The sequence below is a fragment of the Streptomyces sp. NPDC021100 genome (assembly GCF_044333095.1).
GTDB lineage: Bacteria > Actinomycetota > Actinomycetes > Streptomycetales > Streptomycetaceae > Streptomyces.
On record NZ_JBIRQH010000016.1, the window covers coordinates 111,665 to 166,407 of the forward strand.

The 54,743-nt window shown below is 73.0% G+C and carries 51 protein-coding genes and 2 pseudogenes (1 of these 53 cut by a window edge); 28 read left to right on the plus strand and 25 right to left on the minus strand.

Annotation, left to right across the window (positions count from 1 at the left end):
• Window positions 1–358: 358 nt before the first annotated feature.
• Together ddaH and ACH4PU_RS25890 are read right to left on the minus strand one after the other, a co-directional pair.
• A complete protein-coding gene (gene ddaH / locus ACH4PU_RS25885) occupies window positions 359–1,183 on the minus strand; it encodes a dimethylargininase (protein ID WP_398276619.1) in 825 nt (274 codons plus the stop codon).
• 113 nt (window positions 1,184–1,296) lie between these two features.
• Complete coding sequence (locus ACH4PU_RS25890; protein WP_185940565.1) at window positions 1,297–1,473, minus strand: DUF6243 family protein; 177 nt, start codon at window positions 1,471–1,473, stop codon at window positions 1,297–1,299.
• A gap of 148 nt (window positions 1,474–1,621) precedes the next feature.
• Between ACH4PU_RS25890 and ACH4PU_RS25895 the strand changes: the two genes are divergently transcribed.
• Together ACH4PU_RS25895 and ACH4PU_RS25900 are read left to right on the plus strand one after the other, a co-directional pair.
• On the plus strand, window positions 1,622–2,227 hold the full coding sequence (locus tag ACH4PU_RS25895) for a TetR/AcrR family transcriptional regulator (RefSeq protein ID WP_398276624.1): 606 nt from the start codon (window positions 1,622–1,624) through the stop codon (window positions 2,225–2,227).
• A gap of 152 nt (window positions 2,228–2,379) precedes the next feature.
• On the plus strand, window positions 2,380–3,111 hold the full coding sequence (locus ACH4PU_RS25900; protein WP_398276627.1) for a bifunctional DNA primase/polymerase: 732 nt from the start codon (window positions 2,380–2,382) through the stop codon (window positions 3,109–3,111).
• A gap of 22 nt (window positions 3,112–3,133) precedes the next feature.
• Here the strand turns inward: ACH4PU_RS25900 and ACH4PU_RS25905 are convergent, their stop codons facing one another.
• Genes ACH4PU_RS25905 through efeO form a run of 4 tightly spaced genes read right to left on the minus strand, consistent with a single transcriptional unit; the run spans window position 3,134 to window position 7,670 of the window.
• A complete protein-coding gene (locus ACH4PU_RS25905) occupies window positions 3,134–4,009 on the minus strand; it encodes a hypothetical protein (protein ID WP_398276630.1) in 876 nt (291 codons plus the stop codon).
• On the minus strand, window positions 3,996–5,042 hold the full coding sequence (efeU, locus tag ACH4PU_RS25910; RefSeq protein ID WP_398276633.1) for an iron uptake transporter permease EfeU: 1,047 nt from the start codon (window positions 5,040–5,042) through the stop codon (window positions 3,996–3,998). Before efeU ends, ACH4PU_RS25905 begins: the two co-directional genes overlap by 14 nt.
• 27 nt (window positions 5,043–5,069) lie before the next feature.
• Window positions 5,070–6,518 carry an iron uptake transporter deferrochelatase/peroxidase subunit gene (gene efeB / locus ACH4PU_RS25915; protein WP_398276636.1) on the minus strand — a complete coding sequence of 483 codons (1,449 nt, stop codon included), beginning with the start codon at window positions 6,516–6,518 and terminating at the stop codon, window positions 5,070–5,072.
• Between the two features lie 15 nt (window positions 6,519–6,533).
• A complete protein-coding gene (gene efeO / locus ACH4PU_RS25920; protein WP_398276639.1) occupies window positions 6,534–7,670 on the minus strand; it encodes an iron uptake system protein EfeO in 1,137 nt (378 codons plus the stop codon).
• A 631-nt stretch (window positions 7,671–8,301) separates the two neighbouring features.
• Between efeO and ACH4PU_RS25925 the strand changes: the two genes are divergently transcribed.
• From ACH4PU_RS25925 to ACH4PU_RS25940, 4 genes are all read left to right on the plus strand, one after another.
• Window positions 8,302–10,254 carry an HtaA domain-containing protein gene (locus ACH4PU_RS25925; protein ID WP_398276642.1) on the plus strand — a complete coding sequence of 651 codons (1,953 nt, stop codon included), beginning with the start codon at window positions 8,302–8,304 and terminating at the stop codon, window positions 10,252–10,254.
• Between the two features lie 129 nt (window positions 10,255–10,383).
• Window positions 10,384–11,214 (plus strand): ammonia-dependent NAD(+) synthetase, encoded by an 831-nt coding sequence (gene nadE / locus ACH4PU_RS25930; protein ID WP_398276645.1) that lies wholly within the window; start codon window positions 10,384–10,386, stop codon window positions 11,212–11,214.
• A 193-nt stretch (window positions 11,215–11,407) separates the two neighbouring features.
• A complete protein-coding gene (locus ACH4PU_RS25935) occupies window positions 11,408–11,788 on the plus strand; it encodes a hypothetical protein (protein ID WP_398276648.1) in 381 nt (126 codons plus the stop codon).
• Between the two features lie 592 nt (window positions 11,789–12,380).
• Window positions 12,381–12,734 carry a beta/gamma crystallin domain-containing protein gene (locus ACH4PU_RS25940; protein WP_398276651.1) on the plus strand — a complete coding sequence of 118 codons (354 nt, stop codon included), beginning with the start codon at window positions 12,381–12,383 and terminating at the stop codon, window positions 12,732–12,734.
• Window positions 12,735–12,943: 209 nt separating this feature from the next.
• On the opposite strand, the gene ACH4PU_RS25945 is transcribed toward ACH4PU_RS25940, so the two are convergent.
• Window positions 12,944–13,537: a TetR/AcrR family transcriptional regulator gene (locus ACH4PU_RS25945; protein ID WP_398276654.1), complete on the minus strand. Its 594-nt coding sequence runs from the start codon at window positions 13,535–13,537 to the stop codon at window positions 12,944–12,946.
• Between the two features lie 140 nt (window positions 13,538–13,677).
• On the opposite strand from ACH4PU_RS25945, the gene ACH4PU_RS25950 reads away from it, so the two are divergent.
• Window positions 13,678–14,412 carry an SDR family oxidoreductase gene (locus ACH4PU_RS25950; RefSeq protein WP_398276657.1) on the plus strand — a complete coding sequence of 245 codons (735 nt, stop codon included), beginning with the start codon at window positions 13,678–13,680 and terminating at the stop codon, window positions 14,410–14,412.
• Window positions 14,413–14,479: 67 nt separating this feature from the next.
• Here ACH4PU_RS25950 and ACH4PU_RS25955 read toward each other — a convergent pair whose 3' ends face one another.
• On the minus strand, window positions 14,480–14,869 hold the full coding sequence (locus ACH4PU_RS25955; RefSeq protein ID WP_398276660.1) for a VOC family protein: 390 nt from the start codon (window positions 14,867–14,869) through the stop codon (window positions 14,480–14,482).
• 228 nt (window positions 14,870–15,097) lie between these two features.
• Window positions 15,098–16,033, minus strand: a complete 936-nt coding sequence (locus ACH4PU_RS25960; RefSeq protein ID WP_398276663.1) for a LysR family transcriptional regulator — start codon at window positions 16,031–16,033, stop codon at window positions 15,098–15,100.
• Between the two features lie 137 nt (window positions 16,034–16,170).
• Between ACH4PU_RS25960 and ACH4PU_RS25965 the strand changes: the two genes are divergently transcribed.
• Both ACH4PU_RS25965 and murJ read left to right on the plus strand, forming a co-directional pair.
• Window positions 16,171–17,409, plus strand: coding sequence for an MFS transporter (locus ACH4PU_RS25965; protein WP_398276666.1), 1,239 nt, complete (start codon window positions 16,171–16,173; stop codon window positions 17,407–17,409).
• Window positions 17,410–17,495: 86 nt separating this feature from the next.
• On the plus strand, window positions 17,496–19,175 hold the full coding sequence (murJ, locus tag ACH4PU_RS25970) for a murein biosynthesis integral membrane protein MurJ (protein WP_398276669.1): 1,680 nt from the start codon (window positions 17,496–17,498) through the stop codon (window positions 19,173–19,175).
• Between the two features lies 1 nt (window position 19,176).
• Here murJ and ACH4PU_RS25975 read toward each other — a convergent pair whose 3' ends face one another.
• Window positions 19,177–20,211, minus strand: coding sequence for an alpha/beta hydrolase (locus tag ACH4PU_RS25975; protein WP_398276672.1), 1,035 nt, complete (start codon window positions 20,209–20,211; stop codon window positions 19,177–19,179).
• Between the two features lie 124 nt (window positions 20,212–20,335).
• Here ACH4PU_RS25975 and ACH4PU_RS25980 point away from each other — a divergent pair, with 124 nt between their 5' ends.
• Complete coding sequence (locus ACH4PU_RS25980; RefSeq protein ID WP_398276675.1) at window positions 20,336–21,103, plus strand: HAD hydrolase family protein; 768 nt, start codon at window positions 20,336–20,338, stop codon at window positions 21,101–21,103.
• Window positions 21,104–21,163: 60 nt separating this feature from the next.
• On the opposite strand, the gene ACH4PU_RS25985 is transcribed toward ACH4PU_RS25980, so the two are convergent.
• On the minus strand, window positions 21,164–21,574 hold the full coding sequence (locus ACH4PU_RS25985) for an Imm10 family immunity protein (RefSeq protein ID WP_398276678.1): 411 nt from the start codon (window positions 21,572–21,574) through the stop codon (window positions 21,164–21,166).
• A 442-nt stretch (window positions 21,575–22,016) separates the two neighbouring features.
• Between ACH4PU_RS25985 and ACH4PU_RS25990 the strand changes: the two genes are divergently transcribed.
• Window positions 22,017–22,808 carry an MBL fold metallo-hydrolase gene (locus ACH4PU_RS25990; RefSeq protein WP_398276680.1) on the plus strand — a complete coding sequence of 264 codons (792 nt, stop codon included), beginning with the start codon at window positions 22,017–22,019 and terminating at the stop codon, window positions 22,806–22,808.
• Between the two features lie 608 nt (window positions 22,809–23,416).
• On the opposite strand, the gene ACH4PU_RS25995 is transcribed toward ACH4PU_RS25990, so the two are convergent.
• A complete protein-coding gene (locus ACH4PU_RS25995; protein ID WP_398276683.1) occupies window positions 23,417–24,145 on the minus strand; it encodes an SDR family oxidoreductase in 729 nt (242 codons plus the stop codon).
• A gap of 75 nt (window positions 24,146–24,220) precedes the next feature.
• Between ACH4PU_RS25995 and ACH4PU_RS26000 the strand changes: the two genes are divergently transcribed.
• From ACH4PU_RS26000 to ACH4PU_RS26010, 3 genes are all read left to right on the plus strand, one after another.
• The gene (locus tag ACH4PU_RS26000) at window positions 24,221–24,598 is read left to right on the plus strand and encodes a MerR family transcriptional regulator (RefSeq protein WP_030236987.1); all 378 of its coding nucleotides are present in this window, start codon (window positions 24,221–24,223) and stop codon (window positions 24,596–24,598) included.
• A 499-nt stretch (window positions 24,599–25,097) separates the two neighbouring features.
• Window positions 25,098–25,553 (plus strand): VOC family protein, encoded by a 456-nt coding sequence (locus ACH4PU_RS26005; protein ID WP_398276687.1) that lies wholly within the window; start codon window positions 25,098–25,100, stop codon window positions 25,551–25,553.
• A 243-nt stretch (window positions 25,554–25,796) separates the two neighbouring features.
• On the plus strand, window positions 25,797–26,531 hold the full coding sequence (locus ACH4PU_RS26010; protein WP_398276690.1) for a dienelactone hydrolase family protein: 735 nt from the start codon (window positions 25,797–25,799) through the stop codon (window positions 26,529–26,531).
• A gap of 396 nt (window positions 26,532–26,927) precedes the next feature.
• Here ACH4PU_RS26010 and ACH4PU_RS26015 read toward each other — a convergent pair whose 3' ends face one another.
• Window positions 26,928–27,743: a helix-turn-helix transcriptional regulator gene (locus tag ACH4PU_RS26015; protein WP_398276693.1), complete on the minus strand. Its 816-nt coding sequence runs from the start codon at window positions 27,741–27,743 to the stop codon at window positions 26,928–26,930.
• A gap of 72 nt (window positions 27,744–27,815) precedes the next feature.
• Between ACH4PU_RS26015 and ACH4PU_RS26020 the strand changes: the two genes are divergently transcribed.
• A complete protein-coding gene (locus ACH4PU_RS26020) occupies window positions 27,816–28,532 on the plus strand; it encodes an SDR family oxidoreductase (RefSeq protein ID WP_398276696.1) in 717 nt (238 codons plus the stop codon).
• Between the two features lie 8 nt (window positions 28,533–28,540).
• On the opposite strand, the pseudogene ACH4PU_RS26025 reads toward ACH4PU_RS26020, so the two are convergent.
• Window positions 28,541–28,841 (minus strand): annotated as a pseudogene (locus tag ACH4PU_RS26025) (IS5/IS1182 family transposase); the annotation flags it as partial.
• On the opposite strand from ACH4PU_RS26025, the pseudogene ACH4PU_RS26030 reads away from it, so the two are divergent.
• Window positions 28,840–29,406, plus strand: a pseudogene (locus tag ACH4PU_RS26030) (short-chain dehydrogenase); the annotation flags it as partial. The pseudogenes ACH4PU_RS26025 and ACH4PU_RS26030 sit on opposite strands and share 2 nt — an antisense overlap.
• A gap of 174 nt (window positions 29,407–29,580) precedes the next feature.
• On the opposite strand, the gene ACH4PU_RS26035 reads toward ACH4PU_RS26030, so the two are convergent.
• A complete protein-coding gene (locus ACH4PU_RS26035) occupies window positions 29,581–30,690 on the minus strand; it encodes a hypothetical protein (RefSeq protein WP_398276699.1) in 1,110 nt (369 codons plus the stop codon).
• Window positions 30,691–30,847: 157 nt separating this feature from the next.
• Here ACH4PU_RS26035 and ACH4PU_RS26040 point away from each other — a divergent pair, with 157 nt between their 5' ends.
• Window positions 30,848–31,510 (plus strand): PhzF family phenazine biosynthesis protein, encoded by a 663-nt coding sequence (locus ACH4PU_RS26040; RefSeq protein WP_398276702.1) that lies wholly within the window; start codon window positions 30,848–30,850, stop codon window positions 31,508–31,510.
• A gap of 38 nt (window positions 31,511–31,548) precedes the next feature.
• Here ACH4PU_RS26040 and ACH4PU_RS26045 read toward each other — a convergent pair whose 3' ends face one another.
• Window positions 31,549–32,607, minus strand: coding sequence for a PucR family transcriptional regulator (locus tag ACH4PU_RS26045; protein ID WP_398276705.1), 1,059 nt, complete (start codon window positions 32,605–32,607; stop codon window positions 31,549–31,551).
• Window positions 32,608–33,145: 538 nt separating this feature from the next.
• Here ACH4PU_RS26045 and ACH4PU_RS26050 point away from each other — a divergent pair.
• Window positions 33,146–33,715: a PH domain-containing protein gene (locus ACH4PU_RS26050; protein ID WP_398276708.1), complete on the plus strand. Its 570-nt coding sequence runs from the start codon at window positions 33,146–33,148 to the stop codon at window positions 33,713–33,715.
• Window positions 33,716–33,742: 27 nt separating this feature from the next.
• Here the strand turns inward: ACH4PU_RS26050 and ACH4PU_RS26055 are convergent, their stop codons facing one another.
• Window positions 33,743–34,414, minus strand: a complete 672-nt coding sequence (locus ACH4PU_RS26055) for a heme oxygenase (biliverdin-producing) (RefSeq protein ID WP_398276711.1) — start codon at window positions 34,412–34,414, stop codon at window positions 33,743–33,745.
• A 220-nt stretch (window positions 34,415–34,634) separates the two neighbouring features.
• On the minus strand, window positions 34,635–35,492 hold the full coding sequence (gene map / locus ACH4PU_RS26060; protein WP_185940534.1) for a type I methionyl aminopeptidase: 858 nt from the start codon (window positions 35,490–35,492) through the stop codon (window positions 34,635–34,637).
• A gap of 73 nt (window positions 35,493–35,565) precedes the next feature.
• Between map and ACH4PU_RS26065 the strand changes: the two genes are divergently transcribed.
• The 3 genes from ACH4PU_RS26065 to ACH4PU_RS26075 all read left to right on the plus strand — a co-directional run bounded on the left by ACH4PU_RS26065 (window position 35,566) and on the right by ACH4PU_RS26075 (window position 37,757).
• Window positions 35,566–35,796, plus strand: coding sequence for a hypothetical protein (locus ACH4PU_RS26065; RefSeq protein WP_185940533.1), 231 nt, complete (start codon window positions 35,566–35,568; stop codon window positions 35,794–35,796).
• A gap of 149 nt (window positions 35,797–35,945) precedes the next feature.
• A complete protein-coding gene (locus tag ACH4PU_RS26070) occupies window positions 35,946–36,365 on the plus strand; it encodes an SRPBCC family protein (protein WP_398276715.1) in 420 nt (139 codons plus the stop codon).
• A gap of 198 nt (window positions 36,366–36,563) precedes the next feature.
• Window positions 36,564–37,757, plus strand: coding sequence for an Ig-like domain-containing protein (locus ACH4PU_RS26075; protein WP_398276718.1), 1,194 nt, complete (start codon window positions 36,564–36,566; stop codon window positions 37,755–37,757).
• A gap of 16 nt (window positions 37,758–37,773) precedes the next feature.
• On the opposite strand, the gene ACH4PU_RS26080 is transcribed toward ACH4PU_RS26075, so the two are convergent.
• Window positions 37,774–39,138 (minus strand): MFS transporter, encoded by a 1,365-nt coding sequence (locus ACH4PU_RS26080; protein ID WP_398276721.1) that lies wholly within the window; start codon window positions 39,136–39,138, stop codon window positions 37,774–37,776.
• A gap of 338 nt (window positions 39,139–39,476) precedes the next feature.
• Window positions 39,477–40,109, minus strand: a complete 633-nt coding sequence (locus tag ACH4PU_RS26085) for a hypothetical protein (protein WP_398276724.1) — start codon at window positions 40,107–40,109, stop codon at window positions 39,477–39,479.
• Between the two features lie 307 nt (window positions 40,110–40,416).
• Between ACH4PU_RS26085 and npdG the strand changes: the two genes are divergently transcribed.
• A complete protein-coding gene (npdG, locus tag ACH4PU_RS26090; RefSeq protein ID WP_398276727.1) occupies window positions 40,417–41,121 on the plus strand; it encodes an NADPH-dependent F420 reductase in 705 nt (234 codons plus the stop codon).
• A gap of 146 nt (window positions 41,122–41,267) precedes the next feature.
• Window positions 41,268–41,468: a hypothetical protein gene (locus ACH4PU_RS26095; protein WP_398276730.1), complete on the plus strand. Its 201-nt coding sequence runs from the start codon at window positions 41,268–41,270 to the stop codon at window positions 41,466–41,468.
• A gap of 21 nt (window positions 41,469–41,489) precedes the next feature.
• Here the strand turns inward: ACH4PU_RS26095 and ACH4PU_RS26100 are convergent, their stop codons facing one another.
• Window positions 41,490–42,311, minus strand: a complete 822-nt coding sequence (locus ACH4PU_RS26100) for a site-2 protease family protein (protein ID WP_185940527.1) — start codon at window positions 42,309–42,311, stop codon at window positions 41,490–41,492.
• A 128-nt stretch (window positions 42,312–42,439) separates the two neighbouring features.
• Here ACH4PU_RS26100 and ACH4PU_RS26105 point away from each other — a divergent pair, with 128 nt between their 5' ends.
• Window positions 42,440–46,375 carry an AfsR/SARP family transcriptional regulator gene (locus ACH4PU_RS26105; protein WP_398276733.1) on the plus strand — a complete coding sequence of 1,312 codons (3,936 nt, stop codon included), beginning with the start codon at window positions 42,440–42,442 and terminating at the stop codon, window positions 46,373–46,375.
• Window positions 46,376–46,589: 214 nt separating this feature from the next.
• Here ACH4PU_RS26105 and ACH4PU_RS26110 read toward each other — a convergent pair whose 3' ends face one another.
• The 3 genes from ACH4PU_RS26110 to panB all read right to left on the minus strand — a co-directional run bounded on the left by ACH4PU_RS26110 (window position 46,590) and on the right by panB (window position 49,485).
• Entirely contained in the window at window positions 46,590–47,414 is an 825-nt protein-coding gene (locus ACH4PU_RS26110; RefSeq protein ID WP_398276737.1) for an ABC transporter permease, read from the minus strand.
• Complete coding sequence (locus tag ACH4PU_RS26115) at window positions 47,411–48,445, minus strand: ATP-binding cassette domain-containing protein (RefSeq protein WP_398276740.1); 1,035 nt, start codon at window positions 48,443–48,445, stop codon at window positions 47,411–47,413. Before ACH4PU_RS26115 ends, ACH4PU_RS26110 begins: the two co-directional genes overlap by 4 nt.
• 152 nt (window positions 48,446–48,597) lie before the next feature.
• The gene (panB, locus tag ACH4PU_RS26120; protein WP_398276743.1) at window positions 48,598–49,485 is read right to left on the minus strand and encodes a 3-methyl-2-oxobutanoate hydroxymethyltransferase; all 888 of its coding nucleotides are present in this window, start codon (window positions 49,483–49,485) and stop codon (window positions 48,598–48,600) included.
• Between the two features lie 209 nt (window positions 49,486–49,694).
• On the opposite strand from panB, the gene ACH4PU_RS26125 reads away from it, so the two are divergent.
• The 4 genes from ACH4PU_RS26125 to ACH4PU_RS26140 all read left to right on the plus strand — a co-directional run bounded on the left by ACH4PU_RS26125 (window position 49,695) and on the right by ACH4PU_RS26140 (window position 53,460).
• Entirely contained in the window at window positions 49,695–51,311 is a 1,617-nt protein-coding gene (locus tag ACH4PU_RS26125) for an MFS transporter (protein WP_398276746.1), read from the plus strand.
• On the plus strand, window positions 51,308–51,925 hold the full coding sequence (locus tag ACH4PU_RS26130; RefSeq protein ID WP_398276749.1) for a TetR/AcrR family transcriptional regulator C-terminal ligand-binding domain-containing protein: 618 nt from the start codon (window positions 51,308–51,310) through the stop codon (window positions 51,923–51,925). The genes ACH4PU_RS26125 and ACH4PU_RS26130 overlap by 4 nt, the downstream gene beginning before the upstream one ends.
• 212 nt (window positions 51,926–52,137) lie before the next feature.
• Window positions 52,138–53,163, plus strand: a complete 1,026-nt coding sequence (locus ACH4PU_RS26135) for an endonuclease/exonuclease/phosphatase family protein (RefSeq protein ID WP_398276752.1) — start codon at window positions 52,138–52,140, stop codon at window positions 53,161–53,163.
• Between the two features lie 63 nt (window positions 53,164–53,226).
• On the plus strand, window positions 53,227–53,460 hold the full coding sequence (locus ACH4PU_RS26140; RefSeq protein WP_398276755.1) for a DUF2277 domain-containing protein: 234 nt from the start codon (window positions 53,227–53,229) through the stop codon (window positions 53,458–53,460).
• On the opposite strand, the gene ACH4PU_RS26145 is transcribed toward ACH4PU_RS26140, so the two are convergent.
• A protein-coding gene (locus tag ACH4PU_RS26145) for an NAD+ synthase (RefSeq protein ID WP_398276758.1) crosses the window boundary here: on the minus strand, window positions 53,432–54,743 show its 3' portion. Its footprint extends 443 nt past the window's final position; the window shows 1,312 of its 1,755 coding nt (coding positions 444–1,755); the start codon falls outside the window, past its right edge; its stop codon occupies window positions 53,432–53,434. The two genes, ACH4PU_RS26140 and ACH4PU_RS26145, sit on opposite strands and share 29 nt — an antisense overlap.

Sequence of the window (54,743 nt, forward strand, 5' to 3'; positions counted from 1 at the left end):
TCCGGGGGAGGAGCCGTGCATGCCGCGGCGGCACGAACCGACCGACGTTCCCGGTGGACGCGCGGCCCGGAGCGGCCGGGGGGGGCGTCCGCCGGCCGGTTGCGCGGGGCGGCAGGGTCCCTGGCGTGGGCGGAGTTCACCGCCGTCCGTCCGTCGCTCGTCGCCGCCCGCACCGGCGCGTCACCCGGCAAGGCCACCCGGCAAGGCCACCCGGCCGTCGGCGCCCGCCCGGCGCTCCGGGCGGTCCGCGCACCCGGGCGGCCCCGTGCCCGTACCCCCACCGGGCCGCCCGGGCCGGCGCCCGGTCCGGCCGCCGCGCCCGGGCGTCCCGGATCGTCCGGGAGCACAGGTCAACGCGTCAACGCAGTTCCTGCGTGCAGCACTTCACGCTGCCGCCCCCCTTCAGCAGCTCGCCCAGGTCCATCCCGATCGGCTCGAAGCCGCGTTCCCGCAGGGGGCCGAAGAGGCCGACGGCCGCCTGGGGGAGGAGGACGTGGCGGCCGTCGCTGACCGCGTTGAGGCCGAGCGCCGCCGCGTCCTCCGCGTCGGCGACGAGCGCGTCGGGGAAGAGGCGTTCCAGGACGGCCCGGCTGCCGGGGGAGAAGGCGCCGGGGTAGTACATGATCTCGTCGCCGGCCGCGTCGAGGACGCACAGGGCCGTGTCGAGGTGGTAGTAGCGGGGGTCGATCAGGTCCAGGCCGATGACGGGGCGGCCGAAGAACTCCTGTGCCTCGGGGTGCGACAGCGGGCTGCTGCGGAAGCCCCGGCCGGCGAGCAGCCAGGAGTCGGTGACGGCGAAGTCGCCCTCGCCCTCGTTGATGTGCTCGGGTTCGCGGACCACCTCGTAGCCGTGCGACCGGAACCACTCCACGTGCACGGCGGCCTCGGCGGCGCGCTGCGGGTGGGCGAAGCGGGCGCCGAGGACGCGGCCGTCGACGACGGTGGCGCCGTTCGCCGCGTACACCATGTCGGGCAGTTCCGGGCGGGGTTCGAGCTCCTCCACGGTGTGGCCGAGGGCGCGGTAGCGGTCGCGGAGGGTTTCCCACTGCGTGAGGGCGAGCGGCAGATCGACCGGCTTGGCCGGGTCCATCCACGGATTGATCGAGTAGGTGACCTTGAAGTGGGCGGGCGGGCACATCAGATAACGGCGGGGGCTCGCCGCCCGTGGTGCTGCGGTACGCAAGTCGCGCTCCTCACGGTGGTGTTGGGCACGTACGCGGCGAGCGTACGTGCCCAAATCGTCCACGCTGGGCGCTGTTCGCGCATGAACCGTACGGGTGGTTTACGCACGGCCCGTCACGCCCCGGTGGTACCGCTCCTTCCTTCCCGCAACGCGCGGAGCAGTTCCCGCTTCTGTGCGAGCGGGTCGGCGCCCCGGCCGGCCCCGCCGGACGCGTTGCCGCGCAGCGCCTTGCGCGAGAGGTTGCTGCGGGTCCCGCCCACGCCGAGCATCCTGCCGTTTCCCCGGGTCATGGGGGCTCCTTCCGTCGGTGTCTCGCATGTGCTTGAGACGAGACGTCTCGTCTCGCGATGACTTGAGTATTACGCCATGCGCCACCCCGCTCCGTCAACCCCCAACGAGACGAAACGTCTCGCCTCATCGAGCCGCTACCCTGCCCTCATGGCCACTACCAAGACCCCGCCCGACGCCAACCGCCGCAGCGAGCGTTCCCGTCGCGCGATCCTGGAAGCCGCCCTCGAACTCACCGGCGAGACCGGCTACCAGCGGCTCACCATCGAGGCCATCGCCGCCCGGGCCGGCGTGGGCAAGCAGACGATCTACCGCTGGTGGCCCTCCAAGGCCGCCGTCCTCCTCGACGCCTTCGTCGCCCTCGGAGAGGAGGCCGCCGAAGGGCACCACGAGCTCCCCGACACCGGCGACCTGGAGGCCGACCTCAAGCTCGTCCTCCGCGCCACCGTCGACGAGCTCAACAGTCCGCGCTACGACGCCCCTTCACGCGCCCTCGCCGCCGAGAGCATCGCCAACCCGGACCTCTGCGCCCAGTTCACCAGGGCGGTGCTCGAACCTCAGCTCCAGCTGTACGTCACCCGGCTGCGCGCCGCCCAGGAGGCCGGGCAGGCCGACCCGGACGTGGACCCGCGCATCGCCCTGGAACTGCTCGTCGGCCCGCTCGCCCACCGCTGGATGCTGCGCACCCAGCCCCTCACCCACGCCTACGCCGACAGCGTCGTCGAGATCACCCTGCGGGGACTCACCCCGCGCTGAACCCGGTAGCCGGGCCCCCGCCGAAGACCCCCGGCGCTCCCGCCCGGCCGCCGGAGCGGTCCGTGTCACACCCTCGGATGCGCCCGACGGTCACGCCGGGCGCAGGATGGTGGCAGCATTGACCGGAGACCGCGGTCGAAGTGAGGGGATAGATGGAACGCAAGAGCAGATTCTCCCAGTGGCTGCGCCGCCCCAGGAGCGGAGCGGGCGGCGATACGGGTGCGGGGGCGGCCACCGGCGCCGCCCGCGAGGAACTGCTCCTGGCCGCGGCCGCCGCCGGGTTCCCCCTGGCCCCGGCCGCCCACCCCTCCGGCTACGGGTGTTCGTGCGAACGCATCGGCTGTCCCACCCCGGGCCGGCATCCCGTCTCCTTCGCCTGGCAGACCCTCGCCACCACCGACCCGGAGAAGGTCACCAAATGGCTCCGGGCCCAGCCCGAGGCCAACTTCGTCACCGCCACCGGCATGGCCCACGACGTCCTGGACGTCCCCGCCGAGGCCGGCCGCAAGGCGCTGGACCGGCTCACGGCCGCAGGCGTCGAGGTCGGGCCCGTCGCCACCGTCGCCCCCGACCGCATGCTCTTCTTCACCGCCACCCGCGGCACCCCGGACGACGAGGACGAGTGGTGGCCCTGCGAGCTCGACTGCCACCCCGAGACCCTCGACGAACACCCCGGCCTGCGCTGGCACTGCCGCGGCAGCTACGTCCTCCTGCCGCCCTCCCGCCTCCCCGGCGACGACGCGTACGTGGCCTGGCTGCTGGGTCCCGAACGGCCGCTGCCGGACCCGCTGACGCTGCTGGAGACGCTGACGGACGCGTGCGCCCAGTACGCGGGCGACCGGCCCGACCACGAGCACCACGCCGCCTGGCCGATCGGCCGCTGAGGACGCCGTCCTCCGGGTCCTCTTACTCGCCCTTCGCCGCGATCAGCGACTCGATCCGGTTCAGGAACCGCACCCGGGGCGCCGCCGCGCCCTTCGCCGGCACCCGCACCGCCGACTCCGACACCCGCGTGTACGTGATCGCCGTCGACAGCCGCCCCGTCAGCAGGGACTGCGTCCGCTGCTCGGTGACGGCGGGACGGACGCCCCTGGCCATGGTCCGCTTCTCGCGGTGGTGGGCGGTGAAGAACACGACGGCGCCGCCGTCCGTGGTGCGCAGGGCGAGCGCGGGGAAGCCGGGCCCCTGTTCGGGGGTGTCGATCCAGTCGGTCCAGAAGGTGGGCGTCCGCGCGAGCTTGGCGCGGTCGGCCCGGAGCTGGGTGGTGGCGAGGTCGGGGGCGAAGACGTCGCCCTTGCCGGTGCGCAGGAAGCCGGTGTACGCGCCGCTGACCGCGTCGGGGTCCAGCGCCAGCCCGGACGGCTCCCCGGCCCGTACCGGAACGGCCTCCGCCCAGCCGTCCCCGTCCGTCCGGAACGCCGGGACCGTGCCCGGCGCGTGCAGCGTCAGGTAGGCGGCCTTCCACGGGTCCTTGGCGCTGTCGCGCGTGAACACCACCAGCCACCGGTTCCGGTCCCGGTTGCTGAGGGTGTCGGCGACGAAGAACTTGGGCCAGCCCGCCGACTTGGGGATGGCGAATCGGGCGTCGCGCAGTTCCAGCGCCGGATAGCCCGGGTTGCCCTTGGGCAGCAGCTTGCGCTGCGCGGTCACGTCGGCGCGCCCGATCTCGGCGAGGGCGCCGGTCTCGACCCGGTCCACGAGGGCCGGGTCGAGGGCGCGGTACGCCTTGGTGTAGCCGGCGGTGAAGTCGCCGAGGGCCTTGGCGGCCTCAGCCTTGTCCACCGCCGGGATGATCTCCCGCTCGCCGTGCACCGTCACGCACCCGGTCGCCAGCAGCGCCGGCAGCAGGAGCAGCGGGAGCACCCGGGACGGCACCGGCCACGGCGGACGGCGCGGAAGGCGCGGCAGACGACGCGGCGGGCGCGGAAGACGCGGGGGCGTCCGACGTCGCATCGGCCTTGGACTCCTCGGTGGCTGCGCTGGCAGCGGTGGCTGCCCGGGACGGCGCCACCTTACCGGTGCGACCGGGGCGGAAGAACAGCACCAGGGTCGGGACCAGGTACAGCGCCCACACCCACACCTGGAGCTTCGTCGGGTCCGGCTGGAAGTTGAAGACGCCCTTCAGCAGCGTCCCGTACCAGCTGTCGACCGGCACCTGCTCACTGATGTCGAACGCCTTGGAGCCCAGCCCCGGCAGGACGTCGGCCTCCTGGAGGTCGTGGAAGCCGTACGCGAGCACGCCCGCCGCCACCACGATCAGCATCCCGCCGGTCCAGGTGAAGAACTTCGCCAGGTTGATCTTCAGGGCGCCCCGGTAGAACAGCCAGCCCAGCAGCACCGCCGTGAGCAGCCCGAGCAGCGCGCCGACCAGCGGCCGTACGCCGTCGTCGGTGGCCTGCACCGCCGTCCAGATGAACAGCGCGGTCTCCAGGCCCTCCCGGCCCACGGCCAGGAACGCCGTCACCACCAGCGCGGTGGTGCCCATCGCCAGCGCCGCGTCCAGCTTGCCGTGCAGCTCCTTCTTCAGGTGCCGCGCGGTGCGCCGCATCCAGAAGACCATCCACGTCACCAGGCCCACGGCGATGACGGACAGCGAGCCGCCCAGCGTCTCCTGCGCCTCGAACGTCATGGTCTGCGAGCCGTACTGGAGCACGGCGCCGAAGCTCATGCTGAGCAGCACGGCCGCGGTGATGCCGAGCCAGACCGGCCGCAGGGCGTCCCTGCGGCCGCTCTTGACCAGGTAGGCGACGAGGATGCAGACGACCAGGCTGGCCTCCAGCCCCTCGCGCAGGCCGATCAGGTAGTTGCCGAACACGCGGCGCCTCCTTAGTGTGCGGGGCCGTCAGCCGAACAGCGTCCGGCCCCACCAGTCGTCCTTGTCGCGGACGCCCGGCGGGACGGCGAAGACGGCCGAACCCACGTGCTGGATGTACTCGTTGAGGGCGTCCGAACGCGACAGCCGGGTCTGGATCGGCACGAAGCCGTCCCGGACGTCGCGCTGGTAGGCGATGAAGAACAGTCCGGCGTCGAGCCGGCCCAGGCCGTCGGTGCCGTCCGTGAAGGAGTAGCCGCGGCGCAGGATCGTCGCCCCCGCGTTGGTGTCGGGGTGGGCGAGGCGGACGTGCGCGTTGGGCTTGAGCACCCGGAGGTTGGGCTCCTCGCGCTCCCGCCGCTTGCCCTGCGGCGCGCCCTCGGCCTTGTCGCGGCCGAAGACGTCCTCCTGCTCCTTCAGGGAGGTGCGGTCCCAGGTCTCGATGTGCATGCGGATGCGGCGGGCGACGAGGTACGAGCCGCCGGCCATCCAGCCGTCGGCGTCCTTCTCGCCCACCCACACGAACTTGTCGAGCCGGTCGGTCTCGGTGCCCGCGATGTTCCGGGTGCCGTCCTTGAAGCCCATCATGTTGCGCGGCGTCATGGCGTCGGGGGTCGTCGACGAGGTCTTGCCGAAGCCGAGCTGCGACCAGCGGATCGCGACCCGGCCCATGCCGATGCGGGCCAGGTTGCGGATCGCGTGCACCGCGACCTGCGGGTCGTCCGCGCACGCCTGGACGCACAGGTCGCCGCCGCTGCGGGCCGGGTCCAGGTTGTCGCCGGGGAACGGCGGCAGGTCGATCAGGGCCTTGGGGCGGCGGCCCTTGAGGCCGAAGCGGTCCTTGCCGTCCTTCTCGAACAGGGTGGGCCCGACGCCGAAGGTGAGCGTCAGCCGGGACGGCTTGAGACCCAGCGCCTCGCCGGTGTCGTCCGGCGGCAGCTCGTCGTTCTCGCTGATGGCGCCCTCGCCGACCTCGTGACCGGCGGTCATCCGGGCGGCGGCGGCCGTCCACTCCTTCAGCAGTTTGATCAACTGCTCGCGGTCGTCCGTGCGCACGTCGAAGGCGGCGAAGTGCAGCCGGTCCTGGACGGGCGTGGCGATGCCGGCCTGGTGGGGGCCGTAGAAGGGCACGGCCTCGCCCTCGGCGGCGGCCGGCGACTTGTCGTCGTCGCCCAGCCGCAGGGCTGCGGCCGTGCCGCCGGCCGCGGCGGCACCGAGCGCGAGGCCGGCGCCGCCCCAGCCGAGGAGGGCGCGACGCGAGGGGGCGCGGGAGGCGCCTTTTCCGGATGCGCCGGCTTCCGCCTTGGCCTCGGTCTTCGCTTCAGCCTTGGGCTCGGCGTTCGCTTCGGCCTTGGGTTCGGCCTTCGCTTCGGTCTTGGGCTCGGCGTTCGCTTCGGTCTTCGCTTCCGCGGGCTCCGCGGCCCGATCGCCGGAAGTCATCTCGTTCGTCTCGTTCTTGTCGTTCATCGCGTCGCTCATCGCACGTATCCCCGGTTACTTCACTACGGCGCCGGCGAGCTTGGACAGCGGCTCGGAGAGGGCGTTGACGACGTCGGACAGCTTCTTGCGGTCGTCCTTGCCGACCGTGTCGTAGGACTTGAACGAGTCCCCTTCGCGGTAGTCGTCGAGGGCCTTCTTCACCGCCGCGAACTGCTTGTCCAGTTCCTGGACGAGCGCCGCGTCCTGCTTGCCGGCGACCGGCTTCAGCAGCTCGTACGCCTTCTCGGCCCCCTGCACGTTGCCCTCGAAGTCGATCAGGTCGGTGTGGCTGTAGCGCTCCTCCTCACCGGTGATCTTGTTCCGGTAGACCTCGTCGAGGAGTTCCTTGGCGCCGTTCGCCATGCTGGTCGGCGTGATCTCGGCGGTGCCGACGCGCTTCTGCCAGTCCTGGAGGTCCTTCATCAGCTGGTCGGCGAGGGCCTTGTCCTCGTCAGTGATCTTCTTGCCGTCCCAGAGCGACTTCTCCAGCTTGTGCCAGCCGGTCCACTTCTGGCCCTTCTCCAGGCCGTCCTCGCGGACGTCGACCTTGGGGTCGATGTCACCGAAGGACTCGGCGACGGGCTCGGTCCGCTCCCAGCCGAGGCGCGACGGGGCGTACGCCTTCTTCGCCGCGTCGAGGTCGCCCGCCTTGACGGCGTCGACGAACTTCTGCGCGAGCGGAAGGGTCGCGTCGGCCTGCTCCTGGACGTACTTGCGGTACTCCGCGACGGCCTTGTCGAGCGCCGGGTCGGTCTTCTTCTGCTTGCCGTCGCCGCCGGTGACGGTGATCTTCTGCCGGATGCCGTCGCCCTTCATCCCGGGCTTGCAGGCGATCTCGTAGTCACCGGCCTTCTTGACCGTCGCGGTGATCTCGGTCTTGGTGCCCGGGCCGATGTTCTCGCGCTCGGTGACGATCCGGTCGTCCGCGGCGTAGACGTACACCTCGGTGATCTTGGAGCCCTTGTTCTGAATGTTGATCTTCACGTCGCCGGCGGGGAACGAGGTCTTCGAGACCTCGCACTTGTCGTCGGAGGCGGTCACGCGGATCGCGTCGGCGTCACCGGCGTCCGACTTCTCTGCGCAGCCGGACACGACGGCCAGGGCCGCCGCCGCGGCGACGACGGTGACAGCGGAGGAGCGGAGGGCTCGCATACGGGCTCCAGGCGTGCTCGGAAGTCGGAAAACCTGCCTTTTCATCACATCTCCGTCACAAGGGGAGGAGGTGTGGCTGAAAAAGCACCTCTAATAAGGCCGACCTAACTTATCTGAGGCTTGCCTGAGTCGTTCCCCAAAGTGCACGTGATCCTGCTCTCATGCGGCAAAATCTCGCCCCATTCGGCAGCTTGATCACTTGAGTCCGTCGGGCCACTGCTGTTACGGCGGGGAGCCGACGCGATCGGGGCGGCCGGTCGCCATCCCTCCTGTCCCGCGTCGCGCTTTCTTTCGCGGGGGCCCGGGGGAGTCGCTGTGGTCAGGGTGCGGCGCCCGGACGTGAGCCGATGCGCGCGCCGGTATCCGCGCCGGGGTCCATGTCGGGGTCCGTGTCCGGGCGGGCCGGCTCCGCCGGGCGCCGGGGGCCGAGGGGCGGATAGGGGGCGAATCCGGCCACCTCGGACAGGGGCGGGGCGGCCGTCCGGTGGTGCCCGCGGCGCGGCTGACGTCTCGTGTGATGACTCATGTGCCGTGCGAGGGACCCTTTTCCGCTTTCCGCGCATCCATTCGACTGACTACCTTTCATGTGCCGGCAGGCACCGGCCGCACTACCCCTAAGGAGAGTTGACACATGGCCGTAACCCAGAGACGGACGGCGTTCACCGCCGCCGTCGCCACGGCGATCGCCCTCGGGGCCACCGTGCTCACCCTGCCCGCCCGAGCCGCCGGTGAGGAGCCGGACGCGGCGGCCAAGCAGCCGACCGGGTTCCAGCTCAAGGACGCCACCCTCACCTGGGGCATCAAGGAATCGTTCCGCCAGTACGTCACGGGCAAGGAGGCCGACGGCACCATCCGCGTCGCCGACGGCGCCGAACAGGCGGACGGCAACGGTGCCTTCACCTTCTCCGGCGGCAAGGGCACCTACGACCGCGAGAAGCACTCCTTCACCACCGCTTTCAAGGGCAGCGTCCGCTTCCTGGGCCACGCCAAGGGGGAGGGGAAGAAGAAGCACTGGGAGCTGGACATCAAGTTCAGCGACCTCAAGGTGACCGGCGAGGGAGAGAAGGGCCGCGTCACCGCCGACGTCACGACGTCCGGCAAGACCCGCGACGACGTCACCCTCGCCACGCTCGACCTGGCGAAGGCGGAGCCGGCGGGGGAGGACGGCGAGGCGGATAAGGCGGACAGGGCCGAGAAGAGCGACAAGAAGGCCGACAAGAACGCCAAGGACGCCAAGGACGGCAGCAAGGAGCAGGCCGGGAACGACGACAAGGCCGGCGCCAAGAACGACGTCCCGGCACTCGCCAAGGTCCCCGCGACCCTGACGGCCGACGGCGCCAAGGCGCTCACCTACAAGAAGCACTCCGTCTACAAGGCCGGGGCATCCCTCGACGGCCTCTCCCTCTCGGCGAAGCAGGGCGCTCCGCTCCCGCTCCCGGACGACCACGAGCCCGCCCCGATACCCAGCAAGAAGCCCACGCCCGACCCGAAGCCGAAGGAGCCCTCCGAGCCGAAGCAGACCTCCGACACGAAGAAGACCTCCGACACGAAGAAGACCCCCGAGCCGGAGAAGACGTCCGGCGCGAAGGGGACCCCCGCTCCGAAGGAGACCCCGTCCTCCGAGCCCAAGCCTGAGGGCGTCGACGACGGCAAGGTCACGGGCCCGGAGGAGGAGTCGCTCGTCCCGACGGGCGACCCGAAGGGCGGCACCGAGGAGACCGGCGGTTCCTCCCCGTCCCCCGGGACGACGGGCAGCACCGGGAGCTCGGAGACGCCGGGGACCACCGGCAGCACCGGACAGCCGAAGCAACTGGCCGCGGACTCCACGGTCTACGACGGCCGCCTGGACTGGGGCGTCTCGCAGGCGTTCCGCAGCGCCGTCATGGCCAACGGGAAGATCGAGGTCTCGGGCGGTGCGGAGCAGCGGGATTCCGGCTTCCGCTTCACGAAGGCGACGGGGAAGTACGACGCGGCGAAGTCCCAGCTGACCGACGCGTCCTTCCAGGGATCGGTGCGCTTCCTCGCCAACCAGAAACAGAAGGGTTCGGAGGTCGACCTCACTCTCTCCAAGCTCAGGATCGACGGAACCAAGAAGCAACTGCTGGCCCACGTGAGCAAGAGGGTGGACGGGAAGTCCGCGTTCGAAGGGGATGTCGCGCTGGCGGACCTCACCCTGTACTCGGACTCCCTCGCGGCCACCAACGGCGTCGTCACGCTCAACATGGCGCAGGCCGCCCTCACCGAGGATGGGAAGAAGGCCCTCGCCATCTCGGGTGTCACGCTCAACAAGGGTGACGGCCTCGACCCGGTGACCGCGAAGATCGCGGTCAACAAGGACGCCAAGCTCGACGACGACTCGACCGGCACGAACACCGACGGCACCGGCACGAGCGGCACCGGGAACTCGTCGGGTACCGGTACGGGCACAGGTACCGGTACGGGCACCGGCACGGATGACTCCCTCGCCCACACCGGTAACGACACCCCCACCGGCCCCCTGGTCGGCAGCGCCGCGGCGCTCGTCCTCGCGGGCGGGGCGGCGGTCTGGACCGCGCGTCGCAAGTCGGCGAAGCTGACCGGCTGATCTCCGGCGGCTCGCCTGCGCAGAGCCCTGCCCCCACCGCCACCCGGCGGCGGGGGCAGGGCTCCCGTACCCCCACTCGGTAGGGTGGCGGGACAGCACCACGCGAACCGCACGCACCAAGGAGCAGACGTGAGCGAGCCGGCGTCCATCGCCCTGCAGCAGGAGATAGCCCGGGAACTCCAGGTCGCCGAGGACTTCGACGCCGAGCGGGAGATCGAGCGCCGGGTGGCCTTCCTCGCCGAGCGGCTGACCTCCACCGGCCTGCGCTCCCTCGTCCTCGGCATCAGCGGAGGCGTCGACTCCACCACCGCCGGCCGGCTCTGCCAGCTCGCGGTCGAGCGGGCCCGCGCCACCGGCCACGAGGCGCACTTCTACGCGATGCGGCTGCCCTACGGTGTCCAGGCCGACGAGCACGACGCCCAGCTCGCCCTCTCCTTCATCCGCGCCGACCACGTGCTGACTGTGGACGTCAAGCCCGCCAGCGACGCCGTGCTGGAGGCCGCGCTCGCCGGCGGCACCCGCTTCCGCGACGCCCACCACCAGGACTTCGTGCACGGCAACATCAAGGCGCGGCAGCGCATGATCGCCCAGTACGCCGTGGCCGGCGCGCACGAGGGCCTGGTCGTCGGTACCGACCACGCCGCCGAGGCGGTCTCCGGCTTCTTCACCAAGTACGGCGACGGCGCCGCCGACCTCGTCCCGCTGACCGGCCTCACCAAGCGCCGGGTGCGCGCCGTCGCCGACGCCCTGGGCGCGCCCGCCGAGCTGGTGTGGAAGACCCCCACGGCCGACCTGGAGACCCTCGACCCGGGCAAGGCCGACGAGGACGCGCTCGGTGTCACGTACGACGACATCGACGACTTCCTCGAGGGCAAGCCGGTCGAGGAGCGGGCCTTCGAGACGATCGTCCGCCGCTACCGCCTCACCGACCACAAGCGCCAACTCCCCATCGCCCCCTGAGGAAACGCCGCACCGGCCGCCACGGATTGTTCCTACGAAGCGACAAGGCGCAGGGCGCTGTTCCGCGCGCCACTGGCACCTGTGCCGGGCGGCACGGGAATGCGATGCTCTGGTGGATTCCCGCTGCTGGTACGGGTGTTACCCGTGTGCCGACGGCAGATGTGTTCCTTCAACGAAAGTGGGAGTGAACGTCATGGCATCGCTGCGCAGTCGTCTCATGGTCACGGTGGTGGCCGCCGCCGTCGGAACGGCGGTGCTGGGTCTGGCACCCGCCGCGTCGGCCGACGACCACCACCACCATCGCCACCACACCGACGACGAGTACCCGGTGCTGGTGGTGTCGCCGGCGCCGGGCAGCCTGACCCAGGAGCACAAGGTGACCGACACCTACCGGTACGACCCCAAGGCGTCCGGCGGCCCGTCGATGACGCCGGTGAAGTCGTCCGCCGCGCAGTCGCCCCCGGCGCCGACGTCCGAGCCCGGGGCGGTGTCGAGCGCCAAGGGCACGGCGAACAGCACGGGGCAGTCCGCCACTTCCGGCCTGTCGAGCACCGTCAACTCCTTGCTGAAGTAGCGCGGGGCGGCGGCCCCCTGCGGGTCCGGTCCGCCGGCCGGCGGACCGGACGCCGAGACCGCTTACCTCACACCGCCGCCCGCACCGGCGCGGCGACGACCGGTCCCGCCCTCCGGACCCCGGAGGGCGCAGGGCCTCGGCCACCGGCCTCACGGCCCTCTCGCGGTCCTCGACGCGGGCGATTGTGAGCCGGGCGTGGATCAGTTCGCACGGCCCGTCGGCCTCGGCCCGCCGGCCGGCGGAAGGTGGCCCGGGTCCTGCCGCCCCGCGGCTCTCTCCCGTTCGCCTGTCGTGGGGCGGTCACCGCACGAGGACCATCCCGGTCAACTGCCCCAGGGGGTTGCGATCCGGACACCGGAGGGGGGTGTTCCAGTCAGTTGAGCAATCAACGGTTGCTATGTGCAGCGGTTACGGGAGACCGTCGTTATGCAAGCGCGAGACGAGAGGGTGTGGCGGCCTTCCGTAATCGAAGTCGCCGCGAAAGTTCTCGTCCTGGCGCGATGCGTGACGCACGACGCACGAATCACAGCGCGACCCATAGCGGTCGCGGAATGAACTCCCGTTTCGTCATTCGAAGAAGGAGACTCAGTCAGTGCTGTCGAAAGCGAAAAAGACCGCGACTTCCGTCGCCGTGGCCTTCGCGGCCGCCGCCGCGTTCACCGTGGTCGTCCCGGCCGGCAACGCCTACGCCATCGACCACATCCCCTGCCGTGGCGGGGAGCCCTTCCTGAAGATCTGGTCACACAGCGGCGGACGTCAGAGCGTCGACTGCTACGCGAACCGCGGGAGGACCGACTTCGGCGGGTGGTGGGTCGACAAGATATCCACCGGCAACAACGACCTGATCTACTACGACGCCAACGGCGACTCGGTGAAAATCGAGCGCTGGCACGAAATCACCTTCCCGAACCGCCCGCCCAAGGTCAACTCCATCGAAATCCTTTGACGCAGCGGTGGGGCGGCGGCCCGGGACCACGGTTCTCGTGGGACGCGCGCTTCCGGCCATTGCCGCCGTTTTTCCCGGAGTCCAGCGGGTTTCCCCCGTCTCGCGGTGACAGGTGATCCGCACGCCTCGGACCGCCCTGATGCCGGCCATGCCCTTATGGGCCATGGCCGGCATCGGCTGCGTTTACGGGTCGGTTTTCGTGGAGGCTTTCACGAGTCGGCTGCCGCCGGGCGCGGCGCTCGTGTCAGGCCGTCCAGGACGAGGTCGAGGAGGCGTTCGGCCTGCTCGCGCCGCTCCGGTGCGGCCGAGGTGAGGGCGATGCCGGCGAGGGCGGCGAACATGTCGTCCGGGCCGATGTCGGACCGGATCGCTCCGGCGCCGGCGGCCGCCTCCATGAGGGCGGCGAGGGCCGCCCGGATCAGGTCGCGGCTCTCGGCATAGGGGTTGGTTCCCGTGTCGACGAGCGCCCGGAGAGCGTCGGCCATGCCGAGCTTGGCGGTGGCGTAGTCGAGGAAGCGGTGCATCCACGCGCGCAGCGCCTCCCGTGGCGGCAGCGCCGCCAGCAGGCCGGGAACGGCGTCGCAGAGCCGGGCGACCTCGTCGCGGTAGGCCGCCTCGACCAGCGCCTCCCGGGTGGGGAAGTTGCGGTAGAGGGTGCCGGTGCCCACGCCCGCCTCCCGGGCGATGCGTTCGAAGTGCGCGTTCAGCCCTTCCTCGCCGAAGACGCGTACCGCGGCGGCCAGGATCCGCTCCCGGTTGCGCCGCGCGTCGGCCCGCAGCGGGCGTTCCGTCTCTCGGGTCATCAGCGCTCGCCCTTCCTCGGCCCTCATTGCAAGTGGCGGCGCCTCCGCTTACTGTTCGAGTGAACCGGCGGCGCCTCCGCTTTCACCGTAGGCCATGTCTCCGCCCTGCCCCTGCCCACCCTCCGGGAGGACCGCCGACCATGTCGGGAATCGAAGGCAAAGTCGTGGCGATCACGGGCGCCGGAAGCGGCATCGGCGAGGCCACCGCGCTGCTGCTCGCCGAACGCGGTGCGAAGGTCGTCCTCGGGGCACGCCGCACCGAGCGCCTCGCGGCCGTGGCCGGCCGCATCGAGGCGGCCGGCGGCGAAGCCGCCTGGATACGTACGGACGTTACGCGGCGCGCGGACCTGTCGGGCCTCGTCGGGCTGGCGTGCGAACGCTACGGCCGGCTCGACGTCCTCGTCGCCAACGCCGGGGTCGGCCTGATCTCCCCCCTCGACGAACTCCGCGTGGAGGACTGGGAGGAGATGATCGACGTCAACCTCAAGGGCGTCCTGTACGGCATCGCCGCCGCCCTGCCGGTCTTCCGCGCCCAGGGCCGCGGGCACTTCGTCAACACCGTGTCCACCGCCGGACTGCGCGTCGTCCCGCTCCAGTCGGTGTACGCCGGCACCAAGAACGCCGTCCGTACGATCGCGGAGGGCCTGCGCCAGGAGGCCGGCGACAGGCTGCGCGTCACCGTCGTGTCACCGGGCATGGTCCGTACGGAGTTCACGGAGCGCATGGATCCGGAGGTACGGGCCCGGATCGCCGACCGCATGGCCGAGGCCGCCCTCCCGCCGGACGCGGTGGCCCGCGCCATCGCGTTCGCCGTCGAGCAGCCGGACGGCGTCGACGTCGGAGACATCGTCGTACGGCCGACCGCGCAGGACTGACCCGGCGGGGCCGACCACACAGGACTGAGCCCGCAGGACCGAGCCTCCCCGGGGCGAGGCCCGCCGCCTACGCCGACTGGGCGATCTGGATCAGGTTGCCGCAGGTGTCGTCCAGCACCGCCGTCACCTCCGGCCCCATCTCCACCGGCTCCTGGGTGAACCGCACCCCCAGCCCGCGCAGCCGCTCGAACTCGGTGCGGACGTCGTCCACCGCGAAGGCGATGGCCGGGATGCCGTCCGCGACCAGTGCCTCCTTGTAGGGCTTCACCGCGGGGTGCCCGGACGGTTCGAGCAGGAGCTCGGTCCCGTCGGGGTTCTCCGGCGAGACGACGGTCAGCCACCGGTCCGTCCCCCCGACCGGCACGTCGTGCTTCGTCACGAACCCCAGCACGTCGGTGTAGAAGCGGTGGGCCTTCTCCTGGTCGTCGACGAAGACGCTGGTCAGGTGGATCCTCATGACGTGCTCCCGGGCGCGGAGGGGGACCACGGCCGGTCGCCCCGGCAAACCGGCGGGTGGCCGCGGACGGTGTCCAGTATGGACGCCGTCCGGCCGCCCGGCCGCTCGGGCGATGTCTCCGGTACCGGGTGTGCGGCCGACCCGATCGGCACGGGGCCGGCCGCCGACCGGAGGATGCCGCCGTCGACCGAACCGCGGTGTGTGCGGGCGGGACGGCCGCGGCGCCGTTCACCGCGGCAGCACCCAGCCCGGCCGCCACGTCCCCGCCGCGTCGTGGCCGGGTGCCGTGGTGGCGAGGTGGGCGCGGAGGGCGGGCAGGGCCGGGTGGGGGTTGTCGCGGTGCCAGAGGAGCGAGTGGGGGTAGACGGGCGTGGGGTCGGTGACCGGGATGCGGCGCAGGCCGTGGCCGGCGGGCCAGACGAGGCGGGTGTGGCCGCCCATGAAGGTGGCCAGGGCCGGGGTGTCGGCGACGGTGTCCAGGAGCGCGTCGGAGCCGAAGTTGGGGCCGGTCGCCTCGATGGTGAGGCCGAACTCGGCGACGAGGTCGTCGTAGTAGGCGGCCCACTCGCTGCCGGGGACGATGCCCGGCATCCAGATCCGGTGCCCGGCGAGCCGCGCGACGCTCACCGAGCGGGCGTCCGCCAGCGCGTGGGCCGGGCCGGTGAGGAGCTCCAGCGGCTCGTCGAGGATGCGGACGGACGCGATGTCCTCGGGGAAGGGCCGGCCGGGCGCGGCGACGGCGCGGAACGTCGCGTCGATCGCGCCGGAGCGGAGGGCGGTGACGGCCGTCTCGATGTCGAGCAGCATCACCACGTCGAGTTCGGTCCCGGGGTGCGCGCGGTGGAAGTCGCGCATCAGGCCCGACGCCGCGCCGCGCGAGTTGATCACGTCGACGCGGAGGGGGCGGCGGCCGGTGCGCACGGAGGCGGCCGCGCGTTCGGCGACGCGCAGCAGGTCGCGCGCGTGGGGCAGGAACGCCTGCCCGTCGATGGTCGGCTCGGTGCCGCGCGGCGTGCGGGTGAACAGCCGTACGCCGAGGTCGCGCTCCAGCGCGGCGATGCGTTTGGAGACGGCCTGCTGGGTGATCGACAGGTCGGCGGCGGCCTTCTGGAACTGGCCCGCTTCCACGACGGCGGCGAAGGTGCGTACGGCTTCGAGGTCCATGCGGGCCGAGCGTAGTGAACAACGGAAGGTTGTGGTGACTGGGGGAGATGGTTGTTTGACCTGCCGCTGTACCGCTCGCTTGGCTGTTCCCGACAACGTCGGTTTGTAGTGGTGGCCGTGACGGGAGGGTGCTGAGCATGGTGGGCAGGAGACGTCTGGGCCGGGATTTCGGCCGGCTCTGGGCGGCGTACGCGGTGAGCGCGTACGGGTCCGGGCTGGGGTTCGGGGCGTTGCCGCTGATCGCCGTACTGGTGTTGCACGCCGGCCCCGCGGAGGTGTCGGCGCTGTCCGCCGTCGGGCCCGCGGTGGGTGCGCTGATCGCGCTGCCGCTCGCGCCGTGGGTGGAGTTCCGGCGCAAGCGCCCGGTCATGATCGCGACGGATCTGGTCCGGTTCACGGCCATGGCGACGATCCCGGCCGCCTACGCCTTCGGGCTGCTCGGCTTCGTCCAACTGCTCGTGGTCTCGGCCGTGGTGGCAGCGGCGAAGATCGCGTCCAACGCGGCCGGCGGTGCCTTCCTCAAGGCCCTCGTCCCGCCGGACGACCTGCTCGTGGCCAACGCCCGCTTCGAGTCCACGAACTGGAGCTCCATCGCGGTCGGGCCGCCGCTGGGCGGGGCGGCGATCGGCCTGTTCGGGCCGGTCGTGACCGTAGTGGCCGACGCGCTGAGCTACCTGCTCTCCGCGCTGGGCATCGCCGCGATCCGCGGCCGGGAGGAGGACCCGCGACGGGCCGGCCAAAGCCCGGTCCGGGCGGGCGGGTTGCTCGACGGCTGGCGGCACATCCTCGGCGACCCCACCCTGCGGGCCCTCTACCTCAACCAGATCCTCGTCTCCGGCCTGATCATGGCCACCGAGCCGCTGCTGGCCGTACTCCTCCTCCGCCGGCTGGAGTTCCCGCCCTGGCAGTACGGCCTCGCCTTCGCCCTCCCCTGCCTCGGCGGCCTCATCGGTTCCCGGCTGGCCCGCCGCGTCGTGGCCCGTTTCGGCCGGCCCGCGGTCTTCCGGACCGTCGGCACCCTGCGCGCCGTCTGGCTGATCGGCCTCGCCTTCGTCCGCCCTGGCGTCGTCGGCCTCGTCACCGTCATCGCCGTCGAGCTGGCGATCATCATCAACATGAGCCTCTACACCCCGGTGCTCGCCACCTACCGGCTCGAACACACCCCCAAGCACCTCGTCGCCCGCACCCTGACGGCCTGGTCGATCGGCCAGCAGACGTCCATCGCCCTCTGCACCGCACTCGGCGGCCTCCTCGCCGACACCACCGGCCCGCGCACGGCCCTGACGGTCGCCGGCCTGCTCATCCTGGCCACACCGCTCCTGCTTCCGCGCCGCGACCGGACGCCGCCCCGGCCCGCGCCGGAAGCGGTCGCGTAGCCGCTCAGGGCCGGTTCGAAGGCGGCCGGTCGACCCAGCGCGCGGCCAACGTCAGCCCCGGCAAAGGACAATCGTAGATTGTCGCCATGACAGAGAAGACGCCGACCGAGCGGCCGGAGCGATCACTCCCGCGGCGGAGGCACGCCGCGCCGAAGAGGGCCGGAGGCCAGGGAGGCGTGGCCCGTTCGTCCGCACTGATGGCGGCCGGAACGATGGTCTCGCGCGCCACCGGACTGATACGGCAGGTGCTGCAGGCCGCCGCGCTGGGCGCCGGGCTGCTCGCCACCACCTACAACCAGGCCAACACGGTGCCGACCAGCCTGTACTTCCTGTTGATCGGCGGCGCGCTGAACTCCGTCCTGGTACCCCAGCTGGTCCGGGCCCGCGCGGAGGACGCCGACGGCGGCGCCGCGTTCGAACAACGCCTGGTCACCCTCGTGTTGTGCGTTCTGGGCGTCGGCAGCGCACTGGCCACCTGGGCCGCTCCCGCGATCATCGGCATCTACCAGCAGGACACCCCCGCCACACACGACGCGTTCGAACTCACCGTCACCTTCGCCCGGTTCCTGCTCCCGCAGATCTTCTTCTACGGCGTGTTCAGCATCTTCGGGCAGGTCCTCAACGCCCGTCACCGGTTCGGGGCGATGATGTGGACCCCGGTGCTCAACAACCTCGTGCTCATCACGATGTTCGGGCTGTACCTCGGCATGCTGACCGCCCCGGAAGGGATCTCGGACATCACCGGTGCCGAGGTGAGACTGCTCGGGATCGGGACCACCGTCGCCTTGGCCCTGCAAGCCCTGGCCCTGATCCCGTACGCCCGCGCCGCCGGCTTCCGGTTCCGGCCGCGCTTCGACTGGCGGGGCGCCGGCCTGCGCAAGAGCGTGAGCGCGGCGCGGTGGACGCTGCTGTTCGTCCTGGCCAACCTGGCGGCGAGCACGGTGGTCACCCGCCTGGCCTCCGCCGCGGACACCGCCCTGCCCTACGACGGTGTCGGCTACACCGCCTACAGCTACGCCCAGCAGATATGGACGCTGCCCCAGTCGATCGTCACGGTCTCCCTCGTCACCGCGCTCCTTCCGCGCATGAGCCGGGCGGCCACCGAGCACCGCCTGGACGACCTGCGTTCCCAGCTCTCCCGCGCGCTACGGGCCAGCGGGGTCGTCATCGTCCCGGCGGCGTTCTTCTTCGTCGTCTTCGGACCGCAGCTGGCGCGGCTGCTGTTCGCCCACGGGGCCGCCGACGCCGCGACGACCGTCCCCCTGGGGCACATGCTGCAGGCCTTCGGCCTGGGACTGATCCCGTTCTCCGCGCAGTACCTCCTGTTGCGCGGCTTCTACGCCTTCGAGGACACGCGCACACCCTTCCGCATGGCGCTGTGGATCAGCGGCGTCAACATCGCCCTGGCCGTGGCCTGCCACCTGCTGCTGTCCCCCCGGTGGGCGGTCACCGGGATGGCCGCCGCCTACGCCCTGTCGTACGGCGTCGGTCTGCTGCTCACGGCCCTGCGGCTCAGGCGGCGCACCGAGGGGCTCCTCGACGGCCGGCGGATCTGCCGCACCTACGCCAAGCTGGCCGCGGCCGCCGCCGGTGCCGGGATCGCCGGCCGGCTCGTCGCCCGTCTCTGCGCCGACGGGCCGGCACCGGACACCTGGACACCGGCCGTCGTGCTGGTCACGGGCGGCATCGCGATGGCGCTGCTGTTCCTCCTCTTCGCGCGGCTCCTGCGCGTCGGGGAACTGCGCGGACTGCCGGGGCTGGGCTGACTCACTCGCCACCCGGTCGGCCGGCTCGCGGGGTGGAGCGGGCGAGGAGCCGCCCGAGCCAGTCGGTGCGGGCGGTACGGGCGGTGCGGCTGAGGGCCGCCGCCGGGGCCATGGTGTCGAAGCCGTGGTACGCGCCGGGCCAGACGTGGAGTTCGGCCCGGCCGCCGGCCTGCCAGAGCGCGTTCGCGTAGGCCACGCACTCGTCGCGGAACATCTCGGCCGATCCGACGTCGATATAGGCCGGCGGCAGGCCGGAGAGGTCCGTGGCGCGGGCGGGGGCCGCGTACGGCGGGACGTCCGCGGTGCCGTGGCGGTCGCCCAGGTAGGCCCGCCACGACGTGGCGTCGGAGGTACGGTCCAGGGCCCCCGGGACGGACAGGTGGCGGCTGGAGAAGGTGGCCGCGCGGTCGTCCAGCATCGGGCACAGCAGGAGCTGGCCCAGCGGCCGGGGACCGCCGCGGTCGCGGGCCAGCAGGGCGAGGGCCGCGGCGAGCCCGCCGCCGGCGCTCTTCCCCCCGACGACGATCCGGTCCGGGGCGACGCCCAGTTCGTCCGCGTGCCCGGCCGCCCAGGCCAGCCCGGCGTAGCAGTCCTCCAGCGGTTCCGGGTACCGCGCCCCGGGCGCCAGCCGGTACTCGGCCGAGACGACCGCCAGCCCCAGCGGGAGCGCCCAGTCCCGGAGGACGCGGGGGAGGACGGACCACGCGTTGCCCGCGATCAGCCCGCCGCCGTGCAGGTAGTAGAGGAGCGGCAGGGGCCCGGCCGGGGCGGACGACGGCCGCGCGCTCACCAGCGTGACGTCCGGGCCGCCCGGTGGCCCCGGCACGGACAGCTCCGCCACCTCGAAGAGGCCGCCCGCGCGGAGGTCCTCGACCGTCGGCCGCGGGCGGGTGGCGGCATCCCGCGCCTGCCGGGCCGCGAGGTTCTCCGGGGTGACCGGCTCCCTCGCCGCCTCGCCCAAAGACGCCAGGACCGCGGCGAGTTCGGGGTCGAGGGGGACGGCGCCGGGCTCCGGCGGTTCCCGGCGGTCGCTCACGGCGTCCCGGCCTTCGGGCAGGACGCGGTACGGGGTGGTGGGGACGGATGCCTGGGACCCATGCGGCGTATCCCATCACACCGCCCGGGTGCCCCCCACGGCACCGGCTCGGTACGATCCCGTCGTGATCAACAGCGCCCGCACCACGGTCTTCGACGTCGACGGCACCCTCTGCTTCGACGGAAGGACGATCGACAGCCGGATCCTCGCCGCCATCGAAGCATGCGAACGCGGCGGCCACCACCTGGTGTTCGCCTCGGCCCGCCCGGTCCGCGACCTCCTGCCCGTCCTCGGCGGGGCCTTCCCCGCCGCGACGCTGATCGGCGGGAACGGCAGCCTCGTCTCCGTCGACGGCCGGGTCCGGGCGCGGGCCGCGTTCGAGGCCGGCGACCTGGGTGAACTCCTGGTCGAAGCCCACCGGTTCAAGGCGGGCTACCTCGCCGACGGCCCGTGGGACTACGCCTACACCGGGCCCGCCGACCACCCCATCCTCGGCCGCGTCGACCAAGGCCGCCTCGCCCGCCGCGTCGACCTCGCCGACCTCCCCTCCGTCGTGAAGTTCCTCGTGGTCGACGCGACCGACCTGCCCGCCCTCGCCGAGGCCGGCCGGCGGCTCGGGATGACGGTCAACCACCACCTCGACGAGGCGCTCATCGACTTCGCCCCGGGCGCCACCACCAAGTGGGAGGCCCTGACCTCGCTGGGCATCGACCACTACAACGCCTTCGGCAACGACATCAACGACCTCGACCTCCTGCGCAACGCACGGCACGGCGTCCGCGTCGGCACCCACCCGGACCTGGACGGCGTCGCCCACACGACCGTCGCCCCCGACCCGGCCGCCGTCGCCGCCGAGATCACCGGACTGGCCGCGGCGACGCCGGTGGCCTGAGGCGCGAGCGGGGGCTTTCCGCCGGAACGGTGCCGCGCAGCCCCGCCCAGCCGCGTCGCGTCAGACCGCCACCCTGGCGGGCCGCGCGTCCGCGCGCCCGTAGGCGAGGACCCGAGACAGAGTCTCGCGGAACCGGGCGACGTCCTCGGCCGGGGCTTCGACGACGGCTTCGATTTCGGGGTCGTCGAGCCCCAGGCTCTCCAGTGCGTCGGGATCCAGCGATACGCGCAGGACGTCGCCCTCCATGACGGCCTCGCGCACGCACCCGTACGCGGTCCCCTGGCCGGCTGTGACCAGGCAGTGCGTGTCCATTCCGAGGGCGACCTCCTGCTCGTCGGGGACTTCCTCGCCCATCATGAACAGCAGGATGAAGCCGCTGCCGTCCTCGTCCTCCGCGAGGCCGGCCTCGATGAAGCAGCCGTCGGGGCCGACTTCCGCCGCGGCGGCGCGAGCGGTGAACCGGTACGTCATGACGGGGTTGTACCAACGCCGGCCGACCGTACGCACGGCGGGTCGCGCGGCGGCGGGAGCGCCGGCCCGGCCGGAGCACGCTCGGGACGGAGTGGGCGGCGACGCACGAGGCGTGGGAGGGCGTGCGGTCGGTGCTCCAACGAGCCCGGGACCAGCGGGTGCACGGTTGGTCGTGGGGGCGGCGGTGTCTCGGGTATCGCGGAGGACACATGGTCGGCAGGCGCGGTGCGGTGGTGGCTGCGACCGGTGCGGTCACGCGCTGTACCGGGAGGAACACCTCCACGAGACAGTGCGGCTCCCCTTCCCCCTCTCGCGGACGTGTCGCGCCGCCGGCCCGGGACGCCGCACGTGCTCGCGGTGCGGAACGGCCGGGCCGGCCCCCGCCGCGGCGGCGTGGCGCTTCCGGGCAGGGCTCCGCGATCACGTGTTCTACTATCCCGCGATGAGCGACGAGACTCTCCACCTCACCGTCCTGGGCTGCGCGACGCCCTACCCGAGCGCGGACAACCCATGCTCCGGCTACCTCGTGTCGTACGGCGGCACCCATGTCTGGGTGGACGCGGGCAGCGGCACGCTGGGACCGCTCCAGCGGCACGTGCGGCTCAACGAGCTCGACGCGATCTGGATCTCGCACCTTCACGCCGATCACAGCGCGGATCTCCTCACCGCGTACTACGGCGCTCTGTACGCCGACATCCGCCTCACCGCGCCGATCCCGCTCTACGGCCCGCCCGGCATCGCGGACCGGCTGGCCGGCTTCCTCACCAACACGGCGGCCCGCAGCCCGGTCGAATCAGCCTTCGCCGTCACGGAGTTGCACGACGGGCACCAGGCGGCCGTCGGCCCGCTCCGGCTGACCAGCCGGGCGGTGTCGCACGGCATTCCCGCCTTCGCCGTGCGCGTCGAGACGGCGGGGGCGGAGGCCGGAGCGACGGGCGCGTCGCTGGTCTACTCCGGGGACACGGCGCCCTGCCCAAGCCTCACCGAACTGGCCCAGGGATGCGACGTGCTGCTGTGCGAAGCGGAGAGCGCACAGGCGCCGGTCGAGAGCGACCGGGTCCACCACACGCCCGAGGACACCGGCGACACGGCCGCCGCGGCCGGGGCGGGCCGGCTGATCGTCACCCACGTCGGCCGCTTCCTCACGCCGACGCAAGCGGTGGCACGCGCCGCGGCGCGGTTCGACGGTCCCGTCGAGTACGCCACCCCCGGCGCGACCTTCTCGATCGGCTGAGGGCCGGCCGCCGTCGCTCGCGGTGCACGCGGGCGACGGCGGACCGGAACCGCCGGCGCGGCCCGTAACCGGCCTTGCGGAAGGCGCCCGGCGCGGTGCCGAACTCCCGCTTGAAGGCGGAAGGCGGGCTCCGACCCGTAACCCACCCTGCGCGCGACGGCCGCCAGTGGCGCGTCGCCCTCCCACAGGAAGCGCGCCGCGCTACTCGGCCGCCACCAGGTGAGGCAGGCCATCGGCGATGGACCGACGTAGGAGCCGAACCGCGTCGCGCAGCTCGTACGGGACAGGCCGGGCGGCCGTTCCGGGCGCCGTACGGTCGGATCACCGCCCACAGAGGGCGCCTTGGAGGAGAAGGATGGCGGCAACTGTCCGCAGGTCCCGGCGCACAGGGCCCGCCCCGTCGACCGCCGCTTCAGCCCGCGGCCAGTACCGCTGCCCGTCCTGGTCCGCGTCGCCGGAACCGCTGGAGGATCGAGGAGGCCTTCCAAGCCGCCAAGGGCCTCGCCGGTCTGGACGAGCGCCATGTCCGCCGCCACACCCACCGGCTGCGCTGGGTGACCCTCGCGACGCTCGCCTGCCGACCGAAGCCGGCGTGGCCCGAGGGCCCCTCAACCTGTCGTCAGCGCCGCCAGGGCTCGGTCCATAGCGGTGTTGAACTCTTCCGGTGCCAGTGGCAGTCGGGACTTGACGTCCCGACTCCACTGGTCGGCGAGGACCTCGGCGGAGCCCGCCTCGACACCGTCGAGCGCCGCGTCGGCCAGGTCCGACGGCGCGATCTTGTCCACGGGCCAGCCCGCGGCCATGTCGGTGTCGGCCAGGCCGAGGTGCACCGCTGTCACGAGCGTGCCCTGCCCGGCGAGCTCCAGGCGGACGCCGTTGGTCATGGCCCAGGCGGCGGCCTTGGTCAGGTGGTAGGCATTGACGCCCTTGCCCCCGAACCACGACATGGCGGAGAGGACGTTCACGATCGCGCCCCCGCCGTTCCTGGCGAGCGCCGGCGCGAACTCCCGGATCATTCCCAGGTGGCCGAACACGTTGGTCTCCAGCTCGTGCCGCACCGCGTCCAGCGAGCCGGTCACCAGGTCGGTCCCCGTCTGGATCCCCGCGTTGTTGACGAGCAGCGAGACGTCCGCGGCGGCCTCGGCGGCGGCCCTCACGGATGCGGGATCGGTGATGTCGAGGGGCAGCACCTCGGCCCCGGGCAGGTCCACGGTCTCCGGTCGGCGGGCCGTCGCGTAGACCTTGCGGGCGCCCCGTTCGAGCAGGCGCTGGGCAAAGGCGCGGCCCAGGCCGCGGTTGGCTCCGGTGACAAGGGCAACTGAGTGGTTGATGTCCATGCCCCGTACGCTAAAACCTGACGCTGACGTCAGAGGCAAGTGCTGATCATCAGGGCCGGAGTGAGAGGAATCGCCATGACCGTCACGGAGGCCGCGGGCGAGCGGCTGATCCGCATCGGCGAGGTGGCACGGGGCGCCGGCGTCTCGGTACGCGCCGTGCGCTACTACGAGCAGCAGGGGCTGCTCATCGCCGAGCGCAGTCCATCCGGCCAGCGCCTCTACCGACAGGACGCCGTCGCCCTGGTCCGCTTCTTCCAGCAGATGTTCGCCGCCGGCCTGACCAGCCGAAGGATCACGGAACTCCTTCCGTGCTGGGACTCCGGGCACACCGACGCCGAGCAACGAGCCATGCTGCGCGCCGAGCGCGACCGCATCCAGGCCAAGGTCGACGACCTGCAGGCTGCCCTGGACCGCCTCGACGAGGTCATCGCGATTACGGACACGCACCCGTAGGCGCGGTCGGTTCGGACGGCGCACCAGCGATCTACGGCTGGAGTATTCAGCTACAGTCGCCGTTCGCTATCGCTGCTGGCCAGAGCTCTGTTTTGGAGTGCACTCGGCTGACTCCCCGTCAGGTGGCGGCAGTTCGTGACCTTGGGGGCGACGGTGGTAGTGGCAGCGGCGGGCGGTGGCCTGGTGGCGGCGGCGCCAGCGGGACCAGTTCAGCGCGTGGCAGGTGTGCCGCAGGTGCGCCGGCGTGGGGCGGCCAGTTGCCAGGAGTCGCCGGATTTCCGCCACGGTGAGCGGTGCGAGGGCGTCGGAACCGTTTCTGCCGCCCCCCCTTTCGGTCCCCGCGGCGGCGGCCATCGCGGCGAGGAAGGCGTGGGCGAGCATGGCCAGGGTGATGTGCCGGTACCAGCCGGGATGCCGGCGGACCTCGTTTCTTTCGCATCCTGGGCGGCATTCTGGCAGGTCAGCCCGGAGTGTCGGTCCTGGCAGGTATAAGTGGGTCATGGCATTGCATTGGAAGCTGGTCGTCGACGCCCAGGACGCGTCATCACTCGCGGACTTCTGGGCCGCCGCCCTGGAATATGAGGTGGAAGACCCCACCGCGCTCATCGAGCGCCTGCTGGCTGCCGGGCACATCAGTGAGGACGTGGTGGCCGAACACCGTGGTCGTCGGATCTTCCGTGGTTACGCTGCCATCCGGCATCCGGAGGACCCGTTCGACGAGGTCAGTGGTACCGGTCACGGCCGACGTCTGTTGTTCCAGGACGTGCCCGAGGGCAAGACCGTCAAGAACCGGCTGCACCTCGACGTCCACAGTGAGCCCGGCGGGCTGCACGACCTGATAGCACGGTTGGAGTCCCTGGGAGCCACCCGTGTCCGCGAGGTCGACAACGGCCCGGCCGGACACTGGTGGATCATGTTGGACCCCGAGGGCAACGAGTTCTGCGCCGCTGGTTGATCGGGAGCAGCCGCATCACATGTCAGGCGACGTTCGCCTTGTCGACTACCTCGCGTAGGCGTTCGCCGGCGGCGCGGCGGTTGCGCCGGATGATGTAGCGGCGGATCATGCTGTCTTGCTTCCGTACGGCCGGTGCGGCCCCGCCGTCCGCGCGAAGACCCGGCGCCGCCGCGCGCGCCCCGCCTCCGTCGTGTCGTTCAGTGTTGATCACAGTTCGACAGATCCACCACGACAGGAGAGCTCATGCCCCTCAAGGCACTGCGGATTCCCACCCCGGACGGTAGGGCCGACGCGTTCGCCGCCTTCCCCGACGACGGCGAGCGGCACCCGGGGGTGCTGATGTACACGGACGGCTTCGGCATCCGGCCGGTGATAAGGGAGTTGGCCCACGAACTGGCCGGGCACGGGTACTACGTGCTCGTCCCCCACCTCTTCTACCGGCACGGCCCGGCACCGGTGATCGAGCTTCCCGAGCACATCGGAGAAGAGGCCCGGCCCGCGGTCTTCGCCCGGCTGATGCCCTTGATCGAGGCGCACACCGCCGAACGCGCCCTGCGCGACGCCGACGCCTACCTCCGGTTCCTCACCGCCCAGCCCGAGGTCGGCACCGGCCCGGTCGCGGTGACCGGCTACTGCATAGGCGGCCTCCTGGCGGTGCGCACGGCCGCGGCCCACCCCGGCCGGGTCGGCGCCGTCGCCGGGTTCCACGGCCCCGTGGGCGCCGACGGGCCCGGCCTCCTCTCCCGGCTCACCGCCCAGGTCCACTTCGCCCACGCCGAAGGCGACATGACGCCCGAGGCCCTGGACGAGCTCAACCGGACCTTGGACGCCGCGGGGGTCGACCACACCTCCGAGATCTACCCCGGCACCGTCCACGGCTTCACCATGTCCGACACCGACGCCTTCAGCGCCTCCGGGCTGAAACGCCACTGGGACCGTTTGCTCCCCCTCCTGGACCGCGCCCTGTCCGGCGGCTGAGGCGCCGGCCCGGCCACCGGCCGGAACCGGGGCGTCGGCAGCGGCCCGCCGACCCGGTGGATGCGGGGGGACGAGCTCCGGTGAGCCGCCTCTCCCGCCGCCGGTACGGGCGCGTTCACGTCGCGGACGGTGTCCTCGTCCCCCTGGCCCCGGCGCACGACCGATCACCGGGACGGCGTTCCCGCCCGCCGAGGCCGAGAGCGTCGGCGCCCGCCTGAAGCGCACCGCGCCGGCGGGCCCCGCCGCACACGGCCGTGGCCCAGGTCCGCAGGGCGAACTGCCGCGCCGATGAGAGCCAGCGCAGACAGGCGGGGTCAGCGAGGTGGTCACAGGTCTTTGTGATCGTGGAGTTGCGACGTTCTGTGGCCGCTGGGGAGTCTGTGCGCGAATTCCGTTTCAGGTCGTCTGCCGGGCCAGCGTTTGCAGGGTCCGCGAGGCGGGTGATCCGGGGTCGGCTGTGATCAGGACGACTTCCTGGTCTTCCTCGGGCACGAGCAGGACGTCGCAGTTCAACCGCAGCGTGCCGGCTTCCGGGTGGTCGAGGGTCTTGGTGCGGTGCCCGGGTGCGTGGACCGGACGTGTCTGCCAGATCTGCCGGAACTCCTCACTGCTGGAGTGCAGTTCAGCCAGCAGGGTGGTCAGCTGCGGGTCGTGCGGGTAGCGGTCGGCGGCCCGGCGCAGTCGCGCCACCACGATGTGCCCGAACTCCTCGCTGCCGGAGCTTTCGTACATGCGCCCCTGGTCCAGGAAGCGGCGCCGGGCCAGGTTTGTCGTCCCGAGTGCGAGGTCGCCGCCGAGGAGCGCCTGGCCCAGGGGACTCCAGGCGACGACGCCGTAGGCCGCGTCGGTGACGATGGCAGCGGTCTGCGGTAGCCGCTCCAGCATCCGGGCCACGTGCGGGCGGACCTGCCGCACGACGTTGCCGCCGGGCGGCGGGGCCGATCCCGCCAGGCGGAACAGGTGGCTGCGCTCGGCCGGTGTGAGCCGCAGCGCCTGGGCCAGCGCCTCCAGGATCCGGGCCGATGGCCGCGGTCCCCGGGCCTGCTCCAGTCGCGTGTAGTAGTCGACCGACATGTGGGCGAGGTCCGCCACCTCTTCGCGGCGCAGGCCCGGCGTACGGCGGGCGGTGTCCATCGTCGTCAACCCCGCCTCGTGCGGGCGCAGGCCCGCCCGACGGTCCCGCAGAAAGCGGGCCAGCTCCTGCCGCGCCATGCCACCCCCGGCCGCTTGCCTGGTACAGGTTGTCCCTGGCACGGTACCCACCGGCAGGGGACCGTAGTTGCCATGAACGATCACACAGCTCTGGTCACCGGTGCCAACAAGGGCATCGGCAAGCACATCGCCCGGCTGCTCGCGGCCGAAGGCCTCACCGTGTATGTGGGCTCCCGCGACCCGGGACGCGGACTGCGGGCCGTCGAGGAGATCGGCGCCGGCGCACGGCTGCTGGTCCTCGACGTGACGGATCCCGACGGCATCGCACAAGCCGCGGCCAAGGTCGACCGCCTGGACGTGCTGGTCAACAACGCCGGCATCTCACCCTCCCTCGCCCCGCCGACCGACACCCTCGTCGAGGAGTACCGGCGCACGTACGAGACCAACGTGTTCGCGGTGGCGGCGGTGACCAATGCCTTCCTGCCCGCCCTGCGCCGATCCCCACGCCCCCGCATCGTCAATATCTCCAGCGGCACCGCGTCGCTGACCTGGAGCACGAATCCCAACCCCCAGTTCACCCCGGGAAGCGGTGGCGCCGCCGCCTACCGCTCGTCCAAGGCCGCCCTCAACGCCCTCACCGTCCTCTACGCCCAGACGCTGGCCGAGGACGGCTTCAAGGTCAACGCGCTCGCTCCCGGCCTTCGGGCCACCGACCTCAACCCCCCGGCCGCCGCAGCCGGCGATGACCCGGCCGTGGCCGCGCGGGGCGCACTCCGCCTGGCCCTGCTCCCGGACGACGGCCCCACCGGTGGCTTCTTCTCCTGGGACGGAACGCCCGTGCCCTGGTGAATCGGTGATCAGTCATGGCAGCGCGGGGGGCGGGTGTCCCAGCGGTAAGTGGTCCAGGCTCGGCGGATGAGGCTGCGGACGGTGATGATCGTGTCGGCGAGGTCAAAGAAGGCGTTGACGACGGTCGAGCGGCGCTCGTAGTAGCGGGCAAGGCGGTGGAAGGCGTTCTGCCAGGCGTGGGTGCGCTCGACATGCCACCGCTGACTGGCCTGGACCGGCGCTTTCTCGCCTGTGCGATGCGGCCGTGCAGGTGGCGGGCGGTGAGCTCGGTGCGGGTCCGTCCGAGTCGTAGCCGGCGTCCAGGTGCAACCACCTCGGCCACTTCGCGCTCACCGGTCTGCTGCTCGACCTGCTGGCCGCCGGGCGCGACCCGCGCGTCGTCACCGTCAGTTCGGTCAACCACCGCAAGGCGGGCCTGGACTTCGACGACCTCACCGGCGAGCGCCGGTACTCGCCGATGGGCGCCTACAACCAGTCGAAGTTCGCCAACGCGGTCTTCGGGTGCGAGCTGCACCGCCGGCTGACCGAGGCCGGGAGCCCGGTGCGCAGCCTGCTCGCGCACCCCGGATACACGGCCTCCGGCCTCCAGATGAAGTCGTCGAGCGCCCTGCAGCGGCTTCTCCTCGGCCGCGTCGGGAACGCGCTCCTCGCGCAGACGCCCGAGCAGGGCGCCTTGCCCCAGCTCTACGCCGCCACCGAACCCGGCCTGGTGGGCGGCCTGTTCATCGGCCCGTCCGGCAAGGGCGAACCGCGCGGCGCCCCGAAGGAGGTCGAACTCGCCCCGGCCGCCGCCGATCCCGCCGCCGGCCGCCGGCTGTGGGAGCTGTCGGAGGAGGCGACGGGGGTGCGGTACGCGCTGCCCGCCTCGGTGTGAGCCGCCTCGGGCCGGCGCGCGTGCACGTCGCCGCCCGGCCGGGCGCGGGGCCCGGCCGACCGTCCCGGCGCCGGTGACCGGTCGGTGCCGGTGTCAGTGCCGGTGCCGGGAGCGGATCCGCGGCTGGACGTTCGTCCCCTCGAGTTCCAGGCGGCCTCCGCCGAGTGCCGCCCGCTAGGACCGCGTCGCCCTCCCGCACTCGTCCCTGGAGGGCTCGCCCCGCCGTATCGGCGCGCTGCGGTCGTACGGGTCGACCTCCGGGCCGGCTCCGTCCGCCCGGCGGTCGGTGCCGAAGGGCGGGGTGAAGTAGCCCGTGGGGGCGCCACAGCCGCCGTTGGTCATGTCGTACTTGTACGAGACGATCGAGAACGTGCCCGGCTCGGTGACCACCTTGGCAGGATCGTCCCAGCTCAGGACCAGCTCGCGCCGGACGATCGTCCGCACGATCTCGCCGTCGCGGCCCCCGCCGTCGCCGCCCGCGTCCGCGCGCGTGACGGGGTAGACGAAGGTGACGTCGGCGGTCACCTGGAGCGCGCCGCGCTCGCCCTCCCGGTAGGTGAGCCGGCCCCGGGTCTTCACGACGTCGCCGACCAGCCGGGTGCGGGAGGGCTGGAAGCGGCTGAAGAGGAGGAGAGGGTCGTTCTTCTCGCCCGGGGCCCGGAAAGCGGTTCCCAGGAGGTCCTGGACGTCCTTCTGGTGCGGGTTGATCAGTGCGATCGCCTTCTCGGGGCGCTCGCCCCGGAGCACCCCGCGGTCCAGGCCGGACGCGACGAGGAAGTCCCGGCTGCGGGCGAGGGCCCGCTCGACCTCGGCCGCGCTCATCCAGCCGACCGCCCTGGCCTTCGGCACGGTGATCCCCGCCGCTCCGTCCGCCCAGCGCGCCGCCGGCGAGCCGCGGAACGGCTCGTCCACGGTGGGGCGTCCGGCCGGTTCCGCCGGGGGCGCCTGGTCCGGCCGGCCGGTCTCGGCCGCCGACGGCGTGGAGTCGGTGCCGGTGAACAGGTCCACTATCCGTCCGGGCGCGACCGCGACCACCAGCAGCGCCAGCGAGGCCAGCAGCCCGGCCACGTACCAGCCCGTGCGCCGCTTGGGCCGCGCGGGCGTGTAACCGCGCCAGCTCTCCGGGCCGCGGTCCGGCTCGGCGCGCAGCCGCTTCGCCACCTCGCGGGCCCGCGCCGACGGCTCCTTGGGCGCGTCGGCGACACCCGCCGCCGACTCGCGCAGAAACCGCTCCCACTCCTCGTCGGACCTGGACGAGCCGTCCGGCTCGGTACCCGCACCCATCTCCCGCTCCCTGCTGATCATTAGTCCGCGACCCACCCCCCCGTGGACGCGTTCGCATCCTGTCACAGGGCACTGACAGTGAGGCCGGGCGGACGGCGCGGGCGGGCCGCCCGGCTCCCGCCATGTCCGCCGGTCCGCACTGCTGTTGGATGGGGACGTGATCAACGTTCGCATACTCAGCGTGTTCCGCGGCCCCGACGGTAAGGGCGGCAATCCGCTCGGCGTCGTCCTGGACGGCGCGTCCGTGACCGGGCCGGAGCGACGGCAGGCGCTCGCCGCCGAACTCGGCTTCAGCGAGACGGTGTTCGTCGACGACGCGGAGCGCGGGACCGTCGACATCTGGACGCCCAGCGTCCGGCTGCCGTTCGCCGGGCATCCGCTCGTCGGCGTCGCCTCGCTGCTCATCGAAGCGGACGTGCTGCGTCCGCCCGCCGGGGAGGTGCCGGTGCGCCGCGACGGGGACGTCATCCGGATCGCCGGGCGGGCGGAGTGGGCGTCCGGGCGGCGCATGGAGCGGTACGGCTCCGTGGCGGAGGTCGACGCGCTGCCCGCGCCGCCGCCCGGAGAGGGCTGGCTGTACGCCTGGGCCTGGGAGGACGAGGCGGCGGGCCGGGTCCGCGCGCGGGCCTTCCCGCGCCGCGGCGACGCCATAGCGGAGGACGAGGCGACGGGCGCCGCCGCCCTCGTCCTCACCGCCGAGCTCGGCCGGGCCCTGGACATCCGGCAGGGCGTCGGCTCGCGGATCGTCACGCGCCCGCTGCCGGACGGGACGATCGAGGTCGGCGGGCGGGCGGTGGTCATGGGGGAGCGGGTGATCTGACTCCGTGACCGGCGAACCCGCCTCCGGGGCGGCCGTGTTCAGACTTCCTGGGCCGGCCAGCCCAGCAGCCGGGCCCCGATGACCGCCGTCTGGAGCGTGTAGCGGTGCAGGGGGTCGGCCGGGTCGGTGCCCGTGTAGCGGTGGATGCGCTCCAGGCGGTAGGTGAGGGCGCGCACGCTCAGGGACAGGCGCCGGGCCGCCTCGGCGGCCGTACAGCCCGCCTCGAAATAGGCGTTCAGCGTCTCCAGCAGCGGTTCGGCCCCGCCGCGGGCCTGCCGGAGCGGCCCGAGGGTGGACCGGACGAGATCGGCCAGCGCCTGCCGGTCGCGGGTGAGGACCGGGAAGACCAGCAGGTCCTCGGCGCGCAGTACGGACGCGGGCAGCGCCATCCGCTCCGCCAGGTCGAGGGCGTTGAGCGCCTCCTCGTACGAGCGGGCGACGCCGCCCGGGCCCGGCTGGGGACGGCCGACGGCCACCCGGCCCCGGCCGCCCGTCGCCTCCAGGACGCGCTCGGCGAAGAAGTCCAGCAGCTCGTGCCCGTCGCCCTGGGCCACGCAGACCAGCCGGCCGGACTTGGTCGCCAGCAGGATGCGGCGTTCGTCGAAGCGCGCGCCCAGAGCGGCCTCCACCTGCCGCGCGGTGCGGTGCAGATCACCGAACGGCTCGGGACCGGCCGCCACCGCGACCGCCTGGGTGTGGGCGAGGCGCAGCCCGACGTGCTCGGCGCGCTCCGCCAGCCGGCCGAGGTTGCCGCGCCCGTGCAGCAGGTCGTCGATGAACTCGCGGCGTGCCGCCTCTTCCTGGCGCACGGCGAGGCGCCGCGCCCGCTCGTAGCCGTCGGCGAACGCGTCCACGGCCTGTTCGGCCGCGGAGAGGACGCCGTCCATGACGGCCCGCGCGTCACGGCTTCCCGTGGCGAGGGGGAGGGCGGACGTGAGGGCGCGGGTGGCGGAGAGGTGCGCGCCGATCAACGTCCGCAACCCGTAGGGGCTGCGGGCGGCGCGTTCGCCGAGCGCGCGCCGGGAGTCCAGCTCCTCCCGGCAGAGCCGGCGGCCGGTGGCCGAGGCGTCCAGGACGATGTCGGCGTAGCCCGTCACGTAGTGGTCGGGCGATTCCGCCTGTGTGCCGGGTGTTTCCGCCCGTGTGCCGGGTGATGCCCCCCGTGTCACGTCCCCTCCCGCTTTCTTGGCGCGCCCCTGACGATTCCCTGACGCGCCCGGCCGAAGGATCAGGGTGACAGACGCTCCTCGGTGCCCTGACGGCCCGGGCCCCGGAACGCCGGGCTCCGCCGGAGTGGGGGCGGATGCGGCAGCGAACGGGGTCCGAAGATTGCCGGGTTCCGGCAGTGCGCTTCGCCGTCGCCGCAGGTCATCATCGGCCCGGGGGAAACGGGGGTGGCCCTGGTGCCCGGTCCCGGCAACGAGCCGGGGCCGGAGGCGCCAGGGCCCGGCCGACGGTCTCCGCCCGCTCACCGGCCTGCCGCCGTCGTCGGCGGTTGCCACACCGGAGCGCGCGCTCGCGCTCGCACGACCGCAAGAAGGTAGTACCCATGAACGTGTCCGGCCTCGGCCCTTCAATCGCACGCTCCCGGTCGGGAGACGAGCGTCCTCGGAACCGCGGCGGGGTGTGCGCGCGATGAACGAGCTGGTCTTCCGGGGCAGGGACCGGTACCGCCCGAGCAAGGGGCGGCTGGTGTTCTGGCTGCTGCTCTGCGCGGGCCAACTGGCCTCCGCCTACACCAAAACGGGCCCGGCGTCCTTCCGCTGGATGCTCGGGATGATGTCCGTGTCCGTCGTTCTCGGGTTCTTCGTCACCGTCCGGTGCCGGACGGTGGTCGGGGCGTCCGGCATCACCACCTCATGGGGCTTCGGGCGGGGCCGCACCTACCCCTGGCACGAAATCCGGTGGATCGACGTGCGCGAGACCGGGACGGGGCTGTATGAGACGCGCACGGTCCGCATCACGCTCCGGAACAGGCGGCGCCGCTCCCTGCCCGCACTCCAGCGCAGCTACCTCTACCCCGCCCCCGACTTCGACGTGGCCTACCGGCAGGTCGTCAACTGGTGGGAGTTCGCCACGAATCCGGCCGACCGGTTCCGGCCGCCGCTGCGGAAGCGGGACCGGTTGACGCCGATGGTGGTGGGGATTCTGCTGACCGTCGTGGTCATCCTTGCCACAGGGGTCGCTGTCTTCCTCGGAGGCTGAGGCTGTCCGCCGGAGCTTGTGCCCCGCTCACGCGCTCAGCGGGAACTCCTCGCCGAGCTGCCGGAACACCGCCGTGTTGAATCCGAAGGCGCGCTTGCATTCGGCGATCACCTGCTGCTTCTCCAGGTCGTCGAGCGGCAGCGCGTCGAGGAGTTCGCGGTAGTGGCGCTTGAAGGCCGTGGGGCTGCCGATGCCGTCGAAGACGTAGAAGCGGACGCCGTCGCCCTTGCGCTCGAAGCCCCAGGTCTTCTCGGCGGTGCCGCGGATGACCTGGCCGCCGGAGAGGTCGCCGAGGTAGCGGGTGTAGTGGTGGGCGACGTAGCCGGCGGGCCAGTCGCGGGCGCACTCCTCGATCCGGGCGGCGTACGCCTCGGTGGCGGGCAGGGCCGCCAGCTCCGTACGCCAGCCGGGGCCGCCCAGGTGCGCGAGGTCGCGCTCCAGGCACGCGGTGCGGGCCAGCTCGGGGCGGATGAAGGGGCCCGCGACGGGGTCGTCGGCGAGGGCCGGGGCGGCGGCCTCCAGGGCCCGGTAGACGAACCAGAGCTGCTCGGTGTAGCGGCGGTAGGCGGAGACGCCGAGCCGGCCGCCGAGCAGGTCGCCCATGAACGACGAGTTCTCGGCCTCGGTGTGGGGGTCCTGGGAGGCGGTGCGGATCAGCACGGAAAAGGGAGCGGGCGGGGTCGTGTCGGGCGAGTCCACGGCGGACCTCCGATGACGAAGGGACGGGAGCGACGGGCGAGCGACGAACAACCGGTCCACGAGGACACCGAAGCGTCCCCTGAGCCGATTGTCCGTGGTTAGGCTTGCCTAAGTCAATCGTTTTGCCGACGCGCTGTCGGAAAGACGATACCGCCGTCGCCGCTCCCGCGGGAGGGCCCGTCGGGGCGACCGGCCGAGGTGACCGGTCAGGGGTGGCCGGTCAGGGCAGCGTCAGGATCTCCGCGCCCGTGTCCGTCACCACCAGGGTGTGCTCGAACTGTGCCGTCCGCTTCCGGTCCTTGGTGACGACCGTCCAGCCGTCCTCCCACATGTCGTACTCGTACGTGCCCAGCGTCAGCATCGGCTCGATGGTGAACGTCATCCCCGGCTGGATCAGGGTGTCGTGGTGCGGGCTGTCGTAGTGCGGGACGATCAGGCCGGAGTGGAAGGACGAGTTGATGCCGTGGCCGGTGAAGTCCCGGACCACGCCGTAGCCGAAGCGCTTGGCGTAGGACTCGATGACGCGGCCGATGATGTTGATCCGGCGGCCCGGCTTGACCGCCTTGATCGCCCGGTTCAGCGCCTCCCGGGTGCGCTCCACCAGCAGGCGCGACTCCTCGTCCACGTCGCCGCAGAGGTACGTCGCGTTGTTGTCGCCGTGCACGCCGCCGATGTAGGCCGTCACGTCGAGGTTGACGATGTCACCGTCGCGCAGGACGGTCGAGTCCGGGATGCCGTGGCAGATGACCTCGTTGACCGAGGAGCAGAGGGACTTGGGGAAACCCCGGTAGCCGAGCGTCGAGGGGTAGGCGCCGTGGTCGCACATGAACTCGTGCGCGACCCGGTCGAGCTCGTCGGTGGTCACGCCGGGCGCGATGTGCTTGGCCGCCTCCTCCATCGCCTGTGCGGCGATGCGGCCCGCGATCCGCATCCGCTCGATCGTTTCGGCGTCCTGGACCTCGGGTCCGGAGTACGGGGTGGGCGCTTCCTTGCCGACGTACTCGGGGCGCGGGATCGACGCGGGTACGGGGCGGGCGGGAGAGAGTTTCCCGGGGACGAGAAGTGACTGGCCAGACATGCCTGCGAGTGTAGTCACGGCCGGTCGGGGAGCATGGGGGCGAGAGGTCGCGGAGACCGGCGAAGGAGGAGTCATGGCGCTGTTCAAGAAGCGCCCGGCGGGCAAACCGGGCGAGTGGTACTACTGCCTCAAACACGGCACGGTCGAGGAGGGCCCGCAGTGCCGCGCCGCCGACCGCTTCGGCCCGTACGCCACCCGCGAGGAGGCGTCGCACGCCATGGAGACGGCACGGGAGCGCGAGGAGGAGTGGCGGCAGGACCCGCGCTGGAACGACGGGGAACGGGGGCGGGGCGGGGAGGGGTGACGCTCCTGGGGTGATCCGCCGCTTCCCAGGGGCCCGCCGTGCGTGACCGGGGCGTGCGGCGCCCGTGCGTGACCGGGCGCGCGGGCGTCCGCCCCGCATGTCCGATCCGTTCAAGAGATCGGCGCCGCCGCCCGGCTACCGTCACCGCCATGACCAGCACCGACAAGGAAAGCCGCCACATCGGCGTCCACATCGACCGCCCCGTAGACGAGGTCTACGCCTACGCGTCCGACCCGGCCAATCTGCCCGCGTGGGCCCGTGGCCTGGGCGGTTCCATCGAGAAGCACGAGGATCACTGGGTCGCGGCGTCCTCGCCCATGGGCCGGGTCGTGATCTCCTTCGTGCCCCGCAACGCGTTCGGGGTGATCGACCACGACGTCACCCTCCCCTCGGGGGAGACCGTCCACAATCCGTTCCGCGTGATCGCCGACGGGGCGGGGACCGAGGCCGTGTTCACTCTCCGCCGGCGGCCGGGGATGACCACCGCCGAGTTCGAGCGGGACACCGCGATGGTCGTCGGCGACCTGGCCCGGCTCAAGGAGCTGCTGGAGACGGCGGTGAGCGCCTGATCCCGCGGAAATCGGGCTCTATGGGACCGGGTGAGGCTCTTCCCGGTTCCACGATCGTCGCGTGACGCAGATCATGACGAAACATCGCTATCGGGTCGGCACCGGACGGGCGTGCCGCCGGTCTGTGGGGGCGTGAGGGCCGGCCAACCGGCCGGCCCGTCGCCTCCCCGGCCTTCCGGAGCCGCCACCGTGATCCGTATGCTGCCCGTCCCCCGCGCCCTGCTGCCGCTCACCGCGGCGGCAGGGCTGCTGCTCACGTCCGCGTGCGGCGGTTCCGGCGGCAGTGGCAGCGACAGCGGAACCGCCGGGGCGGAAGGCGTGAAGGTCGGCATGACGCCGGCCGACAGGACCACGGGCGTCGCCCCCGGAACCCCGATCACGCTCAAGGTGACCTCCGGCGACGCCCGCCTCGCCGACGTGACCGTCACCGACCAGCACGGCCGGCGCCTCGACGGCAGGCTCTCCGCCGACGGCCGTTCCTGGACGTCCGGTTCGGGGACCCGGCCCGCCGGCACCTACAAGGTCGGTTACACGGCGAAGGCCAAGGGCGGGGGCGGGCGGACCGGCTCCGGGACGGTCACCACCGCAGCGCCCGAGAAGCCCAACAAGCTGGAGCTCGTGCCGGGCGACGGGTCGACGGCCGGCGTCGCCCAGCCGGTCTCCCTGCTGTTCGACCACCCGGTCCCGGACGCACAGAAGGCGGACATCGAGCGGAACCTGCGCGTCGAGACCTCGCCGAGGACCGAGGGGTCCTGGGGCCGGGTCAAGGACCACGGCGGCGGCGACCGCGTCGACTGGCGCTCCAAGGACTTCTGGAAGCCGGGCACCAAAGTCAAGCTCAAGGGCGACCTCGCGGGCCTGCCGAGCGGCCAGGGGCGCTCCTTCGCCCGCGACTACGCCACGGCGTTCACCGTCGGCGAGAACCGCGTCGTCACCGTGGACGTCGCCGGGCACCGCGTGTCGGTGGCCGAAGGCGGCGAGGAGGTGGCCTCGTATCCGATATCCGCTGGTTCCGACACCTATCCGACCTGCGGCGGCACCCACGTCGTCCTGGCCAAGAACGCCCACGAGACGATGAAGTCCGCATCGGTCGGCCTCGGCGACGCCTACCCGAGCCTGCCCACCACCTCGGTCGTGCACCTCACCTCGTCCGGCACCTTCATCCACGCCGCCGACTGGAACGCGGACGTGATCGGCTCGGCCAACAAGAGCCACGGCTGCGTCGGCATGCTCAGCGGCGACGCCAAGAAGCTGTTCGACCGCATCCGTGTCGGCGCCCCGGTGGTCGTGAAGAACACCGGGAACACCGAGGCCACGGAGCTCGGGAACGGCTTCGGCGCCTGGCAGCCGGACTGGCCGGCCTGGAAGGCCCGCAGCGCCCTCAAGGGCTGACCCGCTCCCCTGGCTCCTACGCCGCCTCCGCCACCTCCGTCACCTCGGGCTTGCGCGCCCGGCGTTCGCGCATCAGGACGGCGTGTTCGTCGGTGCGCTGGTCGTAGGAGAGGAGCTTCGGCAGGGCCATGGCCAGCAGGCCGACCGAGGCGACGCAGGCCAGGCCGCCCGCCCAGATGGAGGCGCGGACGTTGGTGAGGGCGGCCATGCCGCCGGCGCGGACCTGGCCGAGCTGCGGGCCCACCGAGTACGAGAGCAGCTCGATGCCCGCGAGCCGGCCGCGCAGCTCGTCGGGGATGGTCTGGTCCCACATGGCCGAGCGGAACAGGCCGCTGACCGTGTCCGCCGCGCCGGCCAGCGCCAGCATCGCCAGCACCAGCCAGATGTTGCCCATCCAGCCCGCCAGGGCCATCGCCGCGCCCCAGGCGAGGGCCGCGCCGACGACCATCCGGCCGTGCCGGTGCACCCGGGAGACCCAGCCGCTGGTCAGACTGACCAGCAGTGAACCGATCGCGCTCGCCGCGTACATGAGGCCGAGCGCCCAGCGGGCGTGGAGGTCGTCGGCGAGGAACGGGAAGACCGCGTTGGGGAAGGCGAAGAACATCGCGGCCATGTCGACGGCGTAGGTGCCGAGCAGTTCCTTGCGGCTCCAGGCGTAGCGGGCGCCCTCCAGGATGCCGCGCACGGACGGTTTCTCGGCGTCGCGCGCGGGCGGGGAGGCGGCCAGGCCGATGGTGAACAGGACGGAGACCGCGTAGGAGGCGACGTCCAGGGCGTAGGCCCACTGGAGGCCGCCGAAGGCGATTATGACGCCCGCGAGGGACGGTCCCGCGATGGCGCCGACCTGCCAGCGCATGGTGTTCAGGGCGATGGCGGCGGGCAGTTGCTCGTGCGCGACGATGCGCGGGACGATCGACTGCAGGGCCGGGCGCTGGAGTCCGGTGAGCGCGCTGACCAGGCCGGCGACCAGGTAGAGCGGCCAGACGAGCGGGTGCGGCAGCAGGGTGTTGAGCAGCAGCAGGGCGCTCAGCACGCCCAGTCCCGCCTCGGTCCAGAGGATCAGCTTGCGGCGGTCGAGGGCGTCGGCGAGGGCGCCGCCCCAGAGGCCGAAGACGATCAGCGGGACGAGCTCCACCGCGCCGATCGCGCCGACGGCGAGCGTCGAGCCGGTGAGCTCCTTGAGCTGCACCGGGAGGGCGACGAAGGTGAGGAAGCTGCCGAAGACGGTGACGAGCCCGGCCATCCACATCCGCCGGAAGTCACGCGACGAGCGCCAGGGGGTCAGGTCGGGCAGCAGGGCCCGCAGCCGGCCCCGGGCGGGTGCCGGGACGGGGAGGGGGTCGGGAGGGGCGGCGGAGGCGGAGGGATCGTGCTCGGTCACGGGGGTCCATGGTCCGTGGCCGTAGTGGTATGAGCAAACGTTTTTCCCCTGGCGCCGCGCGGGGCGCGAGCTCCAGAAGGAGCGGAGGGGACGGAGCGGGCGGAAGGGGCGAAGGTGGGTGAATTCACGGAACGTCGCGAAGAGCCCGCGAGGGGCCGGGAGTTTGCGGTGTGCCGCGCGGCCCCTGGGCCGCGGGGGGCGGCCGCGCGCATGGTGGGTGACGCGGCGGCGGTGCGTGAGGGGTCTCACGCGGGAGGCCGGACCGGCCGACGGCGCGGAGGCGCGGCCCGAGTGCCGGGGCGGCGCCTTACGCGCCCGGAGGCGCCGCGCGAGCCCGCTCACCACGGCTCCCTGGGGTACGGCTCCGGAGGTGGAGCGGCGAGCCGGGCGGCCAGCCGGGAGAGCCGGTCGCGGAAGCGGCGCCCGGGCGGGACGTCCTCGCCCGCGGCGGCGCTCACCAGGTGCTGGACCGTGTCCAGGTCCAGCCCGGCGGAGACGGGGGCCGGCAGCACCTCGTGCGCGAGGGCCCGCAGCTCCTCGCCGCCGGCGCCCGCGCCGCCGCCGTCCAGCGCCAGGACCGTCGTCCCGCCGCGCCGTACGCCGTCCACGCGTTCCAGCAGCGCCTCCCCGGGCGGCGGCCCGGCCTGCGGCACCACCAGCAGCAGCGCCCCGCCGCGCCCGGCGCCGCCGTCCAGCCGCTCCAGGCCCGCCGCCAGGTGCGCCGGGGCGCCCGGCGGCACGCGGTGGCGGACGAGCGTGGGGTGCAGCTCGGGGCGGCCGGAGCGGGCCGCCTCCTCGTCCAGGTGCGCCGCGAGGTGCCAGGGTTCGTACTCCGCCGTCCCGACGAGCAGCAGGCCTCCGCCGCGCGACCGGGCGGACCGGCGCAGCGTCCCCGCGAAACGGCGCGTGTCCCGCAACCAGTCGGTCCCGTCGAGCACTTCGCGCAACAGCGCGACACGCACAGCGTTCATGACTCACCATCCTGCCGCGACGAACCGGGAGGAAAACGGGGAAGCCGCCCGGCTCACCCGTTCGTGCCCCGGGCCGGGGTACGCCCGGCGGTGCCGATGTGGCGCGTGTGCTGCCGGGGGCGGATCATGGCGCTGCCGGGGCGGCTCACGGCGCTGCCGAACGCGGTTCGCGGGGCTGCCGGACGTGGTTCCCGGAGGCTGCCCGATGCGGCCGTCGGCACTGCGCGAGGGCGGCTCGCGGCGCTGCCCGACGCGGCGCACGGCGCTGGTCGATGCCGCTCGCCGCGGGCGTGACAGTATCGCTGTCATGACGACTTCCGCTGACACAACAAAGCCCGCAGCCAAGGACCCTTGGGACCTTCCGGACGTCTCCGGCCTGGTGGTCGGCGTCCTCGGCGGCACCGGTGACCAGGGCCGCGGCCTCGCCTACCGGCTGGCCAAGGCCGGCCAGCGGGTGATCATCGGCTCCCGCGCCGCCGAGCGCGCCGAGACCGCCGCCGCCGAACTGGGACTCGGTGTCGAGGGCGCCGACAACGCCGAGTGCGCCCGGCGCAGCGACATCGTGATCGTCGCCGTGCCCTGGGAGGGCCACGGCAAGACCCTGGAGGCGCTGCGCGAGGAGCTCGCGGGGAAGCTCGTGATCGACTGCGTCAACCCGCTCGGCTTCGACAAGCAGGGCGCCTACGCGCTGAAGCCGGAGGAGGGCAGCGCCGCCCAGCAGGCCGCCGCCCTGCTCCCGGAGTCCCGGGTGACGGCCGCCTTCCACCACCTGTCCGCCGTGCTGCTGTCCGACCCGGAGATCGACGAGATCGACACGGACGTGATGGTGCTCGGCGAGAACCGGGCCGACACCGACCTCGTCCAGGCGCTGGCCGCCCGCATCCCCGGGATGCGCGGCGTCTTCGCGGGGCGGCTGCGCAACGCGCACCAGGTGGAGTCGCTGGTCGCCAACCTGATCTCCGCCAACCGGCGGTACAAGGCGCACGCGGGGCTGCGGGTCACGGACGTCTGATCGCCCCGGATCCGCTGCCGGGCCAGGGCGGCCGGGGCGGGGCGCCCGTGGGCCGCTGACGGGCATGGGGGACAATGACCGGGATCGTACGCACTCGCGCCGGATCACCGTTCACGTTCCCCGTCCCCGGACAGGAGCCGCCCCCCATGCCCCGCCTCGCCCTCTACGCCCTCGCCGTCTGCGTCCTCGCGGTGGCCGCGGCCGTCGTCTCCTTCTACCGGGGCAGCTGGCTCGGCGTCGTCTGGATCCTGCTGGCGGGCGTCGCCTCCAACATGGCCTGGTTCTACGTCCGCAAGCAGAAGATGGACCGCGAGGCGGCGCGGGCGGCGGCGGCCGTCACGGAGTGAGGCCGCCGTTTCCGGCCGCCGTCAGCCGACGCGGATCCACTGCCACTGGTCGGCCGGCGAGGGGACGCTCTCCGGGGCGTCCCAGAACTGGAACAGCCGCCGTCCCCAGTACGCGTCCCACTCCTCGACGCCCAGCACCCGCAGCACCGCGTGGATCAGGTCGAAGAACGCGTTGTTGACCTCCGGGATCATCAGGAACCCGAACAGCGCCAGGAACCCGAACGGCGCGAACGGCTCCACCTGCCGCCGCACCCCCGGCGACAGCCACGGCTCCACGATCCCGTAGCCGTCCATGCCCGGGACGGGCAGCAGGTTGAGGATCGCCGCCGAGACCTGGAGCAGCACCATGAAGCCCAGCGCGTAGCGGAAGGTGTCCGGCACCCCGTCGAGCGCGCCCAGCCAGAACGGCGCCGCGCAGACCACCGCGAACAGGACGTTCGTCAGCGGCCCGGCCGCCGAGATCAGGCTGTGCTTCCAGCGGCCGCGGACGCGGTGCCGCTCGATGAAGACCGCGCCGCCGGGGAGGCCGATCCCGCCCATGATCACGAAGATGACGGGGAGGACGACGCTCAGCACGGCGTGCGTGTACTTGAGCGGGTTGAGGGTGAGGTACCCCTTCGCCCCGACGGTGATGTCCCCGCCGTGCAGGGCGGTGCGGGCGTGCGCGTACTCGTGGAGGCAGAGCGAGACGACCCAGCCCGAGACGACGAACAGGAACACGGCGAAGCCGGGGCTCGCCGCGTAGTCGGTCCACACCGCCCACATCGACACCGCCATCACGGCGACGAGGGCGAGGAAGACGGGGCTCACGCGCCGCTCGGCGTGCGTCGCGTCGGATGCCATGGTTCTGCGCTCCAGGGGTCTGCGGGGGCGGCCGGGGACGCCCGGCGCGGGGGTGTACCGGCAGGACGGTACTTGGTCGCGCCGGAAAGTCGTAACGCCCGCCGGGTCCGAGCAGGGACAATGACCCGGTGCGTTACGGCATCCTCGGCACCACCCAGGCCCATACCGACGACGGGCGGCCCGTCGCCGTCGGCGGCGCGCGGCTGCGCGCGCTGCTCGCGGCGTTCGCCCTCAACCCCGGGCGGGGGCACGCGTCCGGCATGCTCATCGACCTCGTCTGGGGCGACGAGCCGCCGGCGGACGCGCCCGGCGCGCTCCAGGCGCTCGTCGCGCGGCTCCGGCGGGCGCTCGGCGCCGGGGCGGTGGAGTCGGTGGCCGGCGGCTACCGGCTGAACGCCCGGCCCGACGACGTCGACCTGCACCGCTTCCAGCGCCTCGCCGACGAGGGCGAACGGACGCTCGCCGACGGCGACCCGGTGAAGGCGGCCGGGCTGCTGGACGACGCGCTCGCGCTGTGGCGCGGGTCCGCCCTGTCCGACCTGCCGGGACACGAGGCGCTCGCCGCCCGGCTGGACGCCCGGCACCTCGCCGCGCGGCGCGGCCGGCTCGCCGCGTCCGTCGCCCTCGGCGACCCGGACGCCGCCCTGCCCGAGCTGGCCGAACTCTGCGCCGACCACCCCCTGGACGAGCCGCTGCACGCCCTGCGGCTGCGCGCCCTGCGCGCGGCGGGCCGCCCGGCCGAGGCCCTCGCCGCCTACGAGGACGTCCGCGCGGCCCTCGCCGACCGGCTGGGCACGGACCCGGGCCCGGAGCTGCGCGCGCTGCACGCCGAGCTGCTGGGGGGCGGGGGCGGAGGGGAATCCTGGGCGGCCGGGGCGTCCGGGGGCGCCGCTCCCGGGCGGTCCGGGCGCCCCGCGCCGGGCCGGACGGCCGGCCCGGCCGGCTCCGCGGACGGAACCGGGACCGCGGCGGGGTGGCCCGGCCGCCCCGGGGGCCCCGGACCCGAGGCGGCCGCCCGGGACGCGGGCGGGACGGCGGGACGGCACGGCCAGGCCGGTTGGACCGGCCAGGATGGTCGGGATGGCCGGGTCGGTCAGGATGCTCAGGACGGTCGTGACGGCCGTGCCCGGGAGGGCGGGACGGACGGGCAGAGCCCGTGGGCCGGGGCAGCAGGGGTAGCCGGGACAGCCGGTGCTGCCGGGACGGCTCGTGCTATCGAGACAGCCGGTGCTGCGGGGACGGACGGAGAGAGCGCGTCCGCCGGCGCGGGGCATCCGGCCGGTCGGACCGGCCCGGCAGGGCGTGACGGGCACCCCGGGCCCGGCGCACCCGGCGCGTACGCCCCGCCGCGCCCGGACACCGACGACGGCCAAGGCCGGCCGTCCGGCGCGGCGGAACGATCCGCCCCCGCCCCGGCCGGCCGCGCCCCGCGCGGCAACCTCCGCGCCCGGCTCACCTCCTTCGTCGGCCGCGAGGACGACGTCCGGGTGATCCGGCGGGACCTGGAGCGGCACCGGCTCGTCACCCTGCTCGGGCCGGGCGGGGCCGGGAAGACGCGGCTGTCGCAGGAGGCCGCCGAGGCCGTGGCGCGGGAGACCGGCGCCTGGCCGGACGGGGTGTGGCTCGCCGAGCTCGCGCCCGTCGACGACCCGGCGACCGTGCCGGAGGCCGTGCTCACCGCCCTCGGCGGGCGCGAGACCGTGGTGCGCGGCACCGCGGAGGGGCTGCGGGCCGCCTCCGACGCCACCTCGGCCGACCCGCTGGTCCGGCTGGCCGAGCTGTGCGGGCCGCGCCGGATGCTGCTCGTCCTCGACAACTGCGAGCACGTGATCGACGCCGCGGCCCGGCTCGCCGAGACGCTGCTCGCGCACTGCCCCGGCGTGACCGTCCTCGCCACCAGCCGCGAACCGCTCGCCGTACCCGGCGAGTCCGTACGCCCGGTGGAGCCGCTGCCGGACCCGGTGGCGCTGCGGCTGCTCGCCGACCGGGGCGCCGCCGCGCGGCCCGGCTTCCGGATCGAGGACGATCCGGCGGCGTGCGCCGAGATCTGCCGCCGGCTCGACGGACTGCCGCTCGCCGTCGAACTCGCCGCCGCCCGGCTGCGGATGCTCACCCCGCGCGGCCTCGCCGACCGCCTGGACGACCGCTTCCGGCTGCTCACCTCGGGCAGCCGCACGGTCCTGCCGCGCCAGCAGACCCTGCGCGCGGTCGTCGACTGGTCCTGGGACCTGCTCGACGCCCCCGAACGCGCCGTCCTGCGGCGGCTGTCGGTGTTCGCGGGCGGCTGCGACCTGGCGGCCGCGGAGGCGGTCTGCTCGGGCGGTACGGGCGGTACGCCGGGGAGTCCGGACGGCGGCTCCGACGGCCTCCGCGACGGCTCCGGGCCCCACGGCGGCCCCCGCGCCGAGGGCGCACCGGCCGCCACTGACGTCCCCGAGGAGGACGTCGCCGTAATCGTCGGCTCGCTCGTCGACAAGTCGCTCGTCGTCGCCGCGCCCGCCGACGACGGGGAGATGCGGTACCGGCTGCTGGAGACCGTCGGCGAGTACGCGGCCGAGCGGCTCGACGAGGCGGGGGAGCGGGCCGCCGTCGAACGGCGGCACCTCGTCCACTACCGCGAGCTGGCCCGCACCACCGAGCCCCTGCTGCGCGGCCCGGATCAGCGCGTCCTGCTCGACCGGCTGGAGCGCGAGCACGACAACCTGCGCACCGCGCTGCGGCGGGCCGTCGCCGCGCGGGACGAGCAGGAGGCGCTGTGCCTGGTCCTGTCCCTCGGCTGGTTCTGGCAGCTGCGCGACCACCGCGTGGACGGAAGCACCTGGTCGGAGGCGGCCATGGGCCTGGGCCCCGACCCGTTCGACGAACCCGTGCGGCCGGCCCCGCCGTTGTACGAGCGCTGCGTCGACGCGCCGCCGCCGATGTCGCCCGAGCTGCTGATGGAGGCCCGGCGCGAGGTCCGGCTGGTCTGGCTGTCGAACCGGGAGCACGACATTCGGGTGACGGACACCCCGGACACCCAGGCCTGGATGCGCCGCGTCGCCGACGCCTACGGGCCGGGGCAGCCGCAGAACTGCCGGGTGCCGGGCTTCGCCTGGTACTTCGTCCGCCTGTTCACCGGCGATGTGGAGGGCATTCACCGCAGCCTCGACAACGGCGTCGAGATGTGCCGCGAGCTCGGCTACGAGTGGGAGCTCGCCTTCCACCTCCAGCAGCGGGCCAAGTTGCTCAATGAGATACCCGACCGCGCCGACAGGTCGCTGCGGGACGCCGACGAGAGCCTGGGGCTGTTCCGCCGGATCGGCGACGCCTGGGGGGTGGCCGAGGCACTGGCGGGGCGCGCCGAGAGCCACGAGCGCCGGGGTGCGTTCGCGGAGGCCGCACGGGACTACCGCGAGGCGCTCGACAACGCCCGCGTCCTGGGGTCGCGCGCCCAGCTTCCGATGCTCAAGTGCCGGCTCGCCGAAGTGCTCGCCGAGTCCGGGGAGATCGGCAAGGCGGAAGGCGAGCGGCTGCTGCGGGAGGCGCTGGAGGAGGCCGAGCCGCTGAACCCCGACGCCGCCTATTTCATCCGGATCTCGCTCGGCATCCGGATCGCCCGCAACGGCGGCCACGCCGAAGCGCGGGAGATCCTCCAGGCCCTGCACGAGGAGCTCCGGGACCGGTCCGTTCCGCTGTTCGCCACCATGCTCGAGAGCGTGCTCGGCTGGGTCGACGTCCTCCAGGGCAGACCGGCCGACGCGCTGCCCAAGCTCCGGTCCGCGCTGACCTCGATCGGCGATCCGCTGACCGCCCTCGTCGCCGCGCACCTGCCCGTGCACATGCTGCTCAACGCCGCCTTCGCCCACTCCGCGCTGCCCGGGCGCGAGCACGCCGCGACGGCGGCGCGGCTGCTGGGCGCGGTCACCGCGCTCCGCCCCGGCGGGCTGCACGAGGCGTCCGTCGAGCGGGAGGTGAGGGAGCGGACCATGGAGGCCGCCCGGGCCGCCCTGGGCGAGGAGGCGTACGAGCGGGCGCACGCCGAGGGCGGCCGCCTCTCCCTGGGGGAGGCCGCCGCTTTGGTGTGACCCCGGACGGCGGCCCTCCGTCCGGCAAGGTCCGGCCGGCGGGCCGCCGGCCGACGCGAGCCCGCCCGGCCCGGGCGCCCCCCCCCGCTGGGCCTGTCCGACCCGGGCGCCCCCTCGGGCCCCGTCCGACGCGGGCGTCCCGGGCCCCGTCGGCCCCGGAACCCGGCCGGCGTCCGCCCGCCCGTCCGGCCGAGGACACCGCACGCCACCGCCGTCAGGTCTTCTTGCGGAAGCGGCGGACCGCCAGCGGTGCCGTCACCGCCGTGATCCCCACCGACCAGGCCAGCGTCAGCCAGACCGAGTGGGCCACCGGCCCGCCGATCACCAGGTTGCGGGACGCGTCGGCGAGGTTGGCCAGCGGGTTGTACTCGGTGAAGGTCCGCAGCCAGCCGGGCATGGTGGTCGGCTTGGCGAAGATCGAGCTGGCGAACTGGAGCGGCATCAGGACGAGCATGCCGATGCCTTGCACCGCCTGAGCGGTCTTCATGGTCAGACCGATCAGGATGAAGATCCACATCAGGGCGGAGCCGAACACCACGCTCAGCGCGACCGCGCCCAGCAGGTGCAGCACGGAGGTCTTGACGTCCAGCCCGAGGGCGAAGCCGATGGCGAGCTGGACCGCCACGGCCACCAGCAGCCGCCCGATCTCCGTCACGATCTTGGCTATGAGCACCGAGGAACGGGCGATGGGCATGGTCCGGAAGCGGTCCATGACGCCCTTGCGGAAGTCCTCGTTGACGCCCGCGCCCACCGCCATCGCGATGTTGAGGCCGGTCATCGCCATCAGGCCGGGCACCAGGTAGTTGACGTACGCCTCCTGCTGCCCGGGGCCGAACATCGCGCCGCCGAAGACGTAGACGAACATCAGCGTGAAGATGATCGGCATCGCCAGGACGTCGAACATCGACTCCGGGTCCTGCCTGATCTGGAGCATGTTGCGGCGCGCGAGGGCGCCGATGTGCCGGAGGTGGGAGCGGAGGGGGATCCGTCCCTCGCCGGCGGGCGCCGCCACGGGCGCGCCGATCGTCGCGGTGGTCATGCGGCGGCCTCCTGAAGGGCGTCGGCGCCGGCGCCGGGGCGCGGGGCGTCGTCGGTGAGGGACGTCTTCTGGCCGGTGATGGCCAGGAACACCTCGTCCAGACTGGGGAGATGGGTGTTGATACCGGCGATGGCGAAGCCGCGCGCGCCCAGCATCGCGACGACGGCGGTGAGTTGCTCGTCGCTCACGATCGGGACGTTGACCAGGCCCTCGGCCTCGTCCATGGTGGCGCCGGCGATGCCGTCGAGCCCGGCCTGCGCCACCGCGCCGACCATGCGCGGCAGTTCGGACCGGTCGGCCGGGCGGATCTGCAGCGTCCGGCCGCCGACCTTGGCCTTGAGCTCGTCCACCCGGCCGCCGGCGATGACCTTGCCGCGGTCGATGACCGTGAGCTCGCTCGCCAACTGCTCGGCCTCCTCCATGTACTGGGTGGTGAGCAGCACCGTGGCGCCGTCCCGCACCAGGGACTGCACCTCGGACCAGACCTCGTTGCGGGTGCGCGGATCGAGGCCGGTGGTGGGCTCGTCGAGGTAGAGCACGGCGGGCCGGCCGATCATCGAGGCGGCCAGGTCCAGCCGGCGGCGCATGCCGCCCGAGTACTGCCCCGAGGGCCGCTTCGCCGCCTCGGTGAGGGAGAAGCGCTCCAGCAGCTCGTTCGCGCGGCGCCGGGCCTCCTTGCGGGACAGGTCCAGCAGCCGGCCGATCATGTAGAGGTTGTCGATGCCGGAGAGCTTCTCGTCCACCGACGCGTACTGGCCGGTCAGGCCGATCACCCGGCGGAGCTGCCGGGGCTGGGTGAGGACGTCGTACCCGGCGACGCGGGCGCTGCCGGCGTCGGGCTGTATCAGCGTGGACAGGACGCGCACCAGCGTCGTCTTGCCCGCGCCGTTGGGTCCGAGGACGCCGAGGACGGTGCCTTCGCGCACGTCCAGGTCGACCCCGTCCAGGGCCCTGGTCTCGCCGTAGTGCTTGACCAGCCCTCGGACCTCCACGGCGTTGCCGCGGTCTTCGGGGATGTCGTTTCGTGTCATGGGAAGAGGCTGACAGGCCCCACTGACAACGGGCCGACATCCGCCCGACAGGACGCCGGCACGGCCGGTGCGGCCGTGTCGGCGCCCTGGCATCTTCCTCAGCGCCCTGTCATCTTCTCCGGCGCCCTGTCGCCTTCCGGCGAGCGGCCCGGTCAGTGGAAGGAGTGCTCCTCCGCCGGGTACGCCCCGCCGACCACGTCCTCCGCGAACTCCCGGGCCGCGCCGCCCAGCACCTCGCGCAGGTCCGCGTACCGCTTGACGAAGCGCGGCACCCGGCCGGACGTCATGCCCGCCATGTCCGTCCAGACCAGCACCTGGGCGTCGCACTCCGCGCCCGCCCCGATGCCGACGGTCGGGATGTGCAGGATGCGGGTGACCTCGGCCGCCAGCTCGGCCGGGACCAGCTCCAGGACGACGGCGAAGGCGCCCGCGTCCTGCACCGCCTTGGCGTCGCGCAGCAGCTGCTGGGCCGCCTCCTCGCCCCGGCCCTGGACCGGGTAGCCGCCGAAGGCGTTGACGGACTGCGGGGTGAGCCCGATGTGGGCCATGACCGGGATGCCGGCCTGGACCAGCAGCTCGATCTGGTGGGCCGAGCGCTCGCCGCCCTCCAGCTTGACCGCGCCGACGCCCGCCTCCTTCACCAGCCGGGTCGCGTTGCGCAGCGCCTGCACCGGACCCTCCTGGTACGCGCCGAACGGCAGGTCGCCGACGATCAGGGCGCGCCGGGTGCCGCGCACCACGGCGGCGGAGAGCAGGGTGATCTCGTCCATGGTGACCGGCACCGTGGACTCGTAGCCGAGGTGGCAGTTGCCCATCGAGTCGCCCACGAGCAGCACGGGGATGCCCGCCTCGTCGAAGACGGAGGCGGTCATCGCGTCGTAGGCGGTCAGCATGGGCCACTTCTCGCCGCGCCCCTTCGCGGCGGCGATGTCACGGACGGTGATGCGCCGGGATCCCGTCCCGCCGTACAGCGCCTTGCCGGGCGCGGCGCCCGTACGACTGCTGTCGGTCGTTCCCGGTGATGTGACGGCATGCGTCATGGCAGTGGCTCCTGTATGTCGTCTCGAAGCGCCCTTGCGGCGTCCCCGGATCCCCTCCATGCTGACACGTGGCGCGGGTGCGAGGAAGGCGCCGGGGGTGACACCGGGGGTAACAGGGGGCCCATGCGGGGGCCCGCGCTGTGCCCTGCGGGCAAAACCTCCGCAATACGAGACGGTGCCGTATCGCAAAGCGGTCTACGGTGGGAGGTATGACATCCCCTGCCGGTGAAGCGCCGGTGCGCCAGGTATCCGAGGCCGTGCACAAGCGACGGTGGGCGATCCTCACCGTCCTGCTGTTCAGCCTGCTCGTCGTCGTCCTCGACAACTCGATCCTCAACGTGGCGATGAAGACCATCGCCTCACCCGCGCCCACCGGCCTCGGGGCGACCCAGAGCCAGCTGGAGTGGGCGATCAACTCCTACACCCTGGTCTTCGCCGGCATCCTCTTCACGGCCGGCCTGCTGGGCGACCGGCTGGGCCGCAAGAAGGTCCTCCTCTTCGGCATGGTCGTCTTCGGCATCGGCTCGGTGCTGTCGGCCACCTCCGGCTCGCCCGGCGAACTCATCTCGTTCCGCGCGGTGATGGGCTTCGGCGGCGCCTTCGTGATGCCGGCCACGCTCGCGATCATCATGAACGTCTTCGAGCGCGACGAGCAGCCGAAGGCCGTCGGCATATGGGCCGGCGCGGTCGGACTCGCCATCGCCATAGGGCCGATCACCGGCGGTCTGCTCATGGACCACTTCTGGTGGGGCTCGGTCTTCCTGGTGAACGTGCCGATCGTGATCGTCGCGGTCATCGCGATGGTGATCCTCGTTCCCGACTCCAAGGACCCCTCGCCCGGCCGCCTCGACCCGGTCGGCGTGCTGCTGTCCGTCGTCGGCCTGGTCCTGCTGGTGTACGGCATCATCAAGGGCGGCCAGCTCGCCGACTTCACCGACCCCGAGGTCTTCGGCACGGTCGGCGGCGGACTGCTCGTCCTCGTCCTCTTCGTCCTGCACGAGCGGCGCAGCGCCCATCCCGCCCTGGACATGCGGTACTTCCGCAAGCCGCAGTTCTCGGCGGCGGTGGCCTCGATCGGCCTGGTCTTCTTCGGGCTGATGGGCGTCACCTTCTTCACCGTCTTCTACACCCAGAGCGTGCGCGGCTACAGCCCGCTGGAGAGCGGTCTGCTGCTGCTCCCGCTGGCCGCCGCGCAGATGTTCTTCGCGCCGCGCGCCCGGCTCGTCGTCGCCCGGTTCGGCGCCCGGGCCGTCTGCTGCGCCGGGATGGTGCTCGTCGCCTGCACGATGTCCGGCTTCGTGCTGCTCGACGCCGACACCCCGATCTGGATGCTGGAGGTGCTGTTCTTCCTCCAGGGCACCGCGATGGCGCACGTCATGCCGCCCGCCACCGTCTCGATCATGCAGTCGCTGCCGCGCGAGAAGGCCGGCTCCGGCTCGGCCGTCAACAACACCTTCCGGCAGGTCGGCGGCGCCCTCGGCGTGGCCGTGCTGGGCTCGGTGCTCTCCACCACCTACCGCGACGGCATCACCGCGCACCTGGACGGCGTCCCCGGCCTGTCCGGGTCCGCCCGGCACGCGGCCGGCGAGTCGATAGAGGCCACCCTGGGCCTGGCCGGCCGCCTCGGCCCGGCCGGACGGGACCTGGTCGGGCCCGCCCAGGACGCGTTCCTGCACGCCATGCACGTCACCGCGCTCGGCGCGGCCGGGGTCGCGGCCCTGGGCGCGCTGGTCGCCGGCGTCTTCCTGCCGGGCAAGAACGCGGCCCCGCCCGCCGCGGGCCCGGGCCGGCCCGCCGAACGACAACAGGCGGAGGCCCGCAGGTGAGCGGCCCGGCGCGGGACGCCGGAGCCCCCCTGCCCGTGCAGCAGCGCGGGCGGCCGCGCAGCGCCGCCGTCGACACCGCCGTGATCGAGAGCGTCCTGCGGCTCCTCGAAGGCGGCGTCACCGTCGGCGAGCTGTCCATGGAGCGGATCGCCCGCGAGGCCGGCGTCGGCAAGGCGACCGTCTACCGGCGCTGGGCCGGCAAGGAGGCGCTGATGCTCGACGTCCTGCGCTCCCTGGAGGAGGACGCCCCCGAGCTCGCCGGCGTCTCCGTCCGCGACGACCTGGTCGCGCTGCTCGACTTCCTGCGCCGGCGCGGCCTGGCCAAGCGCTCCTCCGCGGTGATGCGTACCGTCGTCGGCCAGGTGCAGGCGCAGCCGCGGGTGTGGCGGGAGTACCACGAGACGGTCGTCGCGGCCCGGAGGGAGTCCTTCCGGGCGGTGCTGCGGCGGGGCGCGGCGGCCGGGGAGATCCGCCGGGACGTGGACGTGGACCTGCTCATCGACCTCTTCGTCAGCCCGATGCTGGTGCGGGCGGTGCTGCACGAGTGGCAGGAGCTGCCGGCGGGGCTGGCGGAGGGGATCGTGGACACGGTGCTGGACGGCGTACGGCCCTGAGGCTGCCGCCGGGGCCCGAATGTGCCCGTTGTGTCACAGGACGCCCCCATGAGGCCGTCGACAGGAACCCGCCCGGGCCGACGGGCCGTCCTCCTCCGCGAAGCCCCCCTTCCGGTGGGGCCCGGGACAGCCCTCCCGCGGTGATCACGACGGACCGTCGATCACCTATGGTCGGGTGACGGGACACAGCGAGACCGAGTGAGGACATGCGGATGCCGCAGGCGCACATGCAGGAGACGGGCCGTGAGGGAGTCGGCCCGGAGCGGGCCGGCTCCGGGGTCCGGCGCCGCGTGGGCGACTGGCTGGGCGACTGGCGGGGCCCGGGGATCTGGCGGCGCGGACTGGTGATCGCGGTGCTGGCGCTGGTGCTGGGGCTGCTGATGCTGCTGCACGCCAGCGTCCCCAACCGCGTCGGCAACCTCGGCAGCCTCACCGAAACCTTCCTGCCCTGGCTGGGACTGCTCGTCCCGGTCCTGCTGGCCCTGGCCCTGCTGCGGCGCTCGGCGAGCGCCCTGATCGCCGTCCTGCTGCCGGCCGTCGCCTGGATCAACCTCTTCGGCGGCCTCCTCACCGACAAGTCCGCGTCCGGCGGCGACTTCACCGTCGTCACCCACAACGTGAACGCCGAGAACCCCGACCCGGCCGGCACCGCGCGGTCCCTCATCGCCTCCGGCGCGGACGTGATCGCCCTGGAGGAACTGAGCGACGCCTCCCGCTACGAGAGCGCCCTCGCGGGCTCGTACCGCTACCACTCGGTACAGGGCACGGTCGGCCTCTGGAGCAAGTACCCGCTGAGCGACGCCCGCCCCGTCGACATCCGCATGGGCTGGACGCGTGCGCTGCGCGCCACGGTCGAGACGCCGCAGGGCCCGGTCGCCGTCTACGTCGCCCATCTCCCGTCCGTGCGGGTGAAGTTCAACGCCGGCTTCACGGCCGGACAGCGCGACAACAGTGCCGCGGCCCTGGGGCACGCCATCGCCGCGGAGCCCCTGAAGAAGACCGTTCTGCTCGGGGACTTGAACGGCACCATGAACGACCGGTCGCTCGCGCCCGTCACGTCGCAACTGCGGTCGGCGCAGGGGGCGGCGGGGGACGGCTTCGGCTTCAGTTGGCCGGCGAGCTTCCCGATGGCGCGGATCGACCAGATCATGGTGCGGGGGATGGATCCCCGGTCGGCCTGGACGCTGCCCGAGACGGGCAGTGATCACCTGCCGGTGGCGGCGCGGGTCAAGCTCTGAGGGTGCCCGTCGGCGAAGGGGTGGGACCGGGGCACCAGCCCGCCGCAGGCGCACACTGGAAGCATGTGCCGCAGCATCAAGACGCTCAGGGCCCCCGTCACCCCCGACCCGGGCGAGGACGACATCCGCGCCGCCGCCCTCCAGTACGTCCGCAAGATCTCCGGCTTCCGCGCGCCGGCCGTGCACAACAAGGCCGTTTTCGACGAGGCCGTCGACGCGGTGGCGGAGGCGACGGCACGCCTGCTGGACGGGCTCGAAGTGCGGGGTGTCAGGTCCGCTCGCGCCAGCGGTTCGTGATCGGCAGACGGCGGTCCTTGCCGAAGCCCTTCGGGGAGATCTTCGTGCCCGGCGGGTACTGCCGCCGCTTGTACTCCGCGGTGTCGACCATGCGCAGGACCCGCGCCACCAGCTCCTCCTCGAACCCCTCGGCGACGATCTGCGCGTACCCCCGGTCCCGGTCGACGTACAGCTCCAGGATGCGGTCGAGGACCGGGTAGTCGGGCAGGGAGTCGGTGTCGACCTGGCCGGGGCGGAGTTCGGCGCTCGGGGGCTTGGTGATGGAGTTCTCGGGGATGGGCGGGGTCTCGCCGCGCTCCTCGGCGTGGCGGTTGCGCCAGCGGGCGAGCCGGAAGACGCCCGTCTTGTAGACGTCCTTGATCGGGCCGTACGCGCCGACCGAGTCGCCGTAGAGGGTCGAATAGCCGCACGCCAGCTCGGACTTGTTGCCGGGCGCGAGGACGATGTGGCCCTCCTGGTTGGAGATGGCCATCAGCATCGTGCCGCGCAGCCGCGACTGGAGGTTCTCCTCGGCGAGGCCGGTCAGGCCCAGGGCGCCCATGTACGCGTCGAACATCGGGGCGATGGGCACCGTACGGAAGGTGAGGCCGGTGCGCCGGGCCAGTTCCTCGGCGTCGGCGAGCGAGTGCGCGGAGGAGTAGCGGGACGGCATGGCGACGCCGTACACGTTGGCGGCCCCGACCGCGTCGCAGGCGACGGCCGCGACGAGGGCGGAGTCGATGCCGCCGGAGAGGCCGATGAGGACGCTGCGGAAGCCGTTCTTGGCGGCGTACGCGCGGAGGCCGGTCACCAGGGCCTGGTAGACCTCGGCGTCGTCGTCCAGGTGCTCGGCGATCGTGCCCGGAAGCGCCGGTTCCGCGGCCGGGGCCGGGTCGGCGGAGACCGTGACGTGGTCGATCCGCAGGCCGTCGTCCACCGTGCCGGAGGGCGCCGCGGCCGGCGCCTCCGGCAGGTCGAGGTCCAGGACCAGGCACGTCTCCTCGAACTGCGGCGCCCGCGCGATCACCCGGCCGTCCCGGTCGACGACGATGGAGTCGCCGTCGAAGACGAGCTCGTCCTGTCCGCCGGTCATGGCGAGGTACGCGGTGGTGCAGCCGGCCTCCTGGGCGCGCTTGCGGACCAGCTCCAGCCGGGTGTCGTCCTTCTCCCGCTCGTACGGCGAGGCGTTGACGGACACCAGCAGCCCGGCCCCGGCGGTGCGGGCGGCGGGCACCCGGCCGCCCTCCTGCCAGAGGTCCTCGCAGATGGCCAGCGCCACGTCCACGCCGCGCACCCGGACCACC

Excerpts from the sequence above, each read along its gene's own strand:
- ACH4PU_RS26010 (WP_398276690.1), top strand. The coding sequence starts at position 25,797 with ATGCCCCTCAAGGCACTGCGGATTCCCACCCCGGACGGTAGGGCCGAC.
- ACH4PU_RS26075 (WP_398276718.1), top strand. The coding sequence starts at position 36,564 with ATGCTGCCCGTCCCCCGCGCCCTGCTGCCGCTCACCGCGGCGGCAGGG.
- ACH4PU_RS25935 (WP_398276648.1), top strand. The coding sequence starts at position 11,408 with ATGGCATCGCTGCGCAGTCGTCTCATGGTCACGGTGGTGGCCGCCGCC.
- ACH4PU_RS25950 (WP_398276657.1), top strand. The coding sequence starts at position 13,678 with ATGTCGGGAATCGAAGGCAAAGTCGTGGCGATCACGGGCGCCGGAAGC.
- ACH4PU_RS26110 (WP_398276737.1), bottom strand. The coding sequence starts at position 47,414 with ATGACCACCGCGACGATCGGCGCGCCCGTGGCGGCGCCCGCCGGCGAG.
- ACH4PU_RS26005 (WP_398276687.1), top strand. The coding sequence starts at position 25,098 with ATGGCATTGCATTGGAAGCTGGTCGTCGACGCCCAGGACGCGTCATCA.
- efeO (WP_398276639.1), bottom strand. The coding sequence starts at position 7,670 with ATGCGAGCCCTCCGCTCCTCCGCTGTCACCGTCGTCGCCGCGGCGGCG.
- ACH4PU_RS26000 (WP_030236987.1), top strand. The coding sequence starts at position 24,221 with ATGACCGTCACGGAGGCCGCGGGCGAGCGGCTGATCCGCATCGGCGAG.
- ACH4PU_RS26020 (WP_398276696.1), top strand. The coding sequence starts at position 27,816 with ATGAACGATCACACAGCTCTGGTCACCGGTGCCAACAAGGGCATCGGC.
- ACH4PU_RS25900 (WP_398276627.1), top strand. The coding sequence starts at position 2,380 with ATGGAACGCAAGAGCAGATTCTCCCAGTGGCTGCGCCGCCCCAGGAGC.
- ACH4PU_RS25995 (WP_398276683.1), bottom strand. The coding sequence starts at position 24,145 with ATGGACATCAACCACTCAGTTGCCCTTGTCACCGGAGCCAACCGCGGC.
- ACH4PU_RS25965 (WP_398276666.1), top strand. The coding sequence starts at position 16,171 with ATGGTGGGCAGGAGACGTCTGGGCCGGGATTTCGGCCGGCTCTGGGCG.
- ACH4PU_RS26100 (WP_185940527.1), bottom strand. The coding sequence starts at position 42,311 with ATGGCATCCGACGCGACGCACGCCGAGCGGCGCGTGAGCCCCGTCTTC.
- ACH4PU_RS25955 (WP_398276660.1), bottom strand. The coding sequence starts at position 14,869 with ATGAGGATCCACCTGACCAGCGTCTTCGTCGACGACCAGGAGAAGGCC.
- npdG (WP_398276727.1), top strand. The coding sequence starts at position 40,417 with ATGACGACTTCCGCTGACACAACAAAGCCCGCAGCCAAGGACCCTTGG.
- ACH4PU_RS26070 (WP_398276715.1), top strand. The coding sequence starts at position 35,946 with ATGACCAGCACCGACAAGGAAAGCCGCCACATCGGCGTCCACATCGAC.
- ACH4PU_RS25895 (WP_398276624.1), top strand. The coding sequence starts at position 1,622 with ATGGCCACTACCAAGACCCCGCCCGACGCCAACCGCCGCAGCGAGCGT.
- ACH4PU_RS25985 (WP_398276678.1), bottom strand. The coding sequence starts at position 21,574 with ATGACGTACCGGTTCACCGCTCGCGCCGCCGCGGCGGAAGTCGGCCCC.
- ACH4PU_RS26095 (WP_398276730.1), top strand. The coding sequence starts at position 41,268 with ATGCCCCGCCTCGCCCTCTACGCCCTCGCCGTCTGCGTCCTCGCGGTG.
- ACH4PU_RS25945 (WP_398276654.1), bottom strand. The coding sequence starts at position 13,537 with ATGACCCGAGAGACGGAACGCCCGCTGCGGGCCGACGCGCGGCGCAAC.
- ACH4PU_RS26140 (WP_398276755.1), top strand. The coding sequence starts at position 53,227 with ATGTGCCGCAGCATCAAGACGCTCAGGGCCCCCGTCACCCCCGACCCG.
- ACH4PU_RS26035 (WP_398276699.1), bottom strand. The coding sequence starts at position 30,690 with ATGGGTGCGGGTACCGAGCCGGACGGCTCGTCCAGGTCCGACGAGGAG.
- ACH4PU_RS26085 (WP_398276724.1), bottom strand. The coding sequence starts at position 40,109 with ATGAACGCTGTGCGTGTCGCGCTGTTGCGCGAAGTGCTCGACGGGACC.
- ACH4PU_RS25925 (WP_398276642.1), top strand. The coding sequence starts at position 8,302 with ATGGCCGTAACCCAGAGACGGACGGCGTTCACCGCCGCCGTCGCCACG.
- map (WP_185940534.1), bottom strand. The coding sequence starts at position 35,492 with ATGTCTGGCCAGTCACTTCTCGTCCCCGGGAAACTCTCTCCCGCCCGC.
- murJ (WP_398276669.1), top strand. The coding sequence starts at position 17,496 with ATGACAGAGAAGACGCCGACCGAGCGGCCGGAGCGATCACTCCCGCGG.
- ACH4PU_RS26115 (WP_398276740.1), bottom strand. The coding sequence starts at position 48,445 with ATGACACGAAACGACATCCCCGAAGACCGCGGCAACGCCGTGGAGGTC.
- ACH4PU_RS25990 (WP_398276680.1), top strand. The coding sequence starts at position 22,017 with ATGAGCGACGAGACTCTCCACCTCACCGTCCTGGGCTGCGCGACGCCC.
- ACH4PU_RS25960 (WP_398276663.1), bottom strand. The coding sequence starts at position 16,033 with ATGGACCTCGAAGCCGTACGCACCTTCGCCGCCGTCGTGGAAGCGGGC.
- panB (WP_398276743.1), bottom strand. The coding sequence starts at position 49,485 with ATGACGCATGCCGTCACATCACCGGGAACGACCGACAGCAGTCGTACG.
- ACH4PU_RS26015 (WP_398276693.1), bottom strand. The coding sequence starts at position 27,743 with ATGGCGCGGCAGGAGCTGGCCCGCTTTCTGCGGGACCGTCGGGCGGGC.
- ACH4PU_RS26125 (WP_398276746.1), top strand. The coding sequence starts at position 49,695 with ATGACATCCCCTGCCGGTGAAGCGCCGGTGCGCCAGGTATCCGAGGCC.
- ACH4PU_RS26135 (WP_398276752.1), top strand. The coding sequence starts at position 52,138 with ATGCCGCAGGCGCACATGCAGGAGACGGGCCGTGAGGGAGTCGGCCCG.
- ACH4PU_RS25890 (WP_185940565.1), bottom strand. The coding sequence starts at position 1,473 with ATGACCCGGGGAAACGGCAGGATGCTCGGCGTGGGCGGGACCCGCAGC.
- efeB (WP_398276636.1), bottom strand. The coding sequence starts at position 6,518 with ATGAGCGACGCGATGAACGACAAGAACGAGACGAACGAGATGACTTCC.
- ACH4PU_RS26065 (WP_185940533.1), top strand. The coding sequence starts at position 35,566 with ATGGCGCTGTTCAAGAAGCGCCCGGCGGGCAAACCGGGCGAGTGGTAC.
- ACH4PU_RS26050 (WP_398276708.1), top strand. The coding sequence starts at position 33,146 with ATGAACGAGCTGGTCTTCCGGGGCAGGGACCGGTACCGCCCGAGCAAG.